Consider the following 56652-nt stretch of genomic DNA (forward strand, 5'->3'; position numbering starts at 1 on the left):
CGAGGCCTTCGCCGATGACGGGCAGGGCGACGTTGAGGATGGAGAAGTCCACCGCGAGCATGAACTGCGCGACGAGCAGGACGACCAGGACGAGCTTGAGCCGGCCGTCCAGCCTCTCCGGTACCGGGCCACCGGCACCACCACTCGCCGACGCGCTCGCACCCGAACCCGGACGCGCACTCTCGACAACCGACATGACCAAACCAGCCTTTCCGGAGAGGGGGGTGAACGGCCCCGGCGGGCCTTCCGGAAACGACTCTGCTGCGGTCGGAGCGGCTTACCCAGCCCTGTGGTTTCGCCAGCGCCGCGGAAGCTAGCACTCACAAGGCCACCTTCGGCTCCCCGCCCGGTGCGCGGTCCCGGCACACTGGGGGGCATGGACACCCCCACCGCTCTGGGCGAATTCCTCCGCAACCGCCGTGCGCAGCTGAGGCCCGAGGACGTCGGTCTGCCGGCGCACGGCCGCCGCCGGGTGCCGGGGCTGCGCCGGGAGGAGCTGGCGCTGATCGCCGGGGTCAGCATCACGTACTACACGCACCTGGAGCAGGGGCAGAGCACCAATGCCTCGGACAGCGTCCTCGACGCGCTGGGGCGGGCCCTGCGGCTGACTCCGGACGAGCACACGCATCTGCGGAACCTGGCCCGTCCGCCGCGTACGCACCGGGTGGCGTCGTCGGCGCCGGAGCGGGTGCGGGAGACGACCCGCAGGCTGCTGCGGGGGATGCCGGACGTGCCGGCGGTGGTCCTGGACCGGCGCAACGAGGTGCTGGCGTGGAACGCGCTCGGGCACGCGCTGCTCGCCGGTCATCTCGACCCGGCGAGCCCGGAGGACCCGGAGAACCGGCCGAACCTCACCCGGATGCTGTTCCTCGACCCGCACACCCGTGACCTGTACGTGAACTGGCGGGACGAGGCCCGGATCGCGCTGGCCGCGCTGCGGCTGGTGGCCGGGCGCTGCCCGGAGGACCGGGCGCTGGCGGAGCTGATCGGCTCGCTGATGATGCAGAGCGAGGACTTCGCGGACCTGTGGGCCGAGCATCCGGTGCGGGACTGCACGACGGGTTCGCGGGCCCTGCGGCACCCGGTGGTGGGGGCGCTGACCCTGGACTTCGAGAACCTGCGGCTCAGCGACGGCACGGGGCACCGCATGCTCGTGTACACCGCCCCGGAGGACTCGCCCGCGGAGGCGGCGCTGCGGCTGCTGTCCACGACCCTGCGTCCCGAGGCGCTCGGTGAGGGCCGGTGAGGGCGGAGGTCGGGCGGCTGAGCGCGCCCGGGGGGCCGTTCGAGGCGGAGGACGGGGTGTACGCGCGGGGGCCGAGGACGCTGCGGGAGTTCGTGGAGGCGGTCTGGGCCTTCGGGGACCGGGTGTTCCTGGTCTCGGAGGACGGCGCGGTCACCTACCGGGAGTTCTTCGACGAGGCCTGCGGCCTGGCGCGGCGGCTCGTGGGGGAGTACGGGCTGCGGCGCGGGGACCGGGTCGTGGTCGCGATGCGGAACGTGCCGGAGTGGCAGGTGGCGTTCTGGGCCGTGCAGTTGGCGGGTCTTGTCGCCGTGCCGCTGAACTCCTGGTGGCGGGAGGGGGAGTTCGCGCACGCGCTGGACGACTGCGGACCCCGGCTGTTGCTCGTGGACGGCGAGCGGGCGGAGCGCGTACGGGCGTGGGCGGCGGCGGCCGGGGTGCCGGGGATCGTGTTCCGGGGCGAGGCGCGGCCGGGTTCCGGTGCCGTGCCCGGTTTCGTCGCGTACGAGGCCGATGACGACCCGCTGCTCGGGCCGCCCGACGTCGAGGTGTCCGGCGAGGACGACGCGACGATCTTCTACACCTCGGGGACGACGGGCCGGCCGAAGGGTGCCGTCGCCACGCACCTCGCGCAGGCCGGTGCCGCCGTCCACCCGCGCTACTTCGCGGCGGCGGCGGCCGTGGCGCGGGGGGAGCGGCCGGGCGGCGGGGCGCCGGTCGTGTCGCTGACGACGTATCCGTTCTTCCACGTGGCCGCGTTCACTGCGCTGTACGGCGTGATGGCGGGCGGCGGGACGCTGGTGATGATGCGGAAGTGGGACGCCGGGCGGGCCCTGGAGCTGATCCGGGAGCACCGGGTCACCCACTACGCGGGGGTTCCGACGACCGCGCTGCAGCTGCTCGCGCTGGCCCGCGAGACGGGTGACCCGCTGGAGTCGCTGGTGCAGTTGAGCACCGGCGGGGCGGCGGCGCCGCCGGGGATCGCGGCCAGCCTTGCGGAGGCGTACGGGGAGCGGATCCAGCCGCGGAACGGGTACGGGCTCACCGAGACCTGCGGCGGGATCTTCGCGCACACGGGTGCCGAGTACCGGGAGCGTCCGGGGAGCGTGGGGTGGCCGTCGCCGACGACGGAGGTGCGGGTCGAGGCGCCGGGCGCCGACGGCGTCGGCGAGCTGTGGGTGCGGGGGCAGTCGCTGTTCCGGGGGTACTGGCGGAACGAGGAGGCGACCCGGGCCGCGTTCGCGCCCGGCGGCTGGTTCCGTACCGGCGACCTGGCGCGGAGGGACGCGGACGGGCGGGTGTCGATCGTCGACCGGCTCACCGACATGGTGGTCAGGGGCGGCGAGAACGTGTACTGCGTCGAGGTCGAGGGGGTGCTCCAGGGGCATCCGGACGTGGTCGACGCGGCCGTCGTCGGGGTGCCGCACCCGCTGCTCGGCGAGGAGGTCGGGGCGGTCGTGCGGCTCCGGCCGGGGGCGGCGGCGGGCGCCGGGGAGCTGCGGGCGCACGTGGCGGAGCGGCTCGCCGCCTTCAAGGTGCCCGCGCACGTCCTCGTACGGGACGAGCCGCTGCCGCGGAACGGCGGCGGGAAGGTACTCAAGGGCGAGCTGCGGGCACTGCTCGCGCCGCCCGGGAGGGTGTGAAGGGCGACCGGGTCACCCCCGGCTGACGCGGACGCGGTAGTTGCCCGCCGCGTCCTCGTCGAGGACGCCTATCCGGATGCCGTTGGTGCGGTCGGTGAAGGTCTCGCCGGGGCCGAAGGGGGCGTCGGAGAGTTCGGCGTGGACGTTGGGGCGGCGGGTGCAGCCGCCGCTGGCGCGGTCGCTGTCGGCGACGGTGACGGGGCCGTGGCCGGTGTCGACGTCGGCCTCGACGCGGTAGACGAGGACGCCGGGTTCGCAGACGGCCTCGTCGTTGCCCTCGCGGGTGCGGACCTCGACGGCGTATCCGGTGGTGTCGGAGAGCGGGACGAAGACCAGCTTGGGGCCGCCGGCGAGGGCCAGCGGGGTCAGCAGGTGCTCGCTGGTGCCGGTGGCGGAGGCGCAGCGGATCTGGTCGTTGTCGAGCCAGCCGAGCTTCCACTTGTGCCAGCCGAGGAGGTCGTTGTTGGCGCCCCAGTCCTCGGACATGATGTCCCAGTGGCCGACCGTGCCGCCGCCGTCGGCGGTGTAGAGGTCGGGCAGGCCGAAGACGTGCCCGTTCTCGTGGGGCAGGACGCGGTAGCCGGTCTCGGGGTAGCTGCCGGAGCCGTCGTCCTGGCGGCTGTAGACGAAGGACGTGTTGGCGAGCGGGACGCCGTCGGCGTAGGGGGCGTCGTCGTTCCCGGAGAAGGTCACGGAGAGGACCGTGTCGAGGGCGGAGGGGCCGGCGTTCGGCGTGACCAGGACGTTGACCAGGTCGTAGGCGCTGAAGTCGACCTTCGGGTCGGCGGCCTTCACGATGTCCTCGACGAAGGAGCGGTAGCCCGGCTCGTAGGGGGCGCCGCGCTCGATCCCGTACGAGGAGAACGGCCGCGGCATCCGCAGCCAGTCGGCTATCGGGGTCTCGGCCTCGTACCGGAGCCGGCCGTAGGAGCTGACGCGGAACCAGTCGGAGGTCTGCGGGAAGAACTCGCGGAAGCGGGCCATCGCCGTGCCCTCGCCGCGGGCGTCGGGGAAGTCGACCATGAGCGTCAGCGCGCGGAGCCGGCCGGTGGAGCGGGCGTACCCGGGGGCGGTCGGCAGCCCTTCCGACATCTGCACACCGAGGGTGGTGGCGATGCGGCACGGCCCGAGCCGGGTGGTGTCCGGCGCGGCGGCCACCGGGCCGGCCGAGGCCGGGGCGGGCCCGGGGAGCGTGGTGCTCGCCGAGACGAGCACGGTGAGCAGCAGGGCCGAGGTCGCCGCGAGGGCGACCGGTCTGCGTATCCGCCGGCGGGTGTGCTGCATGCGGTCGCCTTCCGGTCGGGGGCCAGGTCAGCGGCGTGGTGTGCCGTGCGATCAGCCTGTGCGGAGCGGGGCGGGGGCGCGCGCCGGGTGGACCGATCGTGGGTATCCGCCCACGGAACGCTGTTGTGACTCAGGTCACAGGAGGGCGTGAAATAACCGGGGATTCCTTCCCCGTTTAGGAGAGAGTCCGACGAAGTGGGGACTGTTTCCCCGGATGGCTCGAAAGGCCGAGGAGGTCGTGGCGTGATCCGCACCGACGCAGAAGCCCCCGAGGCGCAGGACGCGACCGGGGAGACCCCCGCGCGCCGGGTGCCCCGGCCCCGCGCCGACGCGCTGCGCAACCGCGAGCGGCTGGTGTCCGCGGCCCGCGAGATGTTCGTGGAGTTCGGCTGCGCCGTGCCCTACGACGAGATCGCCCGCCGCGCCGGCGTCGGCAACGCCACGCTCTACCGGAACTTCCCCGAGCGCCCCGAGCTCGTCCACGAGGTCGTCCTCTCGATCCTCGGCCGGCTCACCGAGCGGGCCGAGCGGGCGGCCGCCGAGGAGAGCGACACCTTCGCCGCCGTCGCCCGCTTCGCGCACGAAGCGGCCGACGAGCGGGTCGGCGCGCTCTGCCCCATGCTCGACGGCACCTTCGACAAGGACCATCCCGACCTGGTCGTCGAGCGCGAGCGCCTGGAGGAGGCCGTCGAGGGCCTCGTCCGGCGGGCCCAGGCGGCCGGCCGGCTCCGTACCGACATCGCCGTCAGCGACCTGATGATCGGCGTCTCCCAGCTGACCCGCCCCCTGCCGGGCAGCGGCTGCGAGGACTTCGCCCCCTTCGTCCACCGCCACCTCCAGCTCTTCCTCGACGGCCTGGAGGCGCCCGCCCGCTCCACCCTGGAGGGCGCGCCGGCGACCCTGGGAGACCTGCGACGAGACGCGTGACGCCAGGCCTCCGCCGAGCTTTCGAGTCCTCGAAGACTCCTCTTTCGAGTCTTCGGAGGCTCCTCTTCAGAGGCTCCTCCGAAGAGCCCTGACGGCTCCCCGAACTTCTCCAGAACGTCCTTTTTCTTCACCTACGCACCAAGAGGTGGCTACCCCCATGCCCGAAACCGCCGGCGCTCCCCGGTCGACGGTCGCTTCCCAGCCCGACCCCGGCCGCTGGAAGGCACTCGTCTTCATCGCCCTCGCCCAGCTGATGGTCGTGCTCGACGCGACCATCGTGAACATCGCCCTCCCCTCCGCCCAGGAGGACCTCGGCATATCGGACGGCAACCGCCAGTGGGTCATCACGGCCTACGCCCTCGCCTTCGGCGGCCTGCTGCTCTTCGGCGGCCGCATCGCCGACCTCTGGGGCCGCAAGCGCACCTTCGTCGTCGGACTGATCGGCTTCGCCGCCGCGTCCGCCCTCGGCGGCGCCGCCACCGGCGAGGCCATGATGCTCGGGGCCCGCGCCCTCCAGGGCGCCTTCGGCGCGCTGCTCGCGCCCGCCGCGCTCTCGCTGCTCGCGGTCACCTTCACCGACGCCAAGGAGCGCGCCAAGGCCTTCGGCATCTACGGCGCGATCGCCGGTGGCGGCGGCGCCGTCGGCCTGATCCTCGGCGGCTTCCTCACCCAGTACCTGAACTGGCGCTGGACCTTCTTCGTCAACATCCCGTTCGCGATCGTCGCCGCCGTCGGCGCGTACCTGGTGATCCGCGAGCCGGCCGGCGGCCGCAACCGCTCCGCGCTCGACATCCCCGGCGTGATCCTCTCCACCCTGGGTCTGGTCGCGCTCGTCTACGGCTTCACCCGCGCCGAGTCCGAGGGCTGGAGCGACGCCGGCACGATCGGCATGTTCGTCGGCGCGGTGGTGCTCCTCGGCGCCTTCGTGCTCGTCGAGGCGAAGGTCAGGAGCCCGCTGCTGCCGCTGCGCGTCCTCACCGAGCGCAACCGTGGCGGCGTCTACCTCTCGCTCGGCCTCGCCATCATCGCGATGTTCGGCCTCTTCCTCTTCCTGACCTACTACCTGCAGGTCGTGAAGGGCTACTCGCCGGTCATGACGGGCTTCGCGTTCCTGCCCATGATCGCGGGCATGATCATCGGCTCGACCCAGATCGGCGCGCGCCTGATGACCCGGGTCCCGCCGCGGATGCTCATGGCCCCCGGCTTCCTGACCGCCGCCGTCGGCATGCTGCTCCTGACGCAGCTGGAGGTCGGCACCTCGTACGCCGGTCTGATCCTGCCGGCGCAGCTGCTGCTCGGCCTCGGCATGGGCACCGCCTTCATGCCGGCCATGTCGCTCGCCACGCACGGCGTGGACCCGAAGGACGCCGGTGTGGCCTCCGCGATGGTCAACACCTCGCAGCAGGTCGGCGGCGCCATCGGTACGGCCCTGCTGAACACGATCGCCGCCTCGGCGACGACCGCGTACCTCACCGACCACGCGGCCGGCGCCACCACCCCGGCCGCCCAGCAGCTGCTCCAGCTCCAGAGCATGGTCGAGGGCTACACCGCCGCGATCTGGTGGGCGGTCGGCATCCTGGCGGTCTCCGCGGCCCTCGCGGCCGTCCTGATCACCACCGGGAAGCCGGACACGGGCGTGGTCGCCGGCTCCGGCGCGGGCGCGGACGACGAGGTGAAGGTCCCGGTCATCGCCCACTGACCCCCGCGATCCCCCGGAGGTCCCCTGCCCTGGTTCCGCTCAGCGGAGCCAGGGCAGGTCCGCGTCCGGGCCCACCGGTTCGAGGCCCTCGGCCATCACCCGCATGATCGTCCCGAGCTGTTCGACCTGCTCCGGGCTGAGCCGGTCGAACATCGCCTGCCGCACCGCCTCCACGTGCCCGGGGGCGGTGCGCCGCAGCACCTCCACGCCCTCGTCGGTGAGGAGCGCGAACTGGCCGCGCTTGTCGGACGGGCACTCCTCGCGCCGGACCCAGCCGTTCTTCTCCAGGCGGGCGATCGCGTGCGAGAGCCGGGAGCGGGTGATCTTGGCGCTCCTGGCGAGCTCGGTCATCCGGAGCCGGCGGCGCGGGGCCTGGGCGAGCTGGACGAGCAGGCCGTAGTAGACGTGCGGCATGCCCGCGTCGCGCTGCAACTGGCGGTCGAGGTGATCCTCCAGGAGCGTGGTGGCGTGGAGGTACGAGCGCCAGACGCGCTGTTCGCCCTCGCTGAGCCAGCGGGGTCCCGTGTCGGTCCTGTCTCCCATGTCACCCATCGTACGACCCGTCCTTGAAAGTTGAACTATGTAGGGTTTACGCTGCCCAGAGAGCTTGAAACTTCAAGCGTCTGTCGAACCGGCCGTGAAACGGAGGCCCGCCATGGACACTGCCCCCGACGTGCGGATGCCCGCGCTCTACCTGTCCCACGGCGCCCCGCCGCTCGCCGACGACCCGGTCTGGCCCGGCGAACTCGCCGCCTGGTCCGCCGGGCTGCCCCGCCCCAAGGCGATCCTCATGGTCTCCGCCCACTGGGAGGAGGCCCCGCTCGCCCTCGGCGCCACCGGGACGGTCCCCCTCGTCCACGACTTCTGGGGCTTCCCCGAGCACTACTACCGCGTCCGGTACGACGCCCCCGGCGCACCCGCGCTCGCCGCGCAGGTCCGCGCGCTGCTCCGCTCGCCCGGCACCCCCGTGCAGGACATCCCCGACCGGGGCCTCGACCACGGCGCGTACGTCCCCCTCGTCGAGATGTACCCCGACGCCGACATCCCGGTCCTGCAGATCTCCATGCCCACCCTCGACCCGCGCCGGCTCATGGACATCGGCCGCAAGCTGGCCCCGCTGCGCGACGAGGGCGTCCTGATCGTCGGCAGCGGCTTCTTCACCCACAACCTCGCCGCTCTCCGCCACACCGGCGGCGGGGTGCCCGGCTGGTCCGCCGAGTTCGACGCCTGGGGCCACGAGGCCCTCGCCGCCCGGGACGTGGACGCCCTGCTCGACTTCGAGCACAAGTCCCCGGCCGGCCGCCTCGCCCACCCCCGCACCGAACACTTCGCCCCGCTCTTCGTCACCATGGGCGCGGCGGACGCGGCCGGCGACCTCGACGCCGAGCGCTCGGTGATCGACGGCTTCTGGATGGGCCTCGCGAAGCGCTCCGTCCAGTTCGGCTGAGCGCGGGCCGAGCACCAGCCGATCACTCTCCGTACGCCGGCGGGTTCAGCTCCACCGACCGGACGGCGGCGGCCAGCGCGAGCGGCCCGCCCACGTCGAGGGCGGTGTCGGTGAACTTGATCGTGTGGTCGTCGCCGTGCGCCGCCGCCCGCGCGAACACCTCCTCCGGCGCGAGCCCCGTCCCGGCGTACGGGGCGGCCTCCCGCGGCGCGTACGCGGCCGTCACCGCCGCCGAGGCCGCCCACGCCGCCGCCAGACTCGGCACCCACAGGTCGCGGGGCAGCGCGGGCAGCGTCCGCAGCACCGCGTTGGGCGCCGTCGCCGCGTGCACCAGCATGATCGGCTCCCCGTGCCCGTGCGTCGCGTACCGGTGCACGGCCGCCGCCACCAGCTCGCCGAGCAGCGCCCGCGCCGCCTCCGGGTCCGCGGCCCCGCCCCAGACGGGGAAGGCCGACAGCTGCGCCAGCCGCTCCCGGATCCCGCCCTCCCGCACCGGAACCGGCGGTACGGCGGCGAGCGCGGCGGCCGCGTCCGGGGCGGCGGCCAGCGGGGCGAGCGGCGGCAGCGGCTGGTGGCGGGCGGCCCAGTAGCCGAGCGCGTGCGCCAGCTCCGCCCGCCGGGGCGCCGTCTCCCCGCCGGGCGCCAGCAGGGTCCGTACGGCGTGCCCGGTGCGGATCACCGGATGCGTGGCGCTGCCCGCGATGCCGGGCAGCAGCCGGGGCCACCACTCCGCGAGCACCTCCCGCCACGGCCGGTCCGCCAGCTCCCGGCCGAAGAACCGGGTCCAGTCCGTGATCCGGACCGGATCGCCCAGCGCCTCCCGCCAGTTCGCGGCGGTCACCGGGGCGTACGGCGCCGGCGACTCCTCCAGCTTCGCCGCGTACCCGTCCAGCCAGCGGTGCACGGCCGCCGCGTGCCCGTGCCGGGCCAGTGCCTCCACCGCCATCGGCGCGTGATTGGTGAGCCACCCGTGCCGCTCGGGACCGGTGGAATGGAGCCGTTCGAGCGCCTCGTCGAGGATGCCGGTGGTGTCCGTGTCGGTGTCCATGAGCGGGACGGTAGGCCGGGAAGGGCGGGGCGGGTAACGGCCGAGCGACCTACACCGCAGGGCGGAGGCAACCTGAGGCCGGGGAAGCAGCGTCGTAAACAGTGTGACCCCCCTCTCACCGACAGCGAGGTCGGAAGCCCGGGAGTTCTCAGGGGCACGCCTCTGACCTGCGGATCCCCGTCGACGGCGGTCCGCCGGACGGGGTGGGGGCCGCGCAGGATACTGCATGATCGCGAAAATCCTGAGCCTCCTGGGAATTCTGTCCCGATTCCGGTCGTTGTTTCCGTCGGATGCAGGGCACCCGCAAGGGTGTCGCGACCTACTCAGCAAGGGAGCACGCATGGCAACCCGTGCCGTCGCCCGTCGTCAGTCCACCGCCAAGAGCGGGGACGGCCGGGCAAGCAGCGTTCGCGCCGTGGGCGGGGAGATCGCCGACCGCGACCTGGTCGGCATGTACCTCGACGAGATCGCGCGCACGCCCCTGCTCGACGCCGCCAAGGAGGTCGAGCTCTCCCAGACGATCGAGGCGGGCGTCTACGCCCGGCAGATCCTCGACGGGGCGGCTGAGACCGAGGCCGGCGGGGCGACCCGCGAGGAGCTCGAAGCGCTGGTCGCGGAGGGCGAGCGTGCCAAGGACCTCTTCATCAAGTCCAACCTGCGGCTCGTCGTGGCCGTGGCCCGGCGCTACCCGCGCAGCGGGCTGCCCCTGCTCGACCTGATCCAGGAGGGGAACGCGGGCCTGGTGCGCGCCGTCGAGAAGTTCGACTACGCGAAGGGCTTCAAGTTCTCCACGTACGCCACGTGGTGGATCCGCCAGGCCATCACCCGGTCCATCGCCGACCAGTCCCGCACCATCCGGCTCCCCGTCCACCTGGTGGAGGAGCTGGGCCGGATCCGCCGCGTCCAGCGCGAGTTCAACCGCGAACACGGCCGCGAGCCCGAGCCCGCGGAGGTCGCGGAGGAGCTCGGCTCCACGCCGGAGCGGGTCACGGACGTCCTGGACTGGGCGCGCGACCCGGTCTCCCTGAACATGTCGGTGGACGACGAGGGCGAGACCCAGTTCGGCGACCTGCTCGAGGACACCTCCGCGATCTCCCCCGAGCAGTCGGTCCTCACCCTCCTCCGCAGCGAGGAACTGGACGACCTCATCGACAAGCTCGACAACCGCACCGCCTCGATCATCCGCATGCGGTACGGCATCGAGGACGGCCGCGAGCGGACCCTCACGGAGGTCGGCAAGGAACACGGCCTCACCCGCGAGCGCATCCGCCAGATCGAGAAGCACGCCCTCCTGGAACTGAAGAAAATGGCCAGGGACACGGGCTTCGACGCGGTCGCGTAACCCCGGCGAGGACGCGGGCGGCCGCGCCCACCACCCCCACGGGCACCCGCCCCGGGCCCCGTGCCCGGGGACTGCGCCCGCCGTCCCCGCAGGCAGGCGTCCCGCTGGGCGGCGCCCACCCGCAGGCCCGGCTCGGGGGCCGGCGCCGGCGCGGGGCCGCGCCCGCCGTGCCCGCAACGGAACGGCGGTCGCGTCAGATCGTCGCGTTCGTCAGGCGGGTCGCCAGGAGGCTCAGGCGGTCGCGGAGGGACGTCGGCGCGTGGATGGTGAAGTCGAGGCCGACGAGGGCCAGGCGGACGGCGAGCCAGTCGACGGAGTCGGTGACGCGGGCCCGGAGCCGGCAGGAGTCGGGCCCGGTCGCGACCGGCACGAGGTGCGACGGCAGGACCGCGACCACCTTCTCCAGCGGCGCGGCGAACGCGACGTCCAGTTCCACCTCCCGCTCCCCCTCCCCGTACGCCCGCGCCATCGACCGCACCAGATACGCCCCCGCGTCCCCCTCCGGCAGCTCCCGCGGAGCGAACCGCGCGCCGGTCGCGAGCGGATCCGACACCCGGTCGACCCGGAACGTACGCCAGTCCTCGCGCCCGAGGTCGTACGCGACCAGGTACCAGCGGCTGCCCGTCGACACCAGCCGGTACGGCTCGACCAGCCGCTTCGACTCCTCCCCGGCCCGCGCCCGGTACCCGAACCGCAGCCGCTCGTGCCCGGTGACCGCGCCGGCGAGCGCCGTCAGCGTGGACGGCGCGACGGTCGCCCCGTCCCCCCGGGTCAGCGGCAGCGTCGCCGCCTGGAGCGTGGAGACCCGGTGCCGCAGCCGCGCCGGCAGCACCTGCTCCAGCTTCGCCAGGGCCCGTACCGACGCCTCCTCGACGCCTTCGACGGCGTGCCCCGCCCCGGCCCGCAGGCCGACGGCGATGGCGACGGCCTCCTCGTCGTCGAGGAGCAGCGGCGGCATGGCCGCACCGGCGACGAGCCGGTAGCCGCCCACCGCCCCCTTCGTCGCCTCCACGGGATAGCCCAGCTCCCGCAGCCGATCGATGTCGCGCCGGATCGTGCGCGCGGAGACCGCGAGCCGTTCGGCGAGCTCGCTGCCGGGCCACTCGCGCGGCGTCTGGAGGAGCGAGAGCAGGGTCAGGAGTCGTGCCGGAGTGTCCGTCATGCCCACCAGCATGAGGCAGAAATAGGACGCAACCTGACCTACATGGCTTCTATGGTTCCTTCCATGAGCGCACACGAGACCGACGCCGCCACGGGGGCGGACAGCACCACCACGGGGGACAGCAGACGCTGGATCGCCCTGGCCATCGTCATGACGGCCGCCTTCATGGACCTGGTCGACGCCACGATCGTGAACATCGCGATCCCCAGCATCGAGCACGACCTCGGCGCCGGCTTCGGCGCGATCCAGTGGATCACCGCCGGCTACGCGCTGGCCTTCGCCGCCGGCCTGATCACCGGCGGCCGCCTCGGCGACATCTACGGCCGCAAGCGGCTCTTCCTCCTCGGCACCGCGGGCTTCACGCTCGCCTCCGCCCTGTGCGGCCTGGCCGCCAACCCGGAGATGCTGGTCGCCTCCCGCCTCCTCCAGGGCGCCGCGGCGGCGATGATGGTGCCGCAGGTGCTGTCGATCGTCCACGTCACCTTCCCCGCGCACGAGCGCGGCAAGGTCTTCGGCATGTTCGGCGCGGTCGTCGGTCTCGGCGCGGTCTCCGGCCCGCTGCTCGGCGCGCTGCTCACGGAGTGGAACATCGCGGGCCTGGAGTGGCGCCCGATCTTCCTGATCAACCTTCCGGTCGGCATCGCCGCCCTGATCCTCGGCCGGAAGTACATCATCGAGTCGAAGGCGCCGAAGGCGCTCCGCCTCGACCTGGTCGGCGTCGTGCTCGTCACGGCCGCGCTGCTCCTGCTGATCTACCCGCTGACCCGGGGCCGCGAGCTGGACTGGCCGCTGTGGGGCCACCTGATGATGGCGGCGAGCCCGCTGGTCTTCGGCGCCCTCGTCGCGTACGAGCGGTACAAGACGCGGAAGGACGGCTCCCCGCTGGTCGAGCTGTCGCTGTTCCGCGTGAAGTCCTTCGCCGCCGGCATCGCCGTACAGCTGACCTTCGGCATCGTCCTCGGCATCTTCTTCCTGGTGTGGACGCTCTACATGCAGATCGGCCTCGGCTGGACCGCCCTCAAGGCGGGTCTGACCGGCGTGCCGTTCTCGATAGCGGTCTCGATGGCGGCCGGCATGTCGGTCCAGCTCCTCGTGCCGCGCTTCGGCCGCAAGGTGCTCCAGGCGGGCGCGCTGACGATGGTCGCGGGCATCCTGCTCTACTTCTTCCTCGCGGGCCGGTACGGGGCGGGGATCTCGCCCTGGCAGATGATCCCGGCGCTGGTGGTGATGGGCCTCGGCATGGGCCTGATCGTGGCGCCGCTGACGGACGCGGTGCTCTCGGAGGTCCCGAAGGAGCACGCGGGTTCGGCGTCCGGCCTGATCAACACGACGGGCCAGATGGGCAACGCGATCGGTCTCGGCCTGGTCTCCGTGGTCTTCTTCGGCGTGATCGACGACCGGGGCCCGACCAGGGTCCCGGCGGAGGTCACGGACGCCTTCGTCGACGCCTTCCGCAACTCCCTCGGCTGGGTCGCGGTGGTCCTCGCCGGCATCTTCCTGGTGATGTTCGCCCTGCCGGCCAAGCCCAAGCAGCACCTGGAGGGCGGGGACACGGACGGCGCGGACTCCTCCGAGCCGGACGGCCTGGTGGAGAAGGCCCCGGCGCTCGCCTCCTGAGCCGCCTGAGCCTCCTGAGCCCCCTGACCTCCTGAGCCCCTGACCTCCTGACCGCGCGCACGGCGCGAAGGGCCCCGGTCCTCGGATCTCCGAGACCGGGGCCCTTCGTCATGCCCGCGCGGGCCGATCGACCCCGATGTCCGTTCATGCCCGCTTGAATGCCCGAATCCGTTTACTTCGCGGAGAGATGGGCGTAGCCTGGCACCGAAACCACAGGTTCGGGCACCGAACGGACACATACCCACCATGTACGCACCCGAGCGACAGCAAGAGATCCTCCGGCTCGCCCGCGAGAGCGGCCGCGTCGACGTCCTCTCCCTCGCCGAGGAGTTCCAGGTCACCGCCGAGACCGTACGGCGCGACCTCAAGGCCCTCGACCGGGCCGGGCTCGTCCGCCGGGTGCACGGCGGCGCCATCCCCGCCGGCCGGCTGGACTTCGAACCCGACCTCGCCGAGCGCGAGGCGGTCGCCGCCGACGAGAAGGACCGCATCGTCGCCGCCGCCCTCGCCGAACTGCCCCGCGAGGGCAGCGTCGTCCTCGACGCCGGCTCCACGGTCGCCCGCCTCGCCGCCGCCTTCCCCCTCGACAGCGCGCTCACCGTCGTCACCCACGCGCTGCCCGCCGCCGCCCGGCTCGCCGACCACCCCGGCATCGACCTGCACCTGGTCGGCGGCCGCGTCCGCCACCGCACCCGCGCCGCCGTCGACGCCTGGGCCCTGCGCGCGTACGGCGAGATCCGCGCCGACGTCGCCTTCGTCGGCGCCAACGGCTTCTCCGCCGCGCACGGCCTCACCACCCCCGACCTCGCCGAGGCCGCCGTGAAGCGGGCCGTCCTCGGCTCCGCCCGCCGGGTCGTCCTCCTCGCCGACTCCGCCAAGCACGGCCAGGAGCACTTCGCCCGCTTCGGCGCCCTCACCGACGTCGATCTGATCGTCACCGACAGCGGCCTCGCCCCCGAGACCGCCGCGGCCATCGAGGCCGCCGGAACGGAAGTCGTCCGCGCATGATCCTCACCGTCACCCCCAACCCCTCCCTGGACCGCACGTACGAGGTCCCCGCCCTCGACCGCGGCGAGGTGCTGCGCGCCACCGCCGAGCGCGTCGACCCCGGGGGCAAGGGCGTCAACGTCTCCCGGGCGGTCGCCGCCGCCGGCCGCCGCACCGTCGCCGTCGTCCCGCTCGGCGGCGCCCCCGGCGCCCTCGTCGCCCAGCTCCTCTCCGGGCAGGGCATCGAGGTGGCCCCGGTCCCCGTCACCGGCCAGACCCGCTCCAACATCGCCCTCGCCGAACCCGACGGCACCCTCACGAAGATCAACGCCCCCGGCCCCGAACTCACCGCCGAGGAGGCCGAGTCCCTCCTCGCCACCGTCGGCGCCCACTCTCCCGCCGCCGCCTGGATCGCCTGCTGCGGCAGCCTCCCGCGCGGCCTCGCCCCCGAGTGGTACGCCCGCCTCGTCACCCGCGCCCACGGCGCCGGCGCCCGGATCGCCCTCGACACCTCCGGCCCCTCCCTCCTCGCCGCCCTCACCGCCCGCCCCGACGTCGTGAAGCCCAACGCCGACGAGCTCGCCGAGGCCGTCGGCCGCCCGCTGCGCACCGTCGGCGACGCCGTGAAGGCCGCTGAGGAGGTACGGGAACGGGGTGCGGGCGCGGTCCTCGCCAGCCTCGGCGCCGACGGGCAGCTCCTCGTCACCGCCGCCGGCACCTGGTTCGGCTCGGCCCGCGTCCCCGCCGTCCGCTCCGACGTCGGCGCGGGCGACGCCTCCCTCGCCGGCTTCCTCGCCGCCGGCGGCGAGGGCCCGGAGGCGCTGGCCGCGGCCGTCGCCCACGGCGCCGCCGCCGTCCAGCTGCCCGGCAGCCAGATGCCCACCCCGGCGGACCTCGACCCGGCCGCCGTCACCGTCACCCCCGACGTACCCCTGGACACCGTCCTCAGCGAGCAAGGGAGCCCGCGATGAGCACCATGATCACCGCGGACCTGGTCGACCTCGACCTGTCCGCCGCCACCAAGGAGGCGGCCGCCCGCTCGCTCGCCGAGCGCATGGCCGCCCTCGGCCGGGTCACCGACCTCGACGGCTTCCTCGCCGACGTCGCCGCCCGCGAGGCGCAGATGCCGACCGGCCTCGACGGCGGCATCGGCATCCCGCACTGCCGCAGCGCCCACGTCACCGAACCCACCCTCGCCTTCGGCCGCTCGGCCGCCGGCATCGACTTCGGCGCCCCCGACGGCCCCGCGGACCTGATCTTCCTGATCGCCGCCCCGGCCGGCGCGGACGACGCCCATCTGACGATCCTGTCCTCGCTGGCCCGCCAGCTGATGGACGAGGAGTTCACCGCCGCGCTGCGCGCTGCGACCTCCCCGGCCGAGACGGCGGCGCTGATCGCGGGCGAGGAACTCCCGGCATCAGCACCCGAGTCGGCCCCCGAGGCGGAGGTCGCGGAAGCCGCGCCCTTCCGGATCGTCGCCGTCACCTCCTGCCCCACCGGCATCGCGCACACCTACATGGCCGCCGAGGCGCTGGAGAAGGCCGGGCGGGAGGCGGGCGTCGAGCTCGTCGTGGAGACGCAGGGCTCGGCAGGCTTCACCCGGCTCGACCCGGCGGCCGTCGCGGCCGCCGACGGCGTGATCTTCGCCCACGACGTGCCCGTCCGGGAGAAGGAACGGTTCGCCGGGAAGCCGACCGTCGACGTCGGCGTCAAGGCCGGCATCAACCGCCCCGCCGAACTGATCGCCGAGGTCCGCGGCAGGGCGGAACGCGGCGGGACCACCGTGGCCGCCGCGCCCACCCCCGTCGAGAAGGCGGGGGAGCCTGCGGAGGGGTACGGCACGAAGCTGCGCAAGTGGCTGATGTCCGGCGTCAGTTACATGGTGCCGTTCGTCGCCGCCGGCGGTCTCCTCATCGCCCTGGGCTTTGCCCTCGGCGGCTACGACATCGACAAGGCCCCGTCCGTCGCCGAGCACTTCGCCTGGGGACAGCTCGACAGCTGGGCCGCGCTGATGTTCCAGATCGGCGGGCTCGCGTTCGCCTTCCTCGTCCCCGTCCTCGCCGGCTACATCGCGTACGGGATGGCCGACCGGCCCGGTCTCGTCCCCGGCTTCGTCGGCGGCTCCATCGCCCTCACCATCGACGCCGGCTTCCTCGGCGGCCTCGCCGCCGGTCTCCTGGCGGGCGGCACCGTCCTCGCGATCCAGAGGGTGCGGGTCCCCGCCGCGCTACGGGGCATCATGCCGGTGGTCGTGATCCCGCTGCTGTCGTCGATCGCCGTCGGCTTCCTCATGTTCCTGGTGGTCGGCAAGCCGATCGCGAGTCTCCAGTCCGCGCTCACCGAATGGCTCTCCGGCCTCTCGGGCGCCAACGCGGTCATCCTCGGCGTCATCCTCGGCCTGATGATGTGCTTCGACCTCGGCGGCCCGCTGAACAAGGTCGCGTACGCCTTCGCCGTCGGCGGCCTCGCCACCCCCAACGAGGGCTCCCTCAAGGTCATGGCCGCGGTGATGGCCGCCGGCATGGTCCCGCCGCTGGCGATGGCCCTCGCCACCGCCGTCCGCGGCCGGCTCTTCACCCGGACCGAGCGCGAGAACGGCAAGGCCGCGTGGGTGCTCGGCGCCTCCTTCATCACGGAGGGCGCGATCCCCTTCGCCGCCGCCGACCCGCTGCGGGTCATCCCGGCCGCGATGGCGGGCGGCGCCGTCACCGGCGCCCTGTCGATGGCCTTCGAGTGCACCCTGCGGGCCCCGCACGGCGGCGTGTTCGTGATCCCGCTGATCGGCAACCCGTTCCTGTACCTGCTCGCGATCGCCGCGGGCGTCCTGGTCAGCGCCGGCCTTGTGATCCTCCTGAAGAGCGCCCGCAAGAGCCCCGCCGGTACGGACGGGGCGGCGGACCGGACCGAGGCCGGGGCGGCGGTGACCGTCGCGGCCTGACCCGGGCCCCTGACAGGAGGGGCCCCGGAGGGGCGGCGCGCACCGCGAGCGCGCCGCCCCTCCGCCGTTTCCGCTAGCGGTTGACGCCGCCGTGCCTCAGGTCGCCCTTGAACTCCATCGCGCGCATCGCGAGCGGAGTCGGGGTGGCCTGCTGCACCCACGGCTCGTCCCAGACGAACGTGCCGCCCATGATGTCGCCGTGGGTCTGCCAGACCGCCCCGGTCGGCGTGATCACCTTCACGAAGGCGTCGTTGCCCTGGGCCTCGATGGCGATGCCGCAGGCGGTGGCCGGATAGTTCGGGTTGGCCGGGTCCGTCATGGTCGCCGTCGTGTTGGTGAGGTCCTGCCAGACGATCTCCCCGCCGGGGGTGGCCGCCTTGCCGACGAACGCGTTGCCGCCGTAGAGCGCGGCCTGGAAGTCCTCGGTGTTGGACGGGCTGTAGGTGTCGATGTCGACGCAGGGGCCGGCGGGGCCGGTGTCGCCCTTCGGGCCGGTGTCGCCGGTGTCGCCCTTGGGGCCGGCGGGGCCGGTGTCGCCGGTGTCGCCCTTCGGGCCCGCGGGGCCCGTCGCGCCCGTGTTGCCCTTGTCGCCCTTGGGCCCCTTCGGGCCCTGGGGGCCGGTGGGGCCTGTGGGGCCGGTCTTCCCCTTGTCGCCCTTCGGCCCCTTCGGGCCCTTGGGGCCGGTCGGGCCGGTCGGGCCCTTGCAGCCGGTGGTCGGAGCGGCCGCCGTGCGCGGGTCGGCGGTGGCGTCCTGCTGTGCCAGGGCCTCCTCGGAGGAGGCGGCCTCGGCGCCCGGGAGCGCCCGGTGCTTGCAGCCCGTCGTCGGGTTCGACACCGCCGCCTCGGGGGCCGGGGCCTGCGGGGTGCCCCAGGCCGAGGCGGTCGGCGCGAAGCCGGTGAGGACGAGCGCGACCGAGGCGAGCGTGCCGCCGCCGAGCCAGACGCGACGCCGGGCCAGCGGGCCGAGCGGGGACCGGGTCCTGGTGTCAGGACGCATGAGAGTGCTCCTTCCTCCGCCGGCGCCCAGCGGCGCCGGCGCGAGTGCCGGTGGGGGAATCCGAGGCGGGACCGCGACGGATCCGGGTTTCGAAGTGGGATGAACTTCCCATCAGGTCATCGGCCCGCCGCCGCGCCGCCTTGACGGCTGCCGGGGCACTCTCAGCGCACTGGCGTAGCGGTGCCAGCCGAACGGATGCGTACACGACGGGGAACGCGGAACCCCCTGTCGGCGCGCCGTCGCCGTGCCCGTACCGGCCCGTGCCTACCGTCGCCCCCCGACCGAACCGCGAGAAGTGGTGTTGCCATGCGGCCGTCCCTCTGCTTGTGCATGATCGTCAAGAACGAGTCCTCGGTCATCGAGCGGTGCCTCGCCTCCGTACGCGACCTCGTCGACACCTGGGTCGTCTCCGACACCGGCTCCACCGACGGCACCCAGGACCTGGTCGGCAAGGCCCTCGCGGGGATCCCGGGGGAGCTGGTGGAGGAGCCCTGGGTGAACTTCGGACACAACCGCAGCCTGAACATCGCCCGGGCCCGCGCCCGCGGCGCCGACTACCTGCTGCTCCTCGACGCCGACCACGTCCTCCGCCAGGACGGGCCGCTGCCGGAGCTGACGGCCGACGCGTACATGCTGCGCCACGAGGGGGAGGTCGAGTACCGGATCAAGCGGCTGGTCAGGGCGAGCCTGCCGTGGCGGTACGAGGGCGTCACCCACGAGTACCTCACCGCGGACCGCGACCACGAGCAGCGGAACCTGGACGCGCTCGTCATCGAGGACCACGCCGACGGCGGCTCGCGGCACGACAAGTTCGAGCGGGACGCCCGGCTCCTCGGCGCCGAACTCGTCCGCGACCCGGGCAATCCGCGGACCGTCTTCTACCTCGCCCAGACCATGCGCGACATGGGCCGTACGGGGGAGGCGATCGGGCTCTACGAGCGGCGCGCGGCCATGGGCGGCTGGGTCGAGGAGGTGTACTACGCGCTGCTCCAGGCCGGGGTCCTCGCCGCCGAGGCGGGCGACTGGCCGGCCGCGCAGGACGCCCTGGTCCGCGCCTGGGAGGCCCGGCCGGAACGCCTGGAGGCGGTGTACGAGCTGGCGTCGCGGCTGCGCGTGGCCGAGCGGCACCACACCGCGCACGCCCTGCTCTCCACCGTCCTCGACCGGCCCGCGCCCGCCGAGGACCTGCTCTTCGTCCAGCCGTGGGTGTACCGCTGGGGGCTGCTCTTCGAGTACTCGGTCACCGCCTACTGGGTCGGCGACCACGCGGCCGCGCTCGACGCCTGCGACCGGCTCCTCGCCCTGCCCGACCTGCCCGCGCCGTACCGCGAGCAGACCACCGCCAACCGCGAGTTCGCGATCCGCGCCCTCGGGGTGCCGGCCCAGGTCTGAGCCGGCGCCCCGGGGCGACGGGGGGTCAGCGGACCCGGGAGCGGGCCTCCATCGCCCCGCGGGCCGCGGCCTCCGACTCGTACACCTCGCACATGTGCCGGCCGTCCGGGGTGGCCGTGTGCTCGACCTCCCACAGGCTCAGCTCGCTGCCGTCGAGCAGCAGGAACTGGTGCTCGTAGAGGGTGAAGCCGGCGTCCCGGCCGCCCTCCACCGGGCAGTTGCGGCCGAAGACCTGGGTGATGTGGTGGGCGAAGGCGATCCGCAGCCGGCGGGCGGTCCGCTCGCCCGGCCGGTCGCCGTTCTCCGCGCGCCGCAGGACGCGGCGGGCGTGGTCCGCGGAGTTGTCCGGCACGTACATCCGGGGCTGGGCCGGTATCGGACGGGCGAGGAGCGCGCCGAGCGCCGCCAGGTCGTCGTCCTCGTCGAGCGGACGCCCGTCGGACCGCTCCACCGTCCACCCCGGCAGCGGGCCCGACGGCAGCCGGGACGCGGCGAGCCGGGCCTCGGCCTCCTCCGTGTACAGCTCGTGCTGCTCGGCGCCGTCCCGGCCCGCGTTGTGCGCGAGCTCCCACAGGACGAGGGCGCTGCCGTCGGCGAGTAGATACGTGTGGCGGTAGGTGGTGCGGTTCAGGGTGGAGCTGTGGTGCGAGGAGTGCAGCGCGGTGGAGTGGGCGAGCGCCGACTCCAGGCGCTCCACCGTCGCGTCGGGCAGGTCGAAGGAGTTGAGCGCCCGGCCGAGGAGCCGCTCGACGTGCGTCTCGGTCGTCTCGTACGGATCGAGGTGATCCCGCGGATCGTTCAAGAGGGTCTCCAGGCTCCAGGCCGTCGCCGCATGTCACGTGGTGCTTGCTTAACGTAGTCCCTGGGTCCGACAACGGGGTCGGGGTTACGGAAAACGAGGGGCCCGCGGAGGAAGTTCCCGCGATCGCGCGCTTCCCAACTCCCTTTTGGTTACCGGGAGTACATCCGTCTATCCCCTCCCGTACAGCTCCCCGTACGAGGGAAAGTCGCCGCCCGGCCCCCGCCGCCCGCCCGGCGCCGCCAGGACCGCCCGGACGATCGCGCGGGTCACCAGGTCGGCACCGGCCGCCAGGATCTCGTTCAGGGCGAGCGGCCCCGGCCCGGCGGGCAGTTCGCGGGCGCCGGTGGCCAGCGCGAAGACCGTGTCGCCGTCGTTCATGAGGTGCACCGGCCGGATCGCCCGCGCGATCCCGTCGTGCGCCGTCCCCGCCACCTTCTGCGCCTGCGCGCGCGTCAGGACCGCGTCCGTGGCCACCACCGCCAGCGTGGTGTTCATCGGAGGAGCGGCGGAGGTCGCGCGGGCCTCCGCCAGCCGCCGGGCCGCCGCCGCCCGTACCTCCGCCGGCGGTGGCACGGGCAGCCCGCCGCCCTCGAAGAGGCTGCCGTACAGGACCCCCGTCTCCGGATCGAACGCCGAACCCACCGCGTTCACCACCACCAGCGCGCCCACCGTGATCCCCGACCCCAGCCGGACGCTCGCCGTGCCGACGCCGCCGCGCACCCCGCCGACCACCGCCCCCGTGCCGGCCCCGACCGCACCCGTCTCCACGCGCGCGTGCTCCCCCGACTCCGCCGCGGCCTCCACCGCCGCCCGCCCCGTGGCCGCGTCCGGACGCGCCGCGAAGTCGCCGCCCCGGCCCAGGTCGAAGACGCACGCCGCCGGCACCACCGGCACCACGTGCGCCGGATCCGGCCCCACCCGCACCCCGCGCCGCCGCTCCTCCAGCCAGGCCATCACCCCGGCCGCCGCCTCCAGGCCGTACGCGCTGCCCCCGGTCAGGACGAGCGCGTCGATCCGCTGCACCAGGTTCCTCGGATCCAGCGCGTCCGTCTCCCGGGTGCCGGGCCCCCCGCCCCGTACGTCCACGGCGGCCACCGCCCCGCCCTCCGGCGCGAGCACCACCGTCGTCCCCGACAGCGCCCCCGCCCCCGCCACGCGCGCGTGCCCCACGCGGAGGCCGGGCACGTCGGTCAGACCGTCGGGAGAGAACGAGGCGGCTGTCATGTCCCCTTCCTACCTCAGGACGGGCGGGCCGTCCTGGTGGCCGGGTTGTGTGCGGTGAGCGTCACGCCCACCGCCACCGCCGCCGCCGCCACGAGCCCCGCCGCCGGCACCGCCCAGCGGCCCGCGAACGAGCACAGCAGGATCGCCAGCGCCGCCCCCGGCAGCACCGCCTGCTGCGCCGGCCCCACCTTGAAGTACCGGGCGTGCAGCAGCCACACCGACAACAGGAACACCGCCGACGGGATCGTCACCGACGCCGACGCCGCCAGGGTGCTGATGTGGGCCTTCCCCACCGCCTGCTCGACCGCGATCTCCAGACCCGCGCCGATCGCCGCCGCCGACATGAAGATCACATAGTGGCCGTACCCCCACAGGAACCCCTGCCGGCTGTCCGTCAGCCGGTCGTGCGCCGGCACCACGAAGTACACCCACCACGCCGCGAAGACGATCAGCAACCCGCCCACCGCGATCGGCAGCAACTCGTTCAGCGCGTCGTTCTCCACCACCCCCGACTTCACCGCCACCGTCGCCGCCGCCACCGACTCGCCGAGCACGATGATCGTGAACAGGCCGTACCGCTCCGCGATGTGATGCGGATGCCAGGTGCTCGGCGCGTCCTTCTCCGCGTACACCGGCACCGCCAGCTCCGCCAGCGCCATCACCAGGAACACCCACGGCTGCGCCCCCTCCGGCACGAACAACAGCGCCAGCCAGCCGACCTGCACGGTCAGCACCCCGCCGGCGTACCGCCGGCACATCGTCCGCTCCTCCGCCGACGCGGCGTGCCGCGCCGCCCGCAGCCACTGCGTCGCCAGCGCCACCCGCATCACCAGATAGCCGAGGTAGACGACGAGGAACTCGTGCTCCTCGAAGGCGCGCGAGACACCCGCCGCCAGGATCAGCACACCCGCGATCTGCACCAGCGTCACGACCCGGTACAGGACGTCGTCGTTGTCGTACGCCGAGGCGAACCACGAGAAGTTCATCCACGCCCACCAGATGGCGAAGAAGACCATCGCGTAACTCACGACGCCCTCGCCCGCGTGCCCCTCGGCGACCGCGTGCACCAGCGACGCCCCCGCCTGGGCGACGGCGACCACGAAACACAGATCGAAGAAGAGCTCCAGAGGCGTCGCGGTCCGGTGCGCCTCCTCCCGGGAGCGCGCGGTGAGCGGCAGAAAAGGTTGTGTCATCCCCCCAGCACAGCAGAGCCCCCACCCCGCCTCCCCGAGCCACGCGGAACGGTACGGCCTCCGGGCGGTACCCCTGACGGGCCGTCCGCCGGGACGGGACCTAAGGCCGCCCGAGCAGCCGACCTAGGCCCGCCCCGCTCGCGACCATCGGCACTGATCACCCCCTGCCCCGAGGAGCAGCCTGGAAAGGCAAGGAAGAAGCCTCGAAAGGCCTCGAAGGGCCTCGAAGGGCCTCGAAAGGGCTTGAAAACGTCAGGGAAGTCAGGGAAGCGCCATGAGTTCCGTAGTCCAGGGCAGCAGGGCCACGGGCGGGTCACCCGCCTCGTACGACACGGAGCAGTACCGTCCCGGCCAGGCCATCACCGACTGGGAGCCGGAGAACGAGCTCTTCTGGAAGGCGATCGGCGGGAAGGTCGCGAACCGCAACCTGTGGATCGCGGTCCCGGCGCTGCTCGTCGCCTTCGTCGTCTGGCAGGTCTGGTCGGTCACCGCCACCAACCTCGCGGACGTCGGCTTCACCTTCTCGACCTCGCAGCTCTTCTGGCTGACCGCCGTCCCCGGCCTGACCGGCGGCACCGCCCGGATCCTCTACACCTTCCTCGGCCCGATGATCGGCCAGCGGCGCTTCACCGCCCTGTCGACGGCCGTCCTCGTCGTGCCGCTGATCTGGCTCGGCATCGCGATCCAGGACCCGGCGACCCCGTACACGGTGATGGTCGTCATCGCCGCCCTCTGCGGCATCGGCGGCGCGAACTTCGCCTCCTCCCTCGCCAACATCGGCTTCTTCTTCCCGAAGGCGAAGAAGGGCAGCGCGACCGGCATCAACGGCGGACTCGGCAACCTCGGCGTCTCCGTCGTCCAGCTCCTCACCCCGATCGTCATCACCTGGTCGACGATCGCGATCGGCTCCGCCCAGCACAAGGCCGACGGCACCCCCGTGTACCTCCAGAACGCCGCCTTCGTCTGGGTCCCCGTCATCCTCGCCCTGGCCGCCGTCGCGTGGTTCGGACAGAACGACCTCAAGGTCGCCTCCACCCCGTTCAAGCAGCAGAAGGTCATCTTCACGCGCAAGCACAACTGGCTGATGACCTGGCTGTACGTCGGCACCTTCGGCTCCTTCATCGGCTTCGCCGCCGCCCTGCCGATGCTGATCAAGACCACCTTCCCGGACTACTCGGTCGCCACCTACGCCTGGATGGGCCCCGCCGTGGGCGCGCTCGCCCGCTGGGCCGGCGGCTGGATCGCGGACAAGTGGGGCGGAGCCCGGGTCACCATCCTCTCCTTCGTCGGCATGGCCCTCTCGATCGTCGGCGTCATCGACTTCCTGCCGTCGGGCGGTGACGGCGGCGACTTCTACGGTTTCTTCTTCTGCTTCCTCGCCGCGTTCTTCTTCTCCGGCATCGGCAACGGCTCCACCTTCCGCCAGATCCCGGTCATCTTCCGCGGCACCCACCTGAAGGGCCTCGCCGAAGGCACCCCCGAACACGCCAGGGCCCTCAAGCAGGCCGAAATGGAATCGGGCGCCGTCACCGGCTTCACCTCCGCGACAGCCGCCTACGGATTCTTCTTCATCCCGGCGCTCTTCGGCTCGGTCGCCGTCACCAGCGCCATGTGGGGCTTCGTCGCCTTCTACGCCAGCTGCACGGTCGTGACCTGGTGGTTCTACGCCCGCAAGGGCGCCGAGGCGCCCAGCTAGACCACGTCTCCGAAGGGCCCCGCCGCGGCGGGGCCCTTTCGCATGCCCGGAACGGGACCTTGGGCCGTCGGAAGGTGACCATTGCCGCCCGAAACGATCGATCAGAAGGAGTGGAATGAAGGCAGCCAACGACGCGATCGAACGAATCGAAGAAGGCGGTGCGGGAAGTGACGGCGACCCCTGCTGAGACCACGGTGACCGAGCGGGCCTGGAAGGGCTTCAAGGGCGGACTCTGGCGCGACGCCATCGACGTCCGCGACTTCATCCAGCGGAACTACACCCCGTACGAGGGCGACGGCTCCTTCCTCGCGGGCCCCACCGAGCGGACCACCGCCGTCTGGCGGGCGCTCACGGACAAGTTCCCCGAGGAGCGCGCCAAGGGCGTGTACGACGTCGCGTACGACATCCCCTCCACCATCACCGCCCACGCCCCCGGGTACATCGACCGCGACAAGGACCTGATCGTCGGCCTCCAGACCGACGCCCCGCTCAAGCGGGCGATCATGCCCTACGGCGGCTGGCGCATGGTCGCCGGCGCCCTGGAGACCTACGGCTACCCGGTCTCCGCGGACCTCGAGAAGGTCTTCACCGCATACCGCAAGACCCACAACGCCGGCGTCTTCGACGCCTACACCCCCGAGATCCGCGCCGCCCGCAAGGCCGGCATCGTCACCGGCCTCCCGGACGCCTACGGCCGCGGCCGCATCATCGGCGACTACCGCCGCGTCGCCCTCTACGGCGTCGACCGCCTCATCGAGGCCAAGAAGGAGGAGAAGGCCGAACTCGACGTCCTCCCGGCCGGCCACCGCTCCCTGGAGGAGACCATCCGGCTCCGCGAGGAGCTGTCCGAGCAGCTCCGCGCCCTCGGCGAACTGAAGGCCATGGCCGCCTCGTACGGCCACGACGTCTCCGGCCCCGCCACCACCGGCCGCGAGGCGATCCAGTGGCTGTACTTCGCCTACCTGGCCGCCGTGAAGGAGCAGAACGGCGCCGCGATGTCCCTCGGCCGCACCTCCACCTTCGTCGACGTCTACCTCCAGCGCGACATCGAGGCGGGCCTCCTCACCGAGGAGCAGGCCCAGGAACTCGTCGACGACTTCATCATCAAGCTCCGCATCGTCCGCTTCCTGCGCACCCCCGAGTACGACGAGCTGTTCTCCGGCGACCCGACCTGGGTCACCGAGTCCCTCGCCGGCATCGGCGAGGACGGCCGCCCGCTCGTCACGAAGACGTCCTTCCGCTACCTCCAGACCCTCTACAACCTCGGCCCGGCCCCCGAGCCCAACATGACCGTCTTCTGGTCGCCGCGACTGCCGCAGGGCTTCAAGGAGTTCTGCGCGAAGGTCTCCATCGACACCTCGTCCGTGCAGTACGAGTCCGACGAGCTGATGCGCCCGCGCTTCGGCGACGACACCGCCATCGCCTGCTGCGTCTCCGCGATGCCCGTCGGCAAGCAGATGCAGTTCTTCGGCGCCCGCGTGAACCTCGCCAAGACCCTCCTGTACGCGATCAACGGCGGCCGCGACGAGAAGTCCGGCGCCCAGGTCGGCCCCGCCACCGGCGCCCTCACCTCCGAGGTCCTCGACTACGACGAGGTCATGGCCAGGTTCGACGAGCAGATGGAGTGGCTCGCGAACGTCTACGTCCACGCGCTCAACGTCATCCACTACATGCACGACAAGTACGCGTACGAGCGGATCGAGATGGCCCTCCACGACCGCGACGTCCGCCGCACCATGGCCTGCGGCATCGCCGGCCTCTCCGTCGCCGCCGACTCCCTCGCCGCCATCAAGTACGCCAAGGTCACCCCCGTACGCGACGAGACCGGCCTCGCCACCGACTACCTGATCGACGGAGACCACCCGGCCTACGGCAACAACGACGAACGGGCCGACGAGATCGCCGTCCGGCTCGTCGAGGAGTTCATGAGGAAGGTGCGCAAGCACCCCACCTACCGGAACGCCGAGCACACCCAGTCCGTCCTCACCATCACCTCGAACGTCGTCTACGGCAAGAAGACCGGCAACACCCCCGACGGCCGCCGCGCCGGCGAACCGTTCTCCCCGGGCGCCAACCCGATGAACGGCCGCGACACCCACGGCTACGTCGCCTCCGCCCTGTCGGTCGCCAAGCTGCCGTACGAGGACGCCGAGGACGGCATCTCGCTCACCAGCACCGTCACCCCCGACGGCCTCGGCCGCACCCCCGAGGAGCGGATCAGGAACCTCGCCGGCGTCCTCGACGGCTACATGGCGAGCGACGGCTTCCACATGAACGTCAACGTCCTCGACCGCGACGTCCTCATGGACGCCATGGAGCACCCCGAGAACCACCCTCAGCTCACCATCCGCGTCTCCGGCTACGCGGTCAACTTCGTCCGCCTGACGCGCGAACAGCAACTCGACGTCCTGAACCGCACCTTCCACGGCGCGCTGTAGAGGTCCCGCCATGGCCACGCTTCTCCCTCCGGACATCCCGGCCCGTCCCGCCGCGCAGAGCCGTCCCGCCGCCCCGGTCCGGGCCGTCACGCCGGCCGCCGCCGCGACCCACCGTCCGTCCGAGGGCTCGGTGCACTCCTGGGACCTCTCCACCGGTGTCGACGGGCCCGGCACCCGCTTCGTCACCTTCCTCTCCGGCTGCCCGCTGACCTGCCTCTACTGCCACAACCCCGACACGTGGCGGATGCGGAACGGGAAGCGGACCTCCGCCGACGACGTGATCGCCGAGGCGTCCAAGTACGTCCGCTTCATCTCCGCCTCCGGGGGCGGCGCCACCGTCTCCGGCGGCGAACCGCTCCTCCAGCCCGTCTTCACCGGCGAGCTGCTGCACCGCATGAAGCACGAGCTGGGCCTGCACACCGCCCTCGACACCTCCGGATTCCTCGGCGCCCGCGCCACCGACGCCCTGCTGCGCGACACCGACCTCGTCCTCCTCGACATCAAGTCCTGGGACCCGGACACCTACCGGAAGGTCACCGGCCGGCCGCTGAAGCCGACCCTGGACTTCGCCCGGCGCCTCGCCGAGCTCGGCCAGGACGTGCACGTCCGGTACGTCCTCGTCCCCGGCCTCACCGACGACCCCGCCGACGTCGAGGGCGTCGCCGCCTTCGCCGGCGGCCTCGGCAACGTCTCCCGCGTCGACGTCCTCCCCTTCCACAAGCTGGGCGAGGCCAAGTGGCAGGCCCTCGGCATGCCCTTCACCCTCCACGACACCCCGTCGCCCACCCCGGAGCAGATGGCGGCCGTCCGCGAGGTCTTCCGGAGCCACGGTCTGTACGCGGTCTGACGCCCGCCCCGCCTCCCCTCCCAGAGCCCGGCGACACGTTCACTCGCGCGCCGGGCATAACGGGCTCAAAGGGTACATACGTCCTACCGTGGCCCCGTGACCGAGCCACCCCAGACCGCCGAGCCCACCGCTCCCGAGCCGGAGGCTCCCGCCCCGGTCCCGGACGGCCACGCGCACCGGACCCCCGCCGCCGTCCGCCGACGCGCACTCCTCGCCGGCACCGCCGTCTCCACCCTCCTGATCCTCGCGATCGTCTTCGGCAGCCGGCTGCTCCGCGACTTCGACTCGGCCCTGCTGCCCTATGCCGTCGCCACCGTCTTCCTCGCCTTCGGCGTCGCCTACCGCTACACCGTCTGGATCTCCGCCCCCGGCGCCAGGCGCCTCTTCCGCCAGGGCTGGCGCTCCTTCTTCTCCGCGGCCAACTTCCGCAAGGCGCCCACCGCCCTGCCGAGGATGATCGCCACCTATCTCGGCTTCCAGAAGTTCCTCGGCGCCCGCTCGCACGCCCGCTGGGCCGCTCACCAGCTCCTCTTCTGGGGCTGCGTCCTCGCCGCGCTCATCACCTTCCCCCTCACCTGGGGCTGGTTCACCTTCACGTCGGGCACCGGCGACGGCCCCGGCTACGAGATGCGGATCTGGGGCTTCAAGGTCCTCGGCTTCGACTCGCTGAACATCCTCGGCTGGCTCATGTTCCACGGCCTGGACATCGCCGCCGTCCTCGTCATCGCCGGCGCCTCCTTCTTCCTGTGGCGGCGCATGAAGGACCGCGGCGCCATCACCGGCCAGCGCTTCGCCTACGACCTGATCCCGCTGATCGCCCTCGTCGTCATCTCGGTCACCGGCCTGCTGCTCACCTTCTCCTCGATCTTCCTGCACGGCGGCGGCTACGAGTTCCTGGCCGTCCTCCACATGGTCTCGGTCGTCTTCACCCTCATCTACATCCCCTTCGGGAAGTTCTTCCACATCGTCCAGCGGCCCGCCGCCGTCGGCATGCAGCTCTTCAAGTACACCTCCCGCCGCAAGGACGGCGCCGCCGAGGAACTCCAGGCCTGCCGCCGCTGCCACGAGCCCATCGACACCCCCGACTACGTCGAGAACCTCCGCGGCACCATGAGGGACCTGAAGCTCGACTTCGACGAATGGGCCGAGTACTGCCCGCGCTGCAAACGCGTCCTCCGCGGCAACGCCTACCTCACCCACGTCAAGAAGGGTTTCCAGTAAGTGACCGCGACCGACCCGTCCCGTGCGCTGCCGCTCGATCCGTCCGTCGCCCCGCCCGGGACGCGGAACTTCCGGGACGCCGGGGGGATCCCCGCCGACCGGTGGCACGCCGACCAGAACGGGGAGACGCTCGTCCCCACCCACTGCTGCTTCTGCGGGGTGCAGTGCGGCATGTACCTGCGGGTCGACCGCGGAGGCAAGGTGTTCGGGGTGGAGCCCCGGAACCACGACATCAACCGGATGCGGCTCTGCCCCAAGGGCATCAACGCCTACCAGCAGGTCAACCACCCCGACCGGCTGACGTCGCCGCTGATGCGGCGCAACCGGGACGAGGAGTTCCGGCCGGTCGGCTGGGAGGAGGCGCTCGACCACACCGTCGCCGAGATCCGCCGCATCCAGGGCGAGTACGGCAACGACGCCTTCGGCCTGCTCGGCGGGGCCAGCCTCTACTCCGAGAAGACGTACCTCGTCGGGAAGTTCGCGCGGGTCGCGCTCAGGACCAGGCACGTCGACTACAACGGGCGCCTCTGCATGGTCTCCGCCGCCGGCGCCAACAAGCTCGCCTTCGGCATCGACCGCGCCGGGAACCCCTTCTCCGACATCCTCCTCACCGACTGCCTCCTCATCGCCGGCTCCAACGTCGGCGAGTGCTTCCCGGTGATGACCCAGTACCTGTGGGGCGCCCGCGACCGGGGTGCCTCGCTGATCGTGGTGGACCCGCGGCAGACCGCCATCGCGCGCACCGCCGACGTCCACGTCGCCCTCAAGCCGGGGACCGACTCGGCGTTCTTCAACGCCGTGCTGCACGTCATCGTCGCCGAGGGGCTCACCGACGAGGCGTACCTCGCCGCGCACACCACCGGCTGGGAGGAGGTCAAGAAGACCGTCGCCGACTACCCGCCCTCCCGGTCCGCCGCGATCTGCGGCGTCCCCGAGGAGCAGATCGTGCAGGTCGCCCGGATGTTCGCGGGCGCGGGCAGGGCCATGGCCTGGCACGCCCGGGGCGTCGAGCACCACTCGCAGGGCGTCGAGAACTGCCTCACCATCATCAACCTCTGCGTCGCCACCGGGAACATCGGCAGGCCCGGTGCCGGCTACGGCACCATCACCGGGCAGGGCAACGGGCAGGGCGGCCGCGAGCACGGCCAGAAGTCCGACCTCCTCCCCGGCGGCCGCTCCATCTCCAACCCCGAGCACCGGCGGCAGATCTGCGAGATCTGGGGCATCGAGGAGTCCGAACTCCCGCCCGCCGGCACCTCCATGATGGAGATGGTCTGGCAGATGCAGCGCGCGGAGATCCGCGGCCTCATCGGCATCTGCAACAACCCCTTCGTCTCCCTCCCGAACTACGCCACGGTCAAGGAGGGGTACGACGCCCTCCAGTTCCACGCCCAGTTCGACTTCTTCCTCTCCGAGACCGCCGCCAACGCCCACGTCGTCTTCCCCGTCACCGTCTGGGCCGAGGACGAGGGCGTCATGGCCAACGCCGAGGCCCGCGTCGTCAAGCACAACAAGGCCCAGGAGCCCCCGGCCGGGGTCCGCACCGACACCTGGGTGATGTGCGAGCTCGCCAAGCGGCTCGGCGCCGGCGACAAGTTCGCCTTCCCCGACTCCCGCTCCGTCTTCGACGAGCTGCGGATCGCCTCCGCCGGCACCGTCAACGACTACTACGGCATCACCTACGAGCGCCTGGAGGAGACCGGCGGCATCGCCTGGCCCTGCCCGACCACCGACCACCCCGGCACCCCCCGCCTCTTCGAGGACGGCCGCACCTACCACTCCGACGGCAGGATCCACATGCAGGTCGTCGAGTGGCACCCGCCGATGGACCCGTACAGCGAGGAGTTCCCGCTCTCGCTCACCACCGGCCGGACCGTCGCCCACTTCCTGTCCGGGAACCAGACCCGCCGGCTCGGCGCGCTCGTCGAGCAGACGCCCCGGCCCTGGGTGGAGGTCCACCCCTCGCACGGCTTCCGCAACGGCGACCCGGTACGCGTCGTCACCCGGCGCGGCAGCGAGGTCTTCCCCGCCCTCGTCACCGAGGCCATCCGCCCCGACACCGTCTTCGTCCCCTACCACTGGCCGGTCCCCACCGCCGCGAACGCGCTCACCATCGACGCCCTCGACCCCCGCTCGAAGATCCCCGAGTACAAGGTCTGCGCGGCCCGCATCGAGGCCGCCGAACGCGTCGACGAGGTCCCCGCGCCGCCGACCGCCCCCGGGCAGCCCGCCTACCCCGAGACGCAGGTCTCCCGCACCGACCCCCTGCCCCCCACGTCCCCGCAGGGCCGTGGCACCGCGGAGAGGAGCTGACCGCACATGATGGGCCGCACGATCTTCATCGACCCGGGCCGCTGCATCGGCTGCCAGGCCTGCGTCTCCGCCTGCCGCGAATGCGACTCGCACCGCGGCAAGTCGATGATCCACCTCGACTACCCCGACGAAGGCCACTCCGTCGCCTCCCTTCCCACCGTCTGCATGCACTGCGAGGACCCCGTCGCCCCCTGCGCCGAGGTCTGCCCCGCCGACGCGATCCTGGTGACCGCCGACGGCGTGGTGCAGCAGGCCGACACCACCCGCTGCATCGGCTGCGCCAACTGCGTCAACGCCTGCCCCTTCGGCGTCCCGAAGATCGACCTCCAGGCCAAGCTGCAGATGAAGTGCAACCTCTGCTACGACCGCACCGCCTACGGCCTCGCCCCGATGTGCGCGACCGTCTGCCCCACCGGCGCCCTCTTCTACGGCACCCTCGACGAACTGCGCGCCGAGCGCCCCGGCGTCCAGGTCGCCGACTCCTTCACCTTCGGCTCCACGACCGTCACCACCGGTGTGGCGATGGTCGTCCCCGCCGACAAGGTCCAGTGGCCCGTGCCCGGCGGTCTGCCGGTCGTCGAGATCAACGGAAGGGACGTCCGATGAGCGTCACCGACCCGCAGCCGCCCGCGCCGGACGCCGGCGCCGACGCGGCGCAGGAGGCGCTCCGCGACCGGATCGCCGCCGACTCCCTCACCACCCGCCGCGACTACCTGCGGATCGTCGCCACCGTCTCCGGCGGTCTCGCGGTCGGCGGCGTCGCCGTCGCCTCCGGCATCCTGCACCGGCACGGCGACCCCGACGGCACCCCCGAGGTGAAGAGGATCGCCGACGCGATCCTGCCCGGGGAGTCCCTCGCCTTCCGCTACCCGGGCGACGAGGACCGGGCGATCGCCGTCCGCATGGACGACGGCACCCTCGCCGGCTACTCCGCCGTCTGCACCCACCTGGCCTGCGCCGTCCTGTGGCGCAAGGACCGGGGCAGCGAGGGCGAGCTGTACTGCCCCTGCCACGAGGGTGTCTTCGACGCCCGTACGGGAGAGGTGACGGCCGGCCCGCCGCCGCGCGGGCTCCCGAAGGTGATCCTGGTCGAGCAGGTCGACGGCAGCGTCTGGGCCATCGGCACCGCCCGCTCGGGGGAGAGCCTCCAGGAGGGCTACTGCCGCCAGCGCGGCGCCGGCACCCCGCCCTGCGAGGCCCTCAAGGGCGGCGCCCCCGCCGGCCGGCCCGGCACCGAGAGGAGCGAGCGCGCATGACGACCGAGAACCCGCTCCCGGAGCGCCCCGCGTACCACCCGGGCAGCGCGCAGCCGCGGCTGAACCGTCCGGTGCACGAGCGCTATCCGCAGATCCGGCCCACGAGCGGGTACGGCGACCCGCGGATCCGGCACACGGGGCCGGGCCCGGGGGCGGGCACGGAGCAGGAACCGGAGCGCTCCTCGAAGCTGTCGGCGCGGCTGGCGCTGGCGCTCACGGTGGTGATCGGCCAGCTGTGGGGGCTGACCATCGTGGTGGACGAGTGGATGTCCGGCGACACCGGCACGGCCTGGTGGGGCGCGGGATTCCTCGTCCTGTCGTTCCTGGTGGTCCTCGGCCTGTGGGCGCTGGACCCGAAGGACCGGTGAGGGGAGGGCAGGCCGTCAGGGTGCCGGTGATCGGGCCGGTCAGGGGCGGGGGAGCGGGCGTACCCTGAAGACATGAGCACCGCCCCCGCCCACGGACCGCGAGACGCGAAGCCGAACGGCATTCGGTCGAATTCCCAGACCCCTCCGAAGCCGGTGATCGTCTTCGACGATCCGCTGGACACGCAGTCCGCGGACGACACGGACCGCGGGTGGGGCGAGCGGCCTCCGGCCGGCGGCGCCGCCGCCGACCTCGCGCGCTTCCTCGACGAGAAGCCGCCGCACCACCTCTGACGCCGGAGCGTCCCTCCGGTCAGGAGGTGGAGTGCGTCCCCTTGCCGCTGCTGGGCCCGCGCTGCGAGATGAGGTGGTCGCGGATCTCCTTGAGCACCTCCAGCTCGCTGACCTCCAGGACCTCCTCCACACCCTCCTTCGCCTTGTCGTGCGCGGCACGCCTGGCGAGGACCTTGGCCATCGGCAGCACCATCAGGAAGTAGACGACGGCCGCGGTGATGAGGAAGCTGAGGACCGCGCTGAGGACGGTGCCCCACATGATCGGGATGCCGGTGACCACGTTGCCGGCGTCGTCGATCTGGCAGGGGCCCTTGAGACAGGACCGGTAGCTCTCCAGGTCCTTGGTGCCGAAGGCACCCACCAGCGGGTTGATGACTCCCTTGACCACCGAGTTCACGATGTTGGTGAACGCGGCACCGATGACGACCGCCACCGCGAGGTCGATCACGTTCCCGCGCATCAGGAAGGCCTTGAAGCCCTCCATCACGCTTTCCTTCTTCTCGGCCACCAAGGTGCCTTTCTACGGGTGCGCTGCTGTGTGCGCAGCCATTAGGCCGTGAAGGGCGCAAGGTCGTCCAATCCGTACACACGGGACGGTGACTTGACAGCGAGTCAGTGCGAATCAGCACAGTGTCACCGCCAGTTGGGACGTGACACCGGCACCTGCCAGCGCCGTGGCGGTCGCCCGGGGCACGGACAGGACGATCAGCGCCCCGCCGTCGGCACGAGCCTCCCCCGGGCGTGGGACCTCGGCCACCCGGGCGGCCCGCGCCACCACCCGCACCGCGCTGTCGCCGTTCCCCAGCGGGGAGTTGGCGACGGGCGCGGCGATGACGTCCACGCGGTCGCCGGCGCGCAGGAGCCGTACGGCCTCCGCGTCGGCGATCCGCACCGGCGCGGACACGAGCCGGACGGGCGCGGGGGGAGGAACGGGCGCGGGCGCGCGGGCCGCGGCCGCGGGCGCGGTGGCGGGGACGGGCCGGGCGACGGCGGTCAGTGCGAGGGCCGCCGCCGTGAGCAGGAGGAGCGCGCCGGGCGCGCGGCGCAGCCGGGGCCGGAGCCGTCCGCCGCGGACCCGCAGCGGCGGGAAGTCCGGCACTTCGCAGGGCCCGGGCACGGGTCCGGTGTTGGCAGTACGTGCGCGGCCCGCACGCGTCACATGGGCAGCGTTCATGTGCGTCGTGTTCATGCGGCCACTGTGGCGTCACCTTCGCGATCCCGCTCCGGCCTGTGGACAACCAGCCGCCTGTGAATAACTCGGCCACACCTCAGCCCGGCCACACCTCAGGGGCTTCGGCGATGCTACGTGCTACGTGCTGCGTACTGCGGGTCTGCCTCAGGCGGCCGGCGTCGAGCTGGACGACGTCGAGCTGGACGTCGACGTGCTCGTCGACGAGGCCGGCTTCGCGTCCGAGCCGGACGACGAGGAGGTGGACGTCGTCGAGGACGTCGAGCTCTTCGCGGCCGGGGAGCTGCTGGACGAGGCGCCGCGGCTGTCGTTCCGGTAGAAGCCGGAGCCCTTGAAGACGATGCCGACGGCGGAGAACACCTTCTTGAGGCGGCCGTGGCAGGCGGGGCACTCGGTCAGCGCGTCGTCCGTGAACTTCTGGACCGCCTCAAGGCCCTCGCCGCACTCGGTGCACTGGTACTGGTAGGTCGGCACTAGTCTTCCTCCTGGCACTCACACTCATCGAGTGCTAACGACGATCCATAGTGACGTATTCCGTCGGTTCAGTCCACCGCCACCGGCACGCGGTGACCGATGCCACGTGCCGCGGCCCGTGCCGCGACCCGGCTCGCCTCGCGCGGCTTGAGCCGCGAACGCAGGGCGATCAGCGTGACGAAGGCGAGCGCGGTGCCCGCGGCGGGGACGAGGAATCCGGCGCCGGAGCCGTGGGCGTCGGCGAGGCGGCCGGCGACCGTGACGGCGAGGGCCTGGCCGAGGGCGACGGCGCCGGTGAGCCAGGTGAAGGCCTCGGTGCGGGCGGTGGCCGGGATCAGGGTCTCGACGATGGTGTAGCCGGTGATCAGGGCCGGGGCGATGCACAGGCCGACGACGAGGCCGAGGGCGCCGAGCAGGAGCACCGAGTGCGTGGTCCACAGCAGGGACGCGGCGACGGTGAGGCCGGCGTAGCCCAGGATCAGGCGGCGGCGGGGGCCGGTCTTCCAGGCGATGGCGCCCATGGCGATGCCGGCGAGCATGTTGCCGGCGGCGAAGACGCCGTAGAGGAGGCCGTTGGCGCCGGGGTTGCCGATCTCCTCGCTGAAGGCGGTGAGGGAGACCTGCATGCCGCCGAAGACGGCGCCGATGCCGAGGAAGGCGACGATCAGGACGCGGACGCCGGGGACGGAGAGCGCGGAGCGGCGCGGCTCGGCGCCTTCCCGGCCCGCGGCGGCGAGCGCGCCGAAGGCGGGCTGGGTGGCGCGCTGGGCGGCGAAGAAGAGGCCGCCGACGAGGGTGAGGGCGGCTTCGGTGATCAGGCCGGCGGCCGGGTGGACGCCGGTGGAGAGGGCGGTGGCGAGGACCGGGCCGACGACGAAGGTGAACTCGTCGGTGACGGACTCGAAGGCCGCGGCGGTCGGCATCAGCGGGGTGCCGTCGAGCTTGGCCGCCCAGCGGGCCCGGACCATGGGGCCGACCTGCGGGACGGAGGCGCCGGCGGGCACGGCGGCGAGGAACAGCGCCCACAGCGGGGCGCCGGCCAGCGCGAGCACGACGAGCAGGGAGACGGCCGCGGAGTGGACGATGACGCCCGGGACGAGGACGGCGCGCTGGCCGAAGCGGTCGGCGAGCTTGCCGCTCTGCGGGGCGAAGAGCGCCATGGAGACACCGGTGACGGCGGCGACGGCGCCTGCGCTGCCGTAGGAACCGGTGGTGTGCTGGACGAGCAGGACGATGCCGATGGTCAGCATCGCGAACGGCTGCCGGGCGGCGAAGCCGGGGATCAGGAAGGAGAGCGCACCGGGGGTGCGGAGCAGCTGCCCGTAGCCGGGCCGCTTCTCGGAGACGACCGTGGACGCCACGGTCCTGGCCTTTCTGCCGCCTGGTAGCGCGCGGGCACGGTGGTGCCGGTCTCGCCGAGAGCTGTCCTCATGCGCGGAACTGCGGTAGATACCGGGAGGGCCCCACTGCGGGAGGGGGCGCCGCGGCCGCCATACGGTCGCGCCAGCTCTGCGTCAGGCAGAGTTGGTTCGATCAAGTGTGCCTTCATGGTACAGGGAGGAGTGCTCTCCCGCCTGTGATTCCACTGGGGAGAACGCTCCTGGCCCCGAAATGATCGCGATAATCCCGTCGATCAGCGGCTCGTCGGTCCGGGGTCGGCCGGCGGCGGCGCGTTCTTGCCCGTCATGGAGGCCGGCCGGTGGAAGCGGGTCGCCGTCGTGGTGACCGCCTTCCGTCCGTCCCCGGTGCCGAGCCAGCCGGCGAGCTTGCCGCCCTGGCCGACCGCGCGCAGCCGCCGCTCGGTGGCGTCGCGCACCGGGTCGGTGGCGACGACGAGCAGCTCGTCGCCCTTGCGCAGCACGGTCGCGGGGCCCGGTACGAAGCTGGCTTCGTCCCGTACGACGAGGGTGACGGCGGCGCCGGCCGGGAGGCGCAGTTCGGCGACCTCGACGCCGTGCATCTTGGAGCCGGGCGGGATGGCGACGGAGAGCAGGTGGCCGCGGAGCCGTTCCAGCGGGGCGGACTCGACGCCGAGGTCGGCGGCGCCGGCGGTGTCGCCGAGCTTCAGCGCCCTGGCCAGGTAGGGGAGGGTCGGGCCCTGGACGAGGGTGTAGACGACGACCAGGACGAAGACGATGTTGAAGATCCGTTCGCTGCCGTCGATCTGCCCCACCATCGGGATGGTGGCGAGGATGATGGGGACGGCTCCGCGCAGGCCGGCCCAGGACATGAGGGCCTGTTCCTGCCAGGGGATGCGGAAGGGCAGCAGGCTGACCAGGACCTCCAGGGGCCGGGCGACCGTGGTGAGGACGAGGCCGATGACGACGGCCGGCCAGAAGTCGTTGACGAGCTCGTGCGGGGTGACGAGCAGGCCGAGCAGGACGAACATGCCGATCTGGGCGATCCAGCCGAGTCCCTCGGCGAAGCCGCGGTTGGCGGGGGCGTGCGGCAGCTTGGCGTTGCCGAGGATCATCGAGGCGAGGTAGACGGCGAGGAAGCCGGAGCCGTGGGCGAGGGCGCCGGCCGCGTAGGCGGTGACGGCGATGGCCATGACGGCGATCGGGTAGAGGCCGGAGGCGGGCAGGGCGATGTGCTTGAGCCCGTACGCCCCGAGGAAGCCGACGGCGAGGCCGACGGCGGCGCCGATGGCGAGCTCCAGGGCGATCTCGCCGACGAGGACGTACCAGTGGTCGACGGGTCCCGCGGTGGAGAAGGCGACGACGAGGATGACGACGGGGGCGTCGTTGAAGCCGGACTCGGCTTCGAGCACGCCGGTGACCCGGGCGGGCAGCGGCACCTTGCGCAGTACGGAGAAGACGGCGGCGGCGTCGGTGGAGGAGACGACGGCGCCGATGATCAGCGCCTGGCGCCACTCCAGGCCGACGAGGTAGTGGGCGCCGGCGGCGGTGACGCCGACGGAGACGGCGACGCCGACGGTGGAGAGGACGACCGCGGCCGGCAGGGCCGGCCTGATCTCCTTCCACTTCGTGCCGAGACCGCCCTCGGCGAGGATGACGACGAGGGCCGCGTAGCCGATGACCTGGGTGAGTTCGGCGTTGTCGAAGGCGACGCCGCCGATGCCGTCCTGCCCGATGGCGACGCCGATGCCGAGGTACAGCAGAAGGCTGGGGAGCCCGCTCCGGGACGAGATCCGCACGGCGGCGACCGCGATCAGCAGCACCAGCGAGCTGATCAGCAGGAGTTCGTTGAGCTCGTGGACAGTCAGTGCGCCGTTCCTTCCCCTCGTCCGCGCCGGATCGTTCCTCCAGCGGGCGGTACTTCGTTACCTTACCTAATCTTTAACGCTTTCTTGACGCCCCCCTCGCGGCCTCCGCTTCCCCGATGCGGTCATCAGTGCGGTTCCTCCCTGACACCGAGTCCAGGGCGCCCAGGGGCTGCGCCTAAGGTTGCTCCCGTACTCCAGGACCACCCTGCCCCTCGAAGGACAGCGATGCCCTCCAACACGACCGCGCCCCCCGCCAAGAAGAAAGGCAGGCGCGCCCGCCTGATCGTCCTGCTCCTGGTCCTCGCGCTGGTCGGGGCCGTCGCCTTCGGCGGCTGGTGGGGAGTCGGCACCGTCCGCGCCTCGTTCCCGCAGACCACCGGCGAGGTCAGGATCGACTCCCTCTCCGGCGGCGTCGAGGTCAAACGGGACGCCCACGGCATCCCGCAGATCTACGCGGACAACGAGACCGACCTCTTCCGCGCCCAGGGCTACGTCCAGGCGCAGGACCGCTTCTACGAGATGGACGTCCGCCGGCACCTCACCGCCGGCCGCCTCTCCGAGATGTTCGGCGAGGGCCAGGTCGAGACCGACGCCTTCCTGCGCACCCTCGGCTGGCGCCGGGTCGCGCAGCAGGAGTACGACAAGGTCCTGGCGCCGGAGACGAAGAAGTACCTCCAGGCGTACGCGGAGGGCGTCAACGCCTATCTGAAGGACCGGGAGCCGAAGGACGTCTCCGTCGAGTACGCGGCCCTCGCCTTCACCAACGACTACACGATCGAGCCGTGGACCCCGGTCGACTCGGTCGCCTGGCTCAAGGCCATGGCCTGGGACCTGCGCGGCAACATGCAGGACGAGATCGACCGCTCGCTGCTCACCAGCCGGCTGACCCCGGCCCAGATCAAGCAGCTGTACCCGGCGTACCCGTACGAGCTCCACCAGCCGATCGTCGATCGCGGCGCGGTCGACCCGGTGACGAAGAAGTTCGACCCGAAGGCCGGCGCGGACGAGGAGTCCGAGGACGGTACGGGGACGGGTGCGGGCTCCGGCGGCGCGAGCCCCCAGCTCGCCGCGCTCGCCGGCCTCTCCGAGGTCCTCGACTCCGTCCCGGCCCTGCTCGGCCCCAACGGCAACGGCATCGGCTCCAACTCCTGGGTCGTCTCCGGGAACCTCACCACCTCCGGCAAGCCGCTGCTCGCCAACGACCCGCACCTCGCGCCGATGCTGCCGTCCCTCTGGTACCAGATGGGCCTGCACTGCCGCTCGGTCTCCGCGACCTGCCGCTACGACGTCGCCGGCTACACCTTCTCCGGCATGCCCGGCGTGATCATCGGCCACAACGACTCCATCGCCTGGGGCCTCACCAACCTCGGCGCCGACGTCACCGACCTCTACCTGGAGAAGGTCAGCCCCGACGGCTACCTCGTCGACGGCAAGGTCAAGCCGTTCGACACCCGCGAGGAGGTCATCAAGGTCGCCGGCGGCCGCGACCGGCCCATCACCATCCGCTCCACCGAGCACGGCCCGCTGGTCTCCGACCGCTCCGCCGAGCTGGAGAAGGTCGGGCAGACCGCCCCCGTCGGCAACTCCGCCCCCGACCGCTCCACCGGCTACGGCGTCTCCCTCCAGTGGACCGCCCTGACGCCCGGCAAGTCCATGGACGCGATCTTCGCGATCGACCGCGCCAAGAACTTCAAGCAGTTCCGGGCCGCCGCGAAGAACTTCGAGGTCCCCTCGCAGAACCTCGTGTACGCCGACACCGAGGGCCACATCGGCTACCAGTCGCCCGGCAAGATCCCGCGGCGCACCAAGGGCGACGGCACCCTGCCAGCGCCGGGCTGGGACTCCTCGTACAAGTGGAAGGGGTACATCCCCTTCGAGCAGCTGCCGTACGAGTACGACCCGGAGCGCGGCTACATCGTCACCGCCAACCAGGCCGTGATCTCCCCGCAGCAGTACCCCGACCTGCTCACCAAGGACTGGGGCTACGGCTCCCGCAGCCAGCGGATCAACGACCTCATCGAGTCGAAGACCAAGGACGGCGGCAAGATCTCGCCGGACGACATGCGGACCATGCAGACCGACAACCGCAGCGAGATCGCCACCCTGCTCAACCCGCTGCTGCTGAAGATCGACATCTCCGACCCGTACGTCCGCGAGGCGCAGAAGCTCCTCGAAGGCTGGGACTACACCCAGGAGCCCGACTCGGCCGCCGCCGCGTACTTCAACGCGGTGTGGCGCAACGTCCTCAAGCTCTCCTTCGGCGACAAGCTGCCCAAGGAGGTGCGCACCGAGGGCGACTGCATCAACGTGCGCCCGGTCGACGCCACCGGCCCGGTCGACGAGCAGAACAAGCTGGTCCGCGAGTGCGGCGAGCGCGACCCCGACTCGGCGCAGCCGGACGGCGGCGACCGCTGGTACGAGGTGGTGCGCCCGCTCCTCAAGCAGGAGGAGAGCGCGTGGTGGAAGACGCCCGCCACCCGCACCGACCCGGCCACCGAGACCCGCGACCAGCTGCTCGCCCGGGCCATGAAGGACGCCCGCTGGGAGCTGACCGCCAAGCTCGGCAAGGACGTCTCCACCTGGAGCTGGGGCCGGCTGCACCAGCTGACCCTGGAGAACCAGACCCTCGGCACCGCCGGTCCCGGCATGGTGCGACGGCTGCTCAACCGCGGCCCGTGGAACCTCGGCGGCGGCGAGGCGGCCGTCGACGCCACCGGCTGGAACGCGGCCGGCGGCTACGAGGTCATCTGGGTGCCGTCGATGCGGATGGTCGTGAACGTCGGCGACTGGGACAAGTCCCGGTGGATCAACCTGACCGGCGCCTCCGGCCACGCCTTCCACGACAACTACACCGACCAGACGGACGCCTGGGCGAGCGGCGAGCTGTACGACTGGGCCTACGGCAAGGCGGCGGTCGACGCGGCGGCGAAGGACACGCTGACGCTCAAGCCGTGATCAGGAACGGCCGAAACGGGTCGCCCCGTCCGGGGTGACCACCGCGTGCACGGGGTGGTCGTGCGGTTCCTCCGGGACCCGCGCGACCACCTCGTCCGCGTAGAGGAGCACCACCAGGGCCGGGTCCTTCCCGGCCCGCGCGAGCCGGGCGAGGACCCGGTCGTACGAGCCGCCGCCCCGGCCGAGGCGCATGCCGCGCGCGTCCACCGCGAGCCCCGGCAGCAGCACCGCGTCCGCCGTGCACACGGCGTCCGGTCCGAGCCGCGGGCCGGTCGGTTCGAGCAGGCCGCGGCCGGCCTTCGCGAGCGCCCCGGGCCCTTCGTACGCCGCCCAGTCCAGGTCGTTGTCGGGCAGCAGGACCGGCAGCAGGACCCGCACCCCGCGCGCGTGGAGCGCGTCGAGGAGGGCGCGGGTGCCGGGTTCGCGGCCGACGGAGACGTATGCGGCGACGGTGGCGGCCCCGGACAGTTCGGGCAGGTCGACGCCGTGGGAGGCCAGCGCCCCGGCGGTCCGCGCGAGGGCCTCGGGGGAGAGGGCGGCGCGCGCGTCGAGCAGCCGGCGGCGCAGCAGGGCCTTTTCGGACAAGTCGGGATTCTCTTTTCGCACGGTGGTCCCTTAGGAATCTCACGTAACAGTCTTTATGCGGGGAAAGTTAATCGGAAGCACATCTTTGTCTCATTCCCTAGCGGTTAAGGTGCCTGCATGAATCAGTCGTTTCCGCGGCTCGGTCGGATCAGCAAGGCTGTCATCCCGGCCGCCGGCCTCGGCACCCGCTTTCTTCCGGCGACGAAGGCGACACCCAAGGAGATGCTCCCGGTCGTCGACAAGCCGGCGATCCAGTACGTCGTCGAGGAGGCCGTCGCCGCCGGTCTCTCCGACGTGCTCATGATCACCGGCCGGAACAAGCGTCCGCTGGAGGACCACTTCGACCGGAACTACGAGCTGGAGGAGGCGCTGATCCGCAAGGGCGACGACGAGCGCCTCTCCAAGGTCCAGGAGTCCAGCGACCTCGCCACCATGCACTACGTGCGCCAGGGCGCCCCCCGCGGCCTCGGCCACGCGGTGCTGTGCGCCGCCCCGCACGTCGGCGACCAGCCCTTCGCGGTCCTCCTCGGCGACGACCTGATCGACCCGCGCGACCCGCTGCTCGCGCGGATGGTGGAGGTCCAGGAGCGCCACGGCGGCAGCGTCGTCGCGCTGATGGAGGTCGAGCCCTCCCAGATCCACCTGTACGGCTGCGCGGCGGTCGAGGAGACCGTCGACGGAGACGTGGTGCGGGTGACGGACCTGGTGGAGAAGCCGGACCCGGCCGAGGCGCCCAGCAGCTACGCGATCATCGGCCGCTATGTGCTCGACCCGGCGATCTTCGGCACGCTGCGGGAGACCGAGCCGGGCCGGGGCGGCGAGATCCAGCTCACCGACGCCCTGCAGAAGCTGGCGGGCGACGAGAGCCTCGGCGGTCCGGTGCACGGCGTCGTCTTCAAGGGCCGCCGCTATGACACCGGCGACCGCGGTGACTATCTGCGTGCCATTGTCAGACTCGCGTGCGAACGTGAGGATCTGGGACCGGACTTCCGGGACTGGCTCCGGAGATACGTCAACGAGGAGATGTAGGACCTTGAGCAGCGACACGGCACCGTCCCAGGACCCCCGGGACCCCCAGGACGCCCGGGACCACGGTCATGGCCACGACCACGGTCACGACCACGCCGTGGGCGACCCCTGCGCGGGGCCGGCCCGCGGCCTGTGGTCGGTCGACGAGCACCTGGCCGACATCCTGGCGACCGTCCGCCCCCTCGACCCGATCGAGCTGCAGCTGCTCGACGCCCAGGGCTGCGTCCTGGTCGAGGACGTGACGGTGCCGGCGGCGCTGCCGCCGTTCGACAACAGCTCCATGGACGGGTACGCGGTCCGGGTCGCCGACGTCGCGGGCGCGACCGAGGAGTACCCGGCGGTCCTCACCGTCATCGGCGACGTCGCCGCGGGTGCCGACGGCCTGCCGGAGGTCGGCCCCGGGCAGGCCGCCCGGATCATGACCGGCGCCCCGCTGCCGCCCGGCGCCGAGGCCGTCGTCCCCGTCGAGTGGACCGACGGCGGCGCGGGCGAGGGCGCGGCGACCGGCATGCGGGCCGCGAGCAGCGCCCCCGAGGGCGCCGCCGGCGAGGTGCGGGTGCACCGCGCGGCGGAGGCCGGCGCCCATGTCCGCCGGGCCGGCAGCGACGTGCGGGCCGGGGAGCTGGCCCTCGCCGCCGGCACGGTCCTCGGTCCGCCGCAGCTCGGCCTGCTCGCCGCGATCGGCCGCGGCACGGTCACCGTCCGCCCCCGCCCGCGCGTGGTGGTCCTCTCCACGGGCAGCGAACTCGTCCAGCCCGGCGAGGAGCTGGGCCCCGGCCGGATCCACGACTCCAACAGCTTCGCGCTCGCCGCCGCCGCCCGCGACGCCGGCGCGCTCGCCTACCGGGTCGGCGCGGTCGCCGACGAGGCCGAGTCGCTCCGCGCCACCATCGAGGACCAGCTCATCCGGGCCGACCTCGTCGTCACCACCGGCGGCGTCAGCGTCGGCGCCTACGACGTGGTCAAGGAGGCGCTGACCGCCGACGGCCGGGTCGACTTCCGCAAGCTCGCCATGCAGCCGGGCAAGCCGCAGGGCTTCGGCACGGTCGGCGCCGAGCAGATCCCGCTCCTCGCCCTGCCGGGCAACCCGGTCTCCTCGTACGTCTCCTTCGAGCTGTTCGTGCGGCCCGCCATCCGCGCCCTGATGGGCCTGGAGGACCTGCACCGCCCGGTCGTCCGCGCCGCACTGAAGGCCGACGCGCCGCTCTCCTCTCCGTCCGGCCGCCGCCAGTACCTCCGGGGGACGTACGACGCCGAGTCCGGCACCGTCACCCCCGTGGGCGGAGCCGGCTCGCACCTGATCGCCGCCCTCGCCCACGCGGACTGCCTGCTCGTCGTCCCGGAGGACCGCGACACGGCCGCCCCCGGCGACGAGCTGGACGTGGTCCTTCTCGGCTGAGGGGGACGGCGCGGGGGTACGGTGTGTCGTCCCACACAGCGACCGGGAGTGTCACGGCGATGAGCACGCAGCAAGGTCTCACCCACATCGACGAGGCGGGCGCGGCCCGCATGGTCGACGTCTCGGCGAAGGACGTCACGTCCCGCACGGCGCGCGCGAGCGGGCGGGTGCTCGTCTCGCCGCGCGTGATCGAGCTGCTGCGCGGCGAGGGCGTGCCGAAGGGCGACGCGCTGGCCACCGCCCGGATCGCCGGGATCATGGGCGCCAAGAAGACCCCGGACCTCATCCCGCTCTGCCACCCGCTGGCCGTCTCCGGCGTGACGCTCGACCTCACCGTCGCGGACGACGCCGTGGAGATCCTGGCGACCGTGAAGACGACGGACCGCACGGGCGTGGAGATGGAGGCGCTGACCGCCGTGTCGGTGGCCGCGCTGACCGTCGTGGACATGGTGAAGGCCGTGGACAAGGGCGCGGTCATCTCCGACGTACGGGTCGAGGAGAAGACCGGCGGCAAGTCGGGCCACTGGACCAGGACGGACGCGGAGGGCACGGCGTGACGCGCGGCGGCCGGGTCGCGGGCGCCCACGAGGGGCACGGCGGCCCTGCGACGGCTCCGTACGCGGCGCTCGTCGTCACCGCCTCCAACCGGGCCTCCGCCGGGGTCTACGAGGACAAGGGCGGCCCGCTGATCGCCGAGGGCCTGCGCGCCCTGGGCTTCGCCGTCGACGGGCCGCAGGTCGTCCCCGACGGGGCGCCCGTCGAGGCGGCGCTGCGGGCCGGGGTCGCGGCCGGGTACGACGTGATCCTCACGACCGGCGGCACCGGCATCTCGCCGACCGACGAGACGCCCGAGGTCACCGCCCGGGTCCTGGACCGGCACATCCCCGGCATCCCGGAGGCGATCCGGGCGTACGGCCGGGAGAAGGTGCCGACGGCGGCGCTCTCGCGCGGCCTCGCCGGGGTCGCGGGAGGCACGCTGATCGTGAACCTGCCGGGTTCGACCGGCGGGGTACGGGACGGGCTCGCCGTCCTGGAGCCGCTGCTGCGGCACGCCGTGGACCAGATCCGCGGCGGCGACCACCCGAGACCGGCGGAAGCGGGCCCGGCGTCATGAGCACGGCCTGGCCGGCCGTCCTCGCCGACGGAGACGTGGTGCTCCGCCCGATAAGGATGCGCGACCAGCGGGAGTGGCGGGAGGTGAACCGCCGCAACCGCGAGTGGCTGCGCCCCTGGGAGGCGACGGTGCCGCCGCCCGCGCCCGGCATGCCGCCCGCGCAGCGCCCCACGTACCGTCAGATGGTGCGCCATCTGCGGTCGGAGGCGCACGCCGGTCGGATGCTGCCGTTCGTCATCGAGTACCGGGGCCGGATGGCCGGGCAGCTGACGGTCGCCGGGATCACCTGGGGCTCGATGTGCTCCGGGCACGTGGGCTACTGGGTGGACAGCGAGGTCGCCGGGCGCGGGGTGATGCCGACGGCGGTCGCGCTCGCCACCGACCACTGCTTCCGCACGGTGGGCCTGCACCGGATGGAGGTGTGCATCCGGCCGGAGAACGGCCCCTCGCGGCGCGTGGTGGAGAAACTCGGCTTCAGGGAAGAGGGGGTGCGGCCGCGCTATCTCCACATCGACGGCGCCTGGCGGGACCACCTGGTCTTCGCGCTGACGGCGGAGGAGATCCCGGAGGGGCTGCTGGCCCGCTGGCACCGCACGCGACGCAGGGACGCCGCCTAGCCCTGCACGAGCCGGCCCTTCACGCCACCAGGATTCACATAACTGTTCGAATTCCAGCGGCATATGAACAGCGATCGATCTGAACAATCACAAAAAAGTTCAGTGATATCAGCCAGATCGTGCGACACACCGGGCCAATTGGCCGATGCCCCGTCGCGAACCCCTCTACCGTGTGAGGCGTGAGCAGCAGCGGCCTCATCTACGCAGTCATCGTCGGGGCCTGGGCCGCCTACCTGGTGCCGATGTGGCTCCGCAGGCAGGACGAGCTGAACGAGGCCCGTCCGACGGAACGCTTCAGCACCGCCATCCGGCTCCTCTCCGGACGGGCGGGGATGGAGCGCCGGTACGCCAAGGAGCTCCGCGAGCGGGACCGTACGGCCCAGGACGCGGCGACCGACGTCGACCCGGACGCGGCGACCGAGCACCTGAGCTCGGTCGACGTCCGGGCCTTCGCCGCGCCCCCGGCCAGGACCGAGGCGCGCCTCGAACTCCCCGAACCCGCCCCGCAGCCCGAGGCCGCGCCCGCCCCGGCGGCCCGCGCCGCCGCCGAGCGCGCCCGCCGCGGCAAGGCCCTGGCGCGCCGCCGGCGCACCACCATCGTGCTGTTCTCCGCCTTCACCCTCGGGGCCGTCGTCGCCGCGGTCGGCGGCGTCGCCTTCCTGTGGGCGCCCGGCGTGCCCGCCGTCCTGCTCAGCGCCTACATCGTCCACCTGCGCGGACAGGAGCGCCGCCGCTTCGTGTACGTGATGGACCGGCGCCGCGCCGAGGCCGCCGCCGCCCGGCTCCGCGAGTCCCGCCGGGCCGCCGCGCCCGAGCCCGAGCCGTCGCCCGCGCCCCCGGTCTCCCCGCAGGAGGCCGACCGGCGCGCCCTGGTCGAGCAGACCGACCACGCCGAGTGGGTGGACCAGCAGCGCGAGCGCGGCCCGGCCCGCGGCGACAGCTGGGACCCGGTGCCGGTGCCGCTGCCCACGTACGTCACCGCGCCGGTCGCCCCGCGCGCCTCCAACGGCGTGGACGTCACCGACCCGGAGACCTGGAGCGCGGCCCGCTCCTCCACCGCCGAGCAGCCCCCGGCCGCCTCCCCGGCGCCGCGCCGCCGCCCGGCCCCGCCGCGCCGCGGCCGGGACCACGGCCGCACCCCGCTCTTCGACCAGTACGCCGACCACGCGGACGACGAGCGCCCCCGCGCCGCCAACGAATGAGAGACCCCCGCACGGGGCCTCATCTGACCTGCGGCGTAAGCGATTTTTCTTCTCGGCGACCGGGATGCTAATGTTTCACACGTCGCAGGGGCCTGTGGCGCAGTCCGGTAGCGCACCTCGTTCGCATCGAGGGGGTCAGGGGTTCGAATCCCCTCAGGTCCACCAGCGACTGTTCTTGAGTTCGCTCAGGAAGAGTTCACGAGATCCCGTCCGATCTGATTGATCGGACGGGATCTCGGCGTTTCCGGGGTCTGTACGAGGTGCGTCCGAACGAGGTCGACGCTGGGGACGGGTGTCTTGCGGTCGTCGGCCTGAAGTTTCGGGGTCGAGCCCGGCGGTCGTACGGGCCAGTGCGGCCGGCATGGCGGGACAGGCCAGGGTGCCGTCGACGAGGAGGGCACCTTGGTGGGTGCCCTGGACGCCCCGGTGCTGCTGCATGGGGCATCGAAGCTCCCGCTTGGCGTGTTCACAGGCCTGAGGATGAGGATCACCAACTTCAGGGGCAAGGGCCAAGAGCGCCCTGACCTAGAGTCATGGCCGTGGCCGAACCCCTTTCGAGCGAGACCCTGAAGGAATTCCTGGGCATCATACGAGTCGGCGAAGTCCGTACCGGCCGCGTCATGAGCATCGAGGACCGGGAGGTGCTCGTCGAACTGGACGGGTTCTCCGGTCCCGGGAAAGCAGTGGGGCGTATCCCGCGTGGTGATCTGACCCGCAAGGCAATCGAGCATCCATCCGAGGCTGTGAGCATCGGGCAGCGGCTCGCCTTCGAAGTGATAGCCGTCGACTGGCATCAGGAGCGTGTCTGGGCCTCCGCTTCAGCGTGTGAGGACCCGGCTCTGCGAGCGTTTCTTCTTGGCCTTCGGTGCGGCGCAACACACCAAGGTCAGGTGCAGAGCGTCCACAACTTCGGTGTGTTCGTGAACCTCGACGGCGAACCGGTCGATCAGTGCACCGGGTTCATCAGGGGCCCCGAACTGAGCTGGCTGCGGATCGACCATCCCGCAGACGTCGTCACTACGCGCCAGCGGGTCGTGGGCGAGATCATCGACGTAGACACCCGGCGTGGACAGGTTCAGCTGTCGCTGAAGGCTCTCCAGAAGGACCCGCTCGTTCCCTTCACGGACCAGGTAGGCATCATCACGACCGGGCAGGTCACCAGGCTGATCCCCTTCGGAGCCTTCGTCCGCATCGCCGACGGCGTCGAGGGCCTCGTGCACAACACCGAGTTCCGTGACGAGCCCGTCGAGCACCCCGGCCAGATGGTGAGCGAGGGTGACGGGATCACCGTACGGATCGTCGAGGTCGACCTCGCGCGGCGCCGCCTCACCCTGTCCGCCAGAAATCTGCCTCAGGAGGGGCAGGGGCCCTTCTGAGGAACCAAACCGGCTGTGAGCAGTCAGCCAGCGGCAGACAGATGGTGCCACCAGTGGACACAGCCGCCGGAGCAGAAGCGCTCGCGGCGCCGTCCGTCGGCGACCGCGAGCACTGCGATCAGCAGCTTGAACGCCTTACGGCGTTCATCGACAGGCGTGAGGCCGGCGATCTTTCCCAGTTGCATGTCGATCCGGCCCCGTGAGATCAGCACCGCGGGCGTATGCGTCGGGCGCAGCCCAGAACGGCGGATGCTCTTCGAGGCATCCTCGGCGACAGCGCGCGCTTGGACGCAGTGATGACACAGGAACCGCAGCACCTCGGACTGTTTTTCCTGGCCGAGGCCGTCGAACCACTCGATGCCTTCGGACGTGGGGCGCAGACCCTGGGCGAGTTCGTTCAGCAGGACGTCCCGTTCGTTCACGACTGCTCCCCAGGAGATCAGACGGCACTCGGCCGCAGAGTCGGCACGGACCCACATCTGCCACGTGAGCATGCCCACGCCCACTGACCACGCCACTCTGCCGTGCGCGGCCGCTCGAACACCAACCCATTACGAGCGGCATGGGCGCAGTGTCGGGAAACGATCTCCAGTCAGACGGGAAGCGATCTTCGTCGTTCACGGCTTTTCCGGGGCGAGGGCCGACAAGGCGACGGCCCCGGCGAAGGATCGCCGGGGCCGTCGCGGGCGGTCAGGCCAGCGGCTTCACGAAGCAGAGGCTGCTGTCGTGGTGGCGGTAGTGGCCGAACTTGTTCGGGCTGGGCTCGTAGCCGCTGGAGGTGTAGAGGGCGATGGCCTCGGGCTGTTCGGTGCCGGTCTCCAGGACCATGCGGGTGCGGCCGGCGGCGCGGGCGTCGTCCTCCAGGAGGGCCAGGATGCGGCGGGCCAGGCCCAGGCCGCGGGCCTCGGGTATGACGTACATGCGCTTCAGCTCGGCGTCGCCGTCCGCGTACCCCTCCTCGTTCTCCTCCTGACCGCGCCAGGCGCCGCTGGCGACCGGGCGGCCCTCGGGGTCGTACGCGAGGAGGTAGAGGCCCCGCGGCGGGGTGAACATCGAGGCGTCGAGCGGGGTGGCGTCGCCCTCGCCGTCGCCGTAGCGGACGACGTACTCGGCCAGCACCTCGTCCTGCAGTTTCACGGAGTCGGGGTGGTCGTAGGGGGTGGGCTCGATGCGCATGGCGTCGATCGTACGTGTATGCGAGCGGTGGGTGTCGGTATTCTCCCGGGATGTTCACTGTCACCAGCGCGAACGTCAACGGTCTCCGCGCCGCCGCCAAGAAGGGCTTCGTCGAGTGGCTGGCGGAGACCTCCGCCGATGCCGTCCTGCTCCAGGAGGTGCGCGCCGAGGAGGCGCAGCTGCCCGAGGAGGTCCGGACCCCCGAGGGCTGGTTCACCGCCCACGCCCCCGCCGCCGCCAAGGGCCGCGCCGGCGTCTCGCTCTATCTGCGGCGCGAGCCCGACGCCGTCCGCGTCGGCTTCGGCTCGGCCGAGTTCGACGGCTCCGGCCGCTACATCGAGGCGGACCTGCCCGGTGTCACCGTCGCCAGCCTCTACCTGCCCTCCGGCGAGGCCGGGACGGAGAAGCAGGACGAGAAGTACCGCTTCATGGGCGAGTTCCTGCCCTACCTCAAGGAGCTGCGGGTCCGCGCCGCCGCCGACGGCCGCGAGGTCGTGGTCTGCGGCGACTGGAACATCGCCCACCAGGAGGCCGACCTCAAGAACTGGCGGGGCAACCGCAAGAGCGCCGGCTTCCTCCCCGAGGAGCGGGAGTGGCTCTCCCGGGTCCTGGCGGAGACCGACGGCGGGTACGTGGACGTGGTGCGGGCCCTCCACCCGGAGCAGGAGGGGCCGTATTCCTGGTGGTCCTACCGCGGCCGGGCCTTCGACAACGACACCGGCTGGCGGATCGACTACCACATGGCCACGCCGGGCCTGGCGGCGAAGGCCGTGAAGGCGTACGTGGAGCGGGCGGCCACCCATGCGGAGCGGTGGAGCGACCACGCGCCCGTCACCGCCGTGTACGAGCTGTAGGGCGCCATATAGCCGTCCCGCCGTCCCGCCGTCAGGCTCCCGGGTCGCGCAGGCGGCGGTCGAGGGCGAGGGAGAGCTCGGCGTCCACGACGGCCTTGGCGAGGGGGCGCAGGCGCTGGATGTCGGCGCCCTTCACGTGGGGGCCGAGGGCCTCGGTGAAGAGCTCCGCGAGGGCCTCGGCGTGCTCGCGGACGCGGGCGCCGGCCTTCAGTACCTCGGCGAGGGGGACGCCCTCGCGGACCAGGGCGGCCGAGACGTCGAGCAGGCGGCGGCTGATGTGGACGATCTCCTCGCCGTCGGTCGCCAGATAGCCGAGGTCGAGGGCGGCGGCGAGGTTCTCGGGGGTGACCTCGCCGTCGAAGTGGTCGGCGAGCTCCTCGGGGGTGAGGCGGACCGGTTCCTCCTCGGTGGGGGAGCCGAGTTCGAGGACCTCGCCGACGTCCCGGCCCGATTCGAAGGCCGTGGTGAGGTCGGCGATGCCGGTGAGGGTGTGGCCGCGTTCGAGCAGGGCGGCGATGGTGCGCAGGCGGGCCAGGTGGCGGTCGTCGTACCAGGCGATGCGGCCCTCGCGGCGGGGCGGCGGGATCAGGCCGCGCTCGCGGTAGAAGCGGAGCGTGCGGACGGTGATGCCGGCCGCCTCGGCCAGCTCCGTCATCCGGTACTCGTGGGGCGGGTTCCCTGATCGTTCTGCCACACCCGCCAGCCTATGTTGTACCGCCGGTAACTTTCCCTCGCCCGACCCCTACCGCTCGGTATGGAGCTGCTCTACAGTCCGACTGTGCCAGTGATTGCTGGCGGAATCTTGGCCGGGCGCACGGGAGGCGGCATGGCGAAGCACGAGCACGTTCGGGTGGCGGTGATCGGATCGGGGTTCGGTGGACTCGGGGCCGCCGTCCGGCTGCGCCGCGAGGGGATCACCGACTTCGTCGTCCTGGAGCGGGCCGACTCCGTGGGCGGCACCTGGCGCGACAACAGCTACCCCGGGTGCGCCTGCGACGTGCCCTCGCACCTCTACTCCTTCTCCTTCGCGCCCAACCCCGACTGGCCCCGCACCTTCTCCGGGCAGCGCCACATCCGGGCCTACCTGGAGCACGTCACCGACACCTTCGGGCTCCGGCCGCACCTGCGCTTGAACCACGAGGTCATGAAGGCGGCCTGGAACGAGGACGAGCTGCGCTGGGACATCGAGACCAGCCGCGGCAGCTTCTCCGCCGACGTCGTCGTCTCCGCCACCGGGCCGCTCTCCGACCCGAAGATCCCCGACATCCCGGGGCTCGACGGCTTCACCGGCAAGGTCTTCCACTCGGCCCGCTGGGACCACGACTACGACCTGCGGGGCAAGCGGGTCGCCATGGTCGGCACCGGCGCCTCCGCCATCCAGATCGTGCCCTCCATCCAGCCCGACGTCGCCCGGCTCACCCTCTTCCAGCGCACGCCCCCGTGGGTCATGCCCCGCGTGGACCGCGCCATCAGCGGCCCCGAGCGCTGGCTGCACCGCAAGCTGCCCGCCACCGCCACCCTGCGCCGCGGCATCCTGTGGGGCATCCGCGAGCTCCAGGTCGGCGCCTTCACCAAGCACCCCGGCGAGCTCGGCCTGGTCGAGAAGCTCGCCAAGGCGAACATCGCCCGGTCGGTCAAGGACCCGGTGCTGCGGGCCAAGCTCACGCCCACGTACCGCATCGGCTGCAAGCGGATCCTGCTCTCCAACGCCTACTACCCGGCCCTCGCCCAGCCCAACGTCGACGTCGTCGCCGGCGGTCTGAAGGAGGTCCGCGGCAACGTCGTCGTCGGCTCCGACGGCACCGAGACCGAGGTCGACGCGATCATCTTCGGCACCGGCTTCCACGTCACCGACATGCCGATCGCCCCGCGCGTCATCGGCGCCGACGGGCGCTCGCTCGCCGAGGTCTGGAAGGGCGGCATGGAGGCGCTGCGCGGCGCCACCGCCGCCGGTTTCCCCAACTGGATGACGATCATCGGGCCCAACACCGGCCTCGGGAACTCCTCCATGATCCTCATGATCGAGTCCCAGCTGAACTACCTGGCCGACTACCTCCGCCAGCTGAACGTGCTGGGCGGCCGGGCCGCCCTCGCCGTCCGCCCCTCCGCCGTCAACGCCTGGAACCGCAAGGTCCAGAACCGGATGGAGCGGACCGTCTGGAAGGCCGGCGGCTGCGACAGCTGGTACCTCGACGCCAACGGCCGCAACACCACCCTCTGGCCGGGCACCACCGGCGAGTTCCGCCGCGAGACCCGGCGGGTCGACCTCTCCGAGTACGAGGTCCTCCGCGCCCCGAAGCCGTTGAAGGCCGTCCCCGAGCCGGCGAAGGCCGCTCCCGAGCCGGCGAGGGCCGTCCCCGAGCCGGCGAAGGCCGCCGAGCCCGCCAAGGCCGCCGCCCGCGGCGCCGCCAAGAAGGAGGCCGCCTCGTGAACGCCCGTACCCTGACCGTCCGTTCCGCCGACGGCGCCGAGCTGCACGCCGAGGTGTACGGCCCCGAGGGCGCGCCCGCCGTCGTCCTCGCCCACGGCTGGACCTGCTCCACCGCCTTCTGGGCCGAGCAGATCCGGGACCTGGCCGTCGACCACCGGGTCGTCGCCTACGACCAGCGCGGCCACGGACGCTCGCCCGTCCCCGCCGACGGCGGCTACTCGACCACCGCCCTCGCCGACGACCTGGAGGCGGTGCTCGCCGCCACCCTCGGACCCGGCGAGCGGGCCGTGATCGCGGGCCACTCCATGGGCGGCATGACGATCATGGCCGCGGCGGCCCGGCCCGGCTTCGTCCAGCACGCCGCCGCCGTCCTGCTCTGCTCCACCGGCCCGTCCCGGCTCACCTCCGAGTCCACCGTCGTGCCGCTGCGGCCCGGCGGCCTGCGGACCCGGCTCACCGGCGCCGTCCTCGGCTCGAAGGCGCCGCTCGGGCCGGTCAACGGGATCTCGAAGAAGGTCCTCAAGTACGCCACCATGGGCCCCGGTTCGGCACCCGGCCGGGTCGACGCCTGCGCCCGGATCGTGCACGCCTGCCCGCGCCCGTCCCGCTACGGCTGGTCGCAGGTGCTCGCCCACCTCGACCTGGAGGCGGGCCTGCGCGACCTGCGGGTCCCGGCCGCCGTCCTCGTCGGCACCGCCGACCGGCTCACCCCGCCCGTCCACTCCCGGGCCATGGCCGAGGCGCTGCCGCACTGCACCGGGCTCACCGAACTGGCCGGCATGGGCCACATGACGCCGGTCGAGGCCCCGGAGGCCGTCACCGCGCAGATCCGCGAACTGACGCTCACCTATCTCGGAGCGCGTCCCACCGGCAAGGAGGCAGGGGTATGAGCAGGGTCAGCCTGGAAGGACAGGTCGCGGTCGTCACCGGCGGCGCCCGCGGCGTGGGCGAGCTGCTCGCCCGCAAGCTCTCCGCGCGCGGCGCGAAGATCGCCCTCGTCGGCCTGGAGCCCGAACTCCTCAAGGAGGTCGCCGGCCGGCTGCACACCGAGGCCGACTGGTGGGAGGCGGACGTCACCGACCACGAGGCGATGGCCCGGGTCGCCGCCGAGGTCAAGGAGCGCTTCGGGAAGGTCGACATCGTCGTCGCCAACGCGGGCGTCGCGGCCGGCGGCCCGTTCGTCGAGTCCGACCCGGTCGCCTGGCGGCGGGTCATCGAGGTCAACCTCATCGGCGGGGCGGTCACCGGCCGCGCCTTCCTGCCGGTCCTCATGGAGTCCCGGGGGTACTTCCTCCAGATCGCCTCGCTCGCCGCGATCACCCCGGCCCCGATGATGACCGCCTACTGCGCCTCCAAGTCCGGCGTCGAGGCCTTCGCGCACAGCCTGCGCGCCGAGGTCGCCTACAAGGGCGTGAAGGTCGGCGTCGGCTACCTCTCCTGGACCGACACCGACATGGTGCGCGGCGCCGACCAGGACGACGTGATGAAGGAGCTGCGGCAGCGGCTGCCGTGGCCGTCGAACCGCACGTACCCGCTCGGCCCGGCCGTCGACCGGATCGTCGAGGGCATCGAGCGCCGCTCCGCCCATGTGTACGCCCAGTGGTGGCTGCGCGGGATGCAGTCGATCCGCGGCTATCTGCCGGGCCTCATCGCCACCGTCGGCAAGCGCGAGGTGGCCCGCTTCGAGCCCCGCCTCTCCACGGTCTCCAAGGGCCTGGTGGGTGCGGGCGGCGCGGCCGACGAACAGGCCCGCACCGGGAAGGCGTGAGGCCGGCGCCCACGGAACGTGACTGATCGAAATGCGTGGAATGTTCGCTCGTGCAAGGCTGGTCGAGGCCCTGGGGCACGCCGCCCCGCACCCCTCGCACCCTTACTAGGAGTGAACCTTCATGGGCATCAAGGACCAGTTCCAGGACAAGGCGCAGGAGCTCCAGGAGCGCGCCAAGAAGGCCATGGGCAATGCCAAGGACGAGGCCTCCGAGCGCGCCAGGCAGGAGCGCGAGGGCTCGCAGGAGGCCAAGGAGCGCGGGCAGCAGGAGCTGCGCGAGCGCACCGGCCGCGACGAGGCCTGACGCCCGTCCTGTGACGGAAGGCGCACCCGGTCCGCCGGGTGCGCCTTCCGCGTGTGGGCGCACGACCGGTCGGCGCGTGGCCGGAACTGCTCAACTCGCGGGCGCCCGCGCGTGGATCTTCGTACGCTCCCCTCATGTCCGTCGTACTCGAACGCCTCCGTCCCGACCACGCGCCCGCCCTGCTCGCCTTCGAGCGGGAGAACCGCGCCTACTTCGCCGCCACCGTGCCCGACCGGGGGGACGCGTACTTCGCCGACTTCGCCGCCCGCCACCAGGCCCTCCTCGACGAGCAGGAGGAGGGGACCGTCCGCTTCCACGTCCTGGTGGCGGAGGACGGGCGGATCGTCGGCCGGGTCAACCTCATCGACGTCGCCGACGGCGCGGCCGAACTCGGCTACCGGATCGCGGAGTCGGCCGCCGGCCGGGGCCTCGCCACCCGGGGCGTGCGGGAGGTGTGCCGGCTCGCCGTGGACGAGTACGGGCTGCGCCGGCTGTACGCGAAGGCGTCGCCGGAGCACGCCGCGTCCCGGGCGGTGCTCGCCCGGGTCGGCTTCGGGGCGGTCGGCAGGGAGCGGTTGAGGACCGGGGAGTCCGCGATCGCCTACGAGCTGGATCTCGGCGGCAGTTTCGGGCGGGAGCGGTCCGGCACGGACTCGTAGCCGGGCGGGCTCGACGCGGGCGCCGCTTCGAGCAGGGCGAGGGCCCGGTGGACGGCGTCGTCGAGCTGGGCGTGCCGGCCCTCGGCCCAGTCGAGCGGGGTGCGCAGGACGGCCAGGTCGGGTTCGACGCCGTGGTTCTCCACGGACCAGCCCCAGTCGGAGAACCAGGCGGCGTTCATGGGGACGGTGATCCGGGTGCCGTCGCCGAGCTTGTGGCGGCCGGTCATGCCGACGACCCCGCCCCAGGTGCGCTGGCCGACGACGGGGCCGAGGCCGAGGAGCTTGAAGGCGGCGGTGATCATGTCGCCGTCGGAGGAGGTGGCCTCGTCGGCGAGGGCGACGACGGGGCCGCGCGGGGCGTTGGAGGCGTAGCTGACGGGCTGGGCGTTGCGGGTGAGGTCCCAGCCGATGATCTTCCGGGTGAGGGTCTCGACGACGAGTTCGCTGATGTGGCCGCCGGCGTTGCCCCGGACGTCGACGATGAGGGCGGGCCGGGAGACCTCCATCCGCAGGTCGCGGTTGAACTGGGCCCAGCCGGAGCCGCCCATGTCGGGGATGTGGAGGTAGCCGCAGCGGCCGCCGCTCAGCTCGCGGACGACGGCCCGGCGTTTGGCCACCCAGTCCTGGTAGCGCAGCGGACGCTCGTCGATCAGCGGGACGACGGCGACGCGGCGCGAGCGGCCCTCGCCGCCGGCGGGGGTGAAGGTGAGCTCGACGGTGGTGCCGCCGGTGCCGGCGAGCAGCGGGTAGGGGCCGGCGACGGGGTCGACGGGCCGGCCGTCGACGTGGGTGAGGGCGGCGCCCTCGCGGATGCCGGTGCCGGCGAGCGGGGAGCGGGCCTTGGAGTCGGAGGACTCGCCGGGCAGGATCCGCTTCACCACCCAGCCGCCGTCGCGGGGCACGAGGTTGGCGCCGAGGA

52 protein-coding genes, 1 tRNA gene and 1 pseudogene (1 of these 54 only partly in view) are annotated in these 56652 nt (G+C 72.6%); 35 read left to right on the forward strand and 19 right to left on the reverse strand.

The window, feature by feature from the left end; translation table 11 throughout:
- A pseudogene (locus tag HHL19_RS29715) lies at window positions 1–196 on the reverse strand (MFS transporter); the annotation flags it as partial.
- A gap of 180 nt (window positions 197–376) precedes the next feature.
- On the opposite strand from HHL19_RS29715, the gene HHL19_RS29720 reads away from it, so the two are divergent.
- Both HHL19_RS29720 and HHL19_RS29725 read left to right on the forward strand, forming a co-directional pair.
- Window positions 377–1246, forward strand: a complete 870-nt coding sequence (locus HHL19_RS29720) for a helix-turn-helix transcriptional regulator (protein ID WP_169093473.1) — start codon at window positions 377–379, stop codon at window positions 1244–1246.
- Complete coding sequence (locus HHL19_RS29725; protein ID WP_169093474.1) at window positions 1243–2886, forward strand: class I adenylate-forming enzyme family protein; 1644 nt, start codon at window positions 1243–1245, stop codon at window positions 2884–2886. The genes HHL19_RS29720 and HHL19_RS29725 overlap by 4 nt, the downstream gene beginning before the upstream one ends.
- Before the next feature lie 12 nt (window positions 2887–2898).
- Here HHL19_RS29725 and HHL19_RS29730 read toward each other — a convergent pair whose 3' ends face one another.
- On the reverse strand, window positions 2899–4170 hold the full coding sequence (locus HHL19_RS29730; RefSeq protein WP_169093475.1) for a M6 family metalloprotease domain-containing protein: 1272 nt from the start codon (window positions 4168–4170) through the stop codon (window positions 2899–2901).
- A 309-nt stretch (window positions 4171–4479) separates the two neighbouring features.
- On the opposite strand from HHL19_RS29730, the gene HHL19_RS29735 reads away from it, so the two are divergent.
- On the forward strand, window positions 4480–5097 hold the full coding sequence (locus tag HHL19_RS29735) for a TetR/AcrR family transcriptional regulator (protein WP_346768470.1): 618 nt from the start codon (window positions 4480–4482) through the stop codon (window positions 5095–5097).
- Window positions 5098–5254: 157 nt separating this feature from the next.
- Window positions 5255–6796: an MFS transporter gene (locus tag HHL19_RS29740; RefSeq protein ID WP_169093476.1), complete on the forward strand. Its 1542-nt coding sequence runs from the start codon at window positions 5255–5257 to the stop codon at window positions 6794–6796.
- A gap of 39 nt (window positions 6797–6835) precedes the next feature.
- Here the strand turns inward: HHL19_RS29740 and HHL19_RS29745 are convergent, their stop codons facing one another.
- Window positions 6836–7348: a MarR family transcriptional regulator gene (locus tag HHL19_RS29745; RefSeq protein ID WP_206325407.1), complete on the reverse strand. Its 513-nt coding sequence runs from the start codon at window positions 7346–7348 to the stop codon at window positions 6836–6838.
- 103 nt (window positions 7349–7451) lie between these two features.
- Between HHL19_RS29745 and HHL19_RS29750 the strand changes: the two genes are divergently transcribed.
- Window positions 7452–8243: a class III extradiol ring-cleavage dioxygenase gene (locus HHL19_RS29750; protein ID WP_169093478.1), complete on the forward strand. Its 792-nt coding sequence runs from the start codon at window positions 7452–7454 to the stop codon at window positions 8241–8243.
- 22 nt (window positions 8244–8265) lie between these two features.
- Here HHL19_RS29750 and HHL19_RS29755 read toward each other — a convergent pair whose 3' ends face one another.
- Window positions 8266–9291 (reverse strand): questin oxidase family protein, encoded by a 1026-nt coding sequence (locus HHL19_RS29755; protein ID WP_169093479.1) that lies wholly within the window; start codon window positions 9289–9291, stop codon window positions 8266–8268.
- A gap of 340 nt (window positions 9292–9631) precedes the next feature.
- Here HHL19_RS29755 and HHL19_RS29760 point away from each other — a divergent pair, with 340 nt between their 5' ends.
- The gene (locus tag HHL19_RS29760) at window positions 9632–10633 is read left to right on the forward strand and encodes a sigma-70 family RNA polymerase sigma factor (RefSeq protein ID WP_169093480.1); all 1002 of its coding nucleotides are present in this window, start codon (window positions 9632–9634) and stop codon (window positions 10631–10633) included.
- Window positions 10634–10826: 193 nt separating this feature from the next.
- Here the strand turns inward: HHL19_RS29760 and HHL19_RS29765 are convergent, their stop codons facing one another.
- Window positions 10827–11795 carry a YafY family protein gene (locus HHL19_RS29765; RefSeq protein ID WP_169093481.1) on the reverse strand — a complete coding sequence of 323 codons (969 nt, stop codon included), beginning with the start codon at window positions 11793–11795 and terminating at the stop codon, window positions 10827–10829.
- 63 nt (window positions 11796–11858) lie between these two features.
- On the opposite strand from HHL19_RS29765, the gene HHL19_RS29770 reads away from it, so the two are divergent.
- The 4 genes from HHL19_RS29770 to HHL19_RS29785 all read left to right on the forward strand — a co-directional run bounded on the left by HHL19_RS29770 (window position 11859) and on the right by HHL19_RS29785 (window position 17337).
- On the forward strand, window positions 11859–13412 hold the full coding sequence (locus HHL19_RS29770) for an MFS transporter (RefSeq protein WP_169093482.1): 1554 nt from the start codon (window positions 11859–11861) through the stop codon (window positions 13410–13412).
- A gap of 246 nt (window positions 13413–13658) precedes the next feature.
- Window positions 13659–14420 carry a DeoR/GlpR family DNA-binding transcription regulator gene (locus tag HHL19_RS29775; RefSeq protein WP_169093483.1) on the forward strand — a complete coding sequence of 254 codons (762 nt, stop codon included), beginning with the start codon at window positions 13659–13661 and terminating at the stop codon, window positions 14418–14420.
- Window positions 14417–15370 (forward strand): 1-phosphofructokinase, encoded by a 954-nt coding sequence (pfkB, locus tag HHL19_RS29780; RefSeq protein WP_169093484.1) that lies wholly within the window; start codon window positions 14417–14419, stop codon window positions 15368–15370. The genes HHL19_RS29775 and pfkB overlap by 4 nt, the downstream gene beginning before the upstream one ends.
- On the forward strand, window positions 15367–17337 hold the full coding sequence (locus HHL19_RS29785; RefSeq protein ID WP_169093485.1) for a fructose-specific PTS transporter subunit EIIC: 1971 nt from the start codon (window positions 15367–15369) through the stop codon (window positions 17335–17337). Before pfkB ends, HHL19_RS29785 begins: the two co-directional genes overlap by 4 nt.
- Window positions 17338–17410: 73 nt before the next feature.
- Here HHL19_RS29785 and HHL19_RS38285 read toward each other — a convergent pair whose 3' ends face one another.
- Entirely contained in the window at window positions 17411–18334 is a 924-nt protein-coding gene (locus HHL19_RS38285; RefSeq protein WP_169093486.1) for a collagen-like protein, read from the reverse strand.
- 330 nt (window positions 18335–18664) lie between these two features.
- On the opposite strand from HHL19_RS38285, the gene HHL19_RS29795 reads away from it, so the two are divergent.
- Window positions 18665–19726: a glycosyltransferase gene (locus tag HHL19_RS29795; RefSeq protein ID WP_240981966.1), complete on the forward strand. Its 1062-nt coding sequence runs from the start codon at window positions 18665–18667 to the stop codon at window positions 19724–19726.
- A gap of 25 nt (window positions 19727–19751) precedes the next feature.
- Here the strand turns inward: HHL19_RS29795 and HHL19_RS29800 are convergent, their stop codons facing one another.
- From HHL19_RS29800 to HHL19_RS29810, 3 genes are all read right to left on the reverse strand, one after another.
- On the reverse strand, window positions 19752–20528 hold the full coding sequence (locus HHL19_RS29800; RefSeq protein WP_169093488.1) for a DUF6227 family protein: 777 nt from the start codon (window positions 20526–20528) through the stop codon (window positions 19752–19754).
- 168 nt (window positions 20529–20696) lie between these two features.
- Window positions 20697–21752 carry a P1 family peptidase gene (locus tag HHL19_RS29805; RefSeq protein WP_169093489.1) on the reverse strand — a complete coding sequence of 352 codons (1056 nt, stop codon included), beginning with the start codon at window positions 21750–21752 and terminating at the stop codon, window positions 20697–20699.
- Window positions 21753–21766: 14 nt separating this feature from the next.
- Complete coding sequence (locus HHL19_RS29810) at window positions 21767–22945, reverse strand: low temperature requirement protein A (protein ID WP_169093490.1); 1179 nt, start codon at window positions 22943–22945, stop codon at window positions 21767–21769.
- A 274-nt stretch (window positions 22946–23219) separates the two neighbouring features.
- Here HHL19_RS29810 and HHL19_RS29815 point away from each other — a divergent pair, with 274 nt between their 5' ends.
- The 9 genes from HHL19_RS29815 to HHL19_RS29855 all read left to right on the forward strand — a co-directional run bounded on the left by HHL19_RS29815 (window position 23220) and on the right by HHL19_RS29855 (window position 33375).
- Entirely contained in the window at window positions 23220–24641 is a 1422-nt protein-coding gene (locus HHL19_RS29815; RefSeq protein ID WP_206325408.1) for an MFS transporter, read from the forward strand.
- A 158-nt stretch (window positions 24642–24799) separates the two neighbouring features.
- Window positions 24800–27079: a formate C-acetyltransferase gene (gene pflB / locus HHL19_RS29820; protein WP_346768458.1), complete on the forward strand. Its 2280-nt coding sequence runs from the start codon at window positions 24800–24802 to the stop codon at window positions 27077–27079.
- 10 nt (window positions 27080–27089) lie between these two features.
- Window positions 27090–27926 (forward strand): pyruvate formate-lyase-activating protein, encoded by an 837-nt coding sequence (gene pflA / locus HHL19_RS29825; protein ID WP_240981967.1) that lies wholly within the window; start codon window positions 27090–27092, stop codon window positions 27924–27926.
- A gap of 96 nt (window positions 27927–28022) precedes the next feature.
- Entirely contained in the window at window positions 28023–29147 is a 1125-nt protein-coding gene (locus HHL19_RS29830; RefSeq protein WP_169093492.1) for an MFS transporter, read from the forward strand.
- Window positions 29148–31460, forward strand: coding sequence for a molybdopterin oxidoreductase family protein (locus tag HHL19_RS29835; RefSeq protein ID WP_169093493.1), 2313 nt, complete (start codon window positions 29148–29150; stop codon window positions 31458–31460).
- Window positions 31461–31466: 6 nt separating this feature from the next.
- Complete coding sequence (locus HHL19_RS29840) at window positions 31467–32066, forward strand: 4Fe-4S dicluster domain-containing protein (RefSeq protein WP_017241081.1); 600 nt, start codon at window positions 31467–31469, stop codon at window positions 32064–32066.
- Window positions 32063–32716: a Rieske (2Fe-2S) protein gene (locus HHL19_RS29845; RefSeq protein WP_169093494.1), complete on the forward strand. Its 654-nt coding sequence runs from the start codon at window positions 32063–32065 to the stop codon at window positions 32714–32716. Before HHL19_RS29840 ends, HHL19_RS29845 begins: the two co-directional genes overlap by 4 nt.
- Window positions 32713–33084 (forward strand): DUF6755 family protein, encoded by a 372-nt coding sequence (locus HHL19_RS29850; RefSeq protein WP_169093495.1) that lies wholly within the window; start codon window positions 32713–32715, stop codon window positions 33082–33084. The genes HHL19_RS29845 and HHL19_RS29850 overlap by 4 nt, the downstream gene beginning before the upstream one ends.
- Before the next feature lie 72 nt (window positions 33085–33156).
- Window positions 33157–33375 (forward strand): hypothetical protein, encoded by a 219-nt coding sequence (locus tag HHL19_RS29855; protein ID WP_169093496.1) that lies wholly within the window; start codon window positions 33157–33159, stop codon window positions 33373–33375.
- A 19-nt stretch (window positions 33376–33394) separates the two neighbouring features.
- Here HHL19_RS29855 and mscL read toward each other — a convergent pair whose 3' ends face one another.
- The 5 genes from mscL to HHL19_RS29880 all read right to left on the reverse strand — a co-directional run bounded on the left by mscL (window position 33395) and on the right by HHL19_RS29880 (window position 38219).
- On the reverse strand, window positions 33395–33883 hold the full coding sequence (gene mscL, locus HHL19_RS29860; RefSeq protein ID WP_346768459.1) for a large conductance mechanosensitive channel protein MscL: 489 nt from the start codon (window positions 33881–33883) through the stop codon (window positions 33395–33397).
- A 114-nt stretch (window positions 33884–33997) separates the two neighbouring features.
- Entirely contained in the window at window positions 33998–34564 is a 567-nt protein-coding gene (locus HHL19_RS29865; RefSeq protein ID WP_240981968.1) for a hypothetical protein, read from the reverse strand.
- A 147-nt stretch (window positions 34565–34711) separates the two neighbouring features.
- On the reverse strand, window positions 34712–35038 hold the full coding sequence (locus HHL19_RS29870) for an FmdB family zinc ribbon protein (protein ID WP_169093498.1): 327 nt from the start codon (window positions 35036–35038) through the stop codon (window positions 34712–34714).
- 68 nt (window positions 35039–35106) lie between these two features.
- Window positions 35107–36399, reverse strand: coding sequence for an MFS transporter (locus tag HHL19_RS29875; protein ID WP_169093499.1), 1293 nt, complete (start codon window positions 36397–36399; stop codon window positions 35107–35109).
- 272 nt (window positions 36400–36671) lie between these two features.
- A complete protein-coding gene (locus tag HHL19_RS29880) occupies window positions 36672–38219 on the reverse strand; it encodes a potassium/proton antiporter (RefSeq protein ID WP_346768460.1) in 1548 nt (515 codons plus the stop codon).
- A 270-nt stretch (window positions 38220–38489) separates the two neighbouring features.
- Here HHL19_RS29880 and HHL19_RS29885 point away from each other — a divergent pair, with 270 nt between their 5' ends.
- Window positions 38490–41219, forward strand: a complete 2730-nt coding sequence (locus HHL19_RS29885) for a penicillin acylase family protein (protein ID WP_169093500.1) — start codon at window positions 38490–38492, stop codon at window positions 41217–41219.
- Here the strand turns inward: HHL19_RS29885 and HHL19_RS29890 are convergent, their stop codons facing one another.
- Window positions 41220–41804, reverse strand: coding sequence for a 5-formyltetrahydrofolate cyclo-ligase (locus HHL19_RS29890; RefSeq protein WP_206325409.1), 585 nt, complete (start codon window positions 41802–41804; stop codon window positions 41220–41222).
- 117 nt (window positions 41805–41921) lie between these two features.
- On the opposite strand from HHL19_RS29890, the gene galU reads away from it, so the two are divergent.
- The 8 genes from galU (at window position 41922) to HHL19_RS29930 (ending at window position 48541) form a co-directional block, all read left to right on the forward strand.
- Window positions 41922–42833, forward strand: coding sequence for a UTP--glucose-1-phosphate uridylyltransferase GalU (galU, locus tag HHL19_RS29895; RefSeq protein WP_169093502.1), 912 nt, complete (start codon window positions 41922–41924; stop codon window positions 42831–42833).
- A gap of 97 nt (window positions 42834–42930) precedes the next feature.
- A complete protein-coding gene (glp, locus tag HHL19_RS29900; RefSeq protein ID WP_169093663.1) occupies window positions 42931–44232 on the forward strand; it encodes a gephyrin-like molybdotransferase Glp in 1302 nt (433 codons plus the stop codon).
- Between the two features lie 59 nt (window positions 44233–44291).
- Window positions 44292–44789 (forward strand): cyclic pyranopterin monophosphate synthase MoaC, encoded by a 498-nt coding sequence (gene moaC, locus HHL19_RS29905; RefSeq protein ID WP_169093503.1) that lies wholly within the window; start codon window positions 44292–44294, stop codon window positions 44787–44789.
- The gene (locus tag HHL19_RS29910; RefSeq protein ID WP_169093504.1) at window positions 44786–45346 is read left to right on the forward strand and encodes a MogA/MoaB family molybdenum cofactor biosynthesis protein; all 561 of its coding nucleotides are present in this window, start codon (window positions 44786–44788) and stop codon (window positions 45344–45346) included. Before moaC ends, HHL19_RS29910 begins: the two co-directional genes overlap by 4 nt.
- On the forward strand, window positions 45343–45963 hold the full coding sequence (locus HHL19_RS29915; protein ID WP_169093505.1) for a GNAT family protein: 621 nt from the start codon (window positions 45343–45345) through the stop codon (window positions 45961–45963). The genes HHL19_RS29910 and HHL19_RS29915 overlap by 4 nt, the downstream gene beginning before the upstream one ends.
- A 179-nt stretch (window positions 45964–46142) precedes the next feature.
- The gene (glpR, locus tag HHL19_RS29920) at window positions 46143–47165 is read left to right on the forward strand and encodes a gephyrin-like molybdotransferase receptor GlpR (RefSeq protein WP_169093506.1); all 1023 of its coding nucleotides are present in this window, start codon (window positions 46143–46145) and stop codon (window positions 47163–47165) included.
- Between the two features lie 88 nt (window positions 47166–47253).
- Window positions 47254–47330 (forward strand) — tRNA-Ala (locus HHL19_RS29925).
- Window positions 47331–47704: 374 nt separating this feature from the next.
- Window positions 47705–48541, forward strand: coding sequence for a S1 RNA-binding domain-containing protein (locus HHL19_RS29930; RefSeq protein WP_169093507.1), 837 nt, complete (start codon window positions 47705–47707; stop codon window positions 48539–48541).
- A 23-nt stretch (window positions 48542–48564) separates the two neighbouring features.
- On the opposite strand, the gene HHL19_RS29935 is transcribed toward HHL19_RS29930, so the two are convergent.
- Both HHL19_RS29935 and HHL19_RS29940 read right to left on the reverse strand, forming a co-directional pair.
- Window positions 48565–48963 carry a DUF5958 family protein gene (locus HHL19_RS29935; RefSeq protein WP_169093508.1) on the reverse strand — a complete coding sequence of 133 codons (399 nt, stop codon included), beginning with the start codon at window positions 48961–48963 and terminating at the stop codon, window positions 48565–48567.
- A gap of 268 nt (window positions 48964–49231) precedes the next feature.
- Window positions 49232–49717: a GNAT family N-acetyltransferase gene (locus tag HHL19_RS29940; protein WP_169093509.1), complete on the reverse strand. Its 486-nt coding sequence runs from the start codon at window positions 49715–49717 to the stop codon at window positions 49232–49234.
- Window positions 49718–49767: 50 nt separating this feature from the next.
- Here HHL19_RS29940 and HHL19_RS29945 point away from each other — a divergent pair, with 50 nt between their 5' ends.
- Complete coding sequence (locus tag HHL19_RS29945) at window positions 49768–50571, forward strand: exodeoxyribonuclease III (RefSeq protein WP_169093510.1); 804 nt, start codon at window positions 49768–49770, stop codon at window positions 50569–50571.
- A 31-nt stretch (window positions 50572–50602) separates the two neighbouring features.
- Here the strand turns inward: HHL19_RS29945 and HHL19_RS29950 are convergent, their stop codons facing one another.
- Window positions 50603–51226 carry a MerR family transcriptional regulator gene (locus HHL19_RS29950; protein ID WP_169093664.1) on the reverse strand — a complete coding sequence of 208 codons (624 nt, stop codon included), beginning with the start codon at window positions 51224–51226 and terminating at the stop codon, window positions 50603–50605.
- Window positions 51227–51397: 171 nt separating this feature from the next.
- Here HHL19_RS29950 and HHL19_RS29955 point away from each other — a divergent pair, with 171 nt between their 5' ends.
- From HHL19_RS29955 to HHL19_RS29975, 5 genes are all read left to right on the forward strand, one after another.
- The gene (locus HHL19_RS29955) at window positions 51398–53002 is read left to right on the forward strand and encodes an NAD(P)/FAD-dependent oxidoreductase (RefSeq protein WP_169093511.1); all 1605 of its coding nucleotides are present in this window, start codon (window positions 51398–51400) and stop codon (window positions 53000–53002) included.
- Complete coding sequence (locus HHL19_RS29960; RefSeq protein ID WP_169093512.1) at window positions 52999–53892, forward strand: alpha/beta hydrolase; 894 nt, start codon at window positions 52999–53001, stop codon at window positions 53890–53892. Before HHL19_RS29955 ends, HHL19_RS29960 begins: the two co-directional genes overlap by 4 nt.
- Window positions 53889–54770, forward strand: coding sequence for an SDR family oxidoreductase (locus tag HHL19_RS29965; RefSeq protein ID WP_169093513.1), 882 nt, complete (start codon window positions 53889–53891; stop codon window positions 54768–54770). Before HHL19_RS29960 ends, HHL19_RS29965 begins: the two co-directional genes overlap by 4 nt.
- A 121-nt stretch (window positions 54771–54891) precedes the next feature.
- Window positions 54892–55074, forward strand: a complete 183-nt coding sequence (locus tag HHL19_RS29970) for a hypothetical protein (protein ID WP_169093514.1) — start codon at window positions 54892–54894, stop codon at window positions 55072–55074.
- A gap of 134 nt (window positions 55075–55208) precedes the next feature.
- Complete coding sequence (locus HHL19_RS29975) at window positions 55209–55733, forward strand: GNAT family N-acetyltransferase (RefSeq protein ID WP_169093515.1); 525 nt, start codon at window positions 55209–55211, stop codon at window positions 55731–55733.
- Here the strand turns inward: HHL19_RS29975 and HHL19_RS29980 are convergent.
- Window positions 55676–56652 carry the final stretch of a S41 family peptidase gene (locus HHL19_RS29980; protein WP_169093516.1) on the reverse strand. 2329 nt of this gene lie beyond the right edge of the window, so only the last 977 of its 3306 coding nucleotides appear in the window; the start codon falls outside the window, past its right edge; the stop codon is at window positions 55676–55678. The two genes, HHL19_RS29975 and HHL19_RS29980, sit on opposite strands and share 58 nt — an antisense overlap.

It is taken from the genome of Streptomyces sp. R302 (genome assembly GCF_012927245.1).
Taxonomy (GTDB): Bacteria; Actinomycetota; Actinomycetes; order Streptomycetales; family Streptomycetaceae; genus Streptomyces.

What these genes read in the sequence shown, in the direction of transcription:
- HHL19_RS29855 (WP_169093496.1), top strand. Translation starts at nt 33,157, where the DNA reads ATGAGCACCGCCCCCGCCCACGGACCGCGAGACGCGAAGCCGAACGGC.
- HHL19_RS29795 (WP_240981966.1), top strand. Translation starts at nt 18,665, where the DNA reads ATGATCGTCAAGAACGAGTCCTCGGTCATCGAGCGGTGCCTCGCCTCC.
- HHL19_RS29840 (WP_017241081.1), top strand. Translation starts at nt 31,467, where the DNA reads ATGATGGGCCGCACGATCTTCATCGACCCGGGCCGCTGCATCGGCTGC.
- HHL19_RS29765 (WP_169093481.1), bottom strand. Translation starts at nt 11,795, where the DNA reads ATGACGGACACTCCGGCACGACTCCTGACCCTGCTCTCGCTCCTCCAG.
- HHL19_RS29915 (WP_169093505.1), top strand. Translation starts at nt 45,343, where the DNA reads ATGAGCACGGCCTGGCCGGCCGTCCTCGCCGACGGAGACGTGGTGCTC.
- HHL19_RS29810 (WP_169093490.1), bottom strand. Translation starts at nt 22,945, where the DNA reads ATGACACAACCTTTTCTGCCGCTCACCGCGCGCTCCCGGGAGGAGGCG.
- moaC (WP_169093503.1), top strand. Translation starts at nt 44,292, where the DNA reads ATGAGCACGCAGCAAGGTCTCACCCACATCGACGAGGCGGGCGCGGCC.
- HHL19_RS29965 (WP_169093513.1), top strand. Translation starts at nt 53,889, where the DNA reads ATGAGCAGGGTCAGCCTGGAAGGACAGGTCGCGGTCGTCACCGGCGGC.
- HHL19_RS29885 (WP_169093500.1), top strand. Translation starts at nt 38,490, where the DNA reads ATGCCCTCCAACACGACCGCGCCCCCCGCCAAGAAGAAAGGCAGGCGC.
- HHL19_RS29970 (WP_169093514.1), top strand. Translation starts at nt 54,892, where the DNA reads ATGGGCATCAAGGACCAGTTCCAGGACAAGGCGCAGGAGCTCCAGGAG.
- HHL19_RS29775 (WP_169093483.1), top strand. Translation starts at nt 13,659, where the DNA reads ATGTACGCACCCGAGCGACAGCAAGAGATCCTCCGGCTCGCCCGCGAG.
- pfkB (WP_169093484.1), top strand. Translation starts at nt 14,417, where the DNA reads ATGATCCTCACCGTCACCCCCAACCCCTCCCTGGACCGCACGTACGAG.
- HHL19_RS29740 (WP_169093476.1), top strand. Translation starts at nt 5,255, where the DNA reads ATGCCCGAAACCGCCGGCGCTCCCCGGTCGACGGTCGCTTCCCAGCCC.
- HHL19_RS29750 (WP_169093478.1), top strand. Translation starts at nt 7,452, where the DNA reads ATGGACACTGCCCCCGACGTGCGGATGCCCGCGCTCTACCTGTCCCAC.
- HHL19_RS29950 (WP_169093664.1), bottom strand. Translation starts at nt 51,226, where the DNA reads ATGACGGAGCTGGCCGAGGCGGCCGGCATCACCGTCCGCACGCTCCGC.
- HHL19_RS29865 (WP_240981968.1), bottom strand. Translation starts at nt 34,564, where the DNA reads ATGAACACGACGCACATGAACGCTGCCCATGTGACGCGTGCGGGCCGC.
- HHL19_RS29770 (WP_169093482.1), top strand. Translation starts at nt 11,859, where the DNA reads ATGAGCGCACACGAGACCGACGCCGCCACGGGGGCGGACAGCACCACC.
- HHL19_RS29805 (WP_169093489.1), bottom strand. Translation starts at nt 21,752, where the DNA reads ATGACAGCCGCCTCGTTCTCTCCCGACGGTCTGACCGACGTGCCCGGC.
- HHL19_RS29945 (WP_169093510.1), top strand. Translation starts at nt 49,768, where the DNA reads ATGTTCACTGTCACCAGCGCGAACGTCAACGGTCTCCGCGCCGCCGCC.
- HHL19_RS38285 (WP_169093486.1), bottom strand. Translation starts at nt 18,334, where the DNA reads ATGCGTCCTGACACCAGGACCCGGTCCCCGCTCGGCCCGCTGGCCCGG.
- HHL19_RS29850 (WP_169093495.1), top strand. Translation starts at nt 32,713, where the DNA reads ATGACGACCGAGAACCCGCTCCCGGAGCGCCCCGCGTACCACCCGGGC.
- HHL19_RS29845 (WP_169093494.1), top strand. Translation starts at nt 32,063, where the DNA reads ATGAGCGTCACCGACCCGCAGCCGCCCGCGCCGGACGCCGGCGCCGAC.
- HHL19_RS29975 (WP_169093515.1), top strand. Translation starts at nt 55,209, where the DNA reads ATGTCCGTCGTACTCGAACGCCTCCGTCCCGACCACGCGCCCGCCCTG.
- HHL19_RS29785 (WP_169093485.1), top strand. Translation starts at nt 15,367, where the DNA reads ATGAGCACCATGATCACCGCGGACCTGGTCGACCTCGACCTGTCCGCC.
- HHL19_RS29815 (WP_206325408.1), top strand. Translation starts at nt 23,220, where the DNA reads ATGAGTTCCGTAGTCCAGGGCAGCAGGGCCACGGGCGGGTCACCCGCC.
- HHL19_RS29760 (WP_169093480.1), top strand. Translation starts at nt 9,632, where the DNA reads ATGGCAACCCGTGCCGTCGCCCGTCGTCAGTCCACCGCCAAGAGCGGG.
- galU (WP_169093502.1), top strand. Translation starts at nt 41,922, where the DNA reads ATGAATCAGTCGTTTCCGCGGCTCGGTCGGATCAGCAAGGCTGTCATC.
- HHL19_RS29720 (WP_169093473.1), top strand. Translation starts at nt 377, where the DNA reads ATGGACACCCCCACCGCTCTGGGCGAATTCCTCCGCAACCGCCGTGCG.
- HHL19_RS29730 (WP_169093475.1), bottom strand. Translation starts at nt 4,170, where the DNA reads ATGCAGCACACCCGCCGGCGGATACGCAGACCGGTCGCCCTCGCGGCG.
- HHL19_RS29755 (WP_169093479.1), bottom strand. Translation starts at nt 9,291, where the DNA reads ATGGACACCGACACGGACACCACCGGCATCCTCGACGAGGCGCTCGAA.
- pflA (WP_240981967.1), top strand. Translation starts at nt 27,090, where the DNA reads ATGGCCACGCTTCTCCCTCCGGACATCCCGGCCCGTCCCGCCGCGCAG.
- HHL19_RS29955 (WP_169093511.1), top strand. Translation starts at nt 51,398, where the DNA reads ATGGCGAAGCACGAGCACGTTCGGGTGGCGGTGATCGGATCGGGGTTC.
- HHL19_RS29745 (WP_206325407.1), bottom strand. Translation starts at nt 7,348, where the DNA reads ATGGGTGACATGGGAGACAGGACCGACACGGGACCCCGCTGGCTCAGC.
- HHL19_RS29940 (WP_169093509.1), bottom strand. Translation starts at nt 49,717, where the DNA reads ATGCGCATCGAGCCCACCCCCTACGACCACCCCGACTCCGTGAAACTG.